The organism is Streptomyces sp. R302 (assembly GCF_012927245.1).
Lineage (GTDB): Bacteria > Actinomycetota > Actinomycetes > Streptomycetales > Streptomycetaceae > Streptomyces.
Genome location: NZ_JABBGE010000008.1, coordinates 57,099 through 113,589 on the forward strand (window position 1 = coordinate 57,099; position 56,491 = coordinate 113,589).

At 74.2% G+C, this 56,491-nt stretch carries 47 protein-coding genes and 1 pseudogene (2 of these 48 only partly in view); 28 read left to right on the forward strand and 20 right to left on the reverse strand.

Annotated features, from left to right (window positions below; genetic code table 11):
* On the forward strand, nucleotides 1-759 hold the 3' portion of the coding sequence (locus tag HHL19_RS24420; RefSeq protein WP_169092490.1) for an ABC transporter substrate-binding protein. The gene continues 555 nt to the left of window position 1, outside the view; 759 of the gene's 1,314 nt are visible here — the last part of the coding sequence; its start codon lies beyond the left edge, outside the window; it ends in the stop codon at nucleotides 757-759.
* Between the two features lie 64 nt (nucleotides 760-823).
* Entirely contained in the window at nucleotides 824-2,107 is a 1,284-nt protein-coding gene (locus tag HHL19_RS24425; RefSeq protein ID WP_169092491.1) for a glycosyltransferase, read from the forward strand.
* Nucleotides 2,108-2,134: 27 nt separating this feature from the next.
* On the opposite strand, the gene ctaD is transcribed toward HHL19_RS24425, so the two are convergent.
* Nucleotides 2,135-3,814 carry a cytochrome c oxidase subunit I gene (gene ctaD / locus HHL19_RS24430; protein ID WP_169092492.1) on the reverse strand — a complete coding sequence of 560 codons (1,680 nt, stop codon included), beginning with the start codon at nucleotides 3,812-3,814 and terminating at the stop codon, nucleotides 2,135-2,137.
* Between the two features lie 263 nt (nucleotides 3,815-4,077).
* Here ctaD and HHL19_RS24435 point away from each other — a divergent pair, with 263 nt between their 5' ends.
* Nucleotides 4,078-4,293: an I78 family peptidase inhibitor gene (locus tag HHL19_RS24435; RefSeq protein WP_169092493.1), complete on the forward strand. Its 216-nt coding sequence runs from the start codon at nucleotides 4,078-4,080 to the stop codon at nucleotides 4,291-4,293.
* Between the two features lie 149 nt (nucleotides 4,294-4,442).
* Here HHL19_RS24435 and HHL19_RS24440 read toward each other — a convergent pair whose 3' ends face one another.
* Nucleotides 4,443-5,336: a phosphatase PAP2 family protein gene (locus HHL19_RS24440; RefSeq protein ID WP_169092494.1), complete on the reverse strand. Its 894-nt coding sequence runs from the start codon at nucleotides 5,334-5,336 to the stop codon at nucleotides 4,443-4,445.
* Nucleotides 5,337-5,745: 409 nt separating this feature from the next.
* Between HHL19_RS24440 and HHL19_RS24445 the strand changes: the two genes are divergently transcribed.
* On the forward strand, nucleotides 5,746-7,503 hold the full coding sequence (locus tag HHL19_RS24445; RefSeq protein ID WP_169092495.1) for an MFS transporter: 1,758 nt from the start codon (nucleotides 5,746-5,748) through the stop codon (nucleotides 7,501-7,503).
* 116 nt (nucleotides 7,504-7,619) lie between these two features.
* Here the strand turns inward: HHL19_RS24445 and sepF are convergent, their stop codons facing one another.
* Nucleotides 7,620-8,051, reverse strand: coding sequence for a cell division protein SepF (gene sepF / locus HHL19_RS24450; protein WP_169092496.1), 432 nt, complete (start codon nucleotides 8,049-8,051; stop codon nucleotides 7,620-7,622).
* A gap of 309 nt (nucleotides 8,052-8,360) precedes the next feature.
* On the opposite strand from sepF, the gene HHL19_RS24455 reads away from it, so the two are divergent.
* The 5 genes from HHL19_RS24455 (at nucleotide 8,361) to adhE (ending at nucleotide 16,298) form a co-directional block, all read left to right on the forward strand.
* Nucleotides 8,361-9,662 (forward strand): DUF5685 family protein, encoded by a 1,302-nt coding sequence (locus HHL19_RS24455; protein ID WP_206325735.1) that lies wholly within the window; start codon nucleotides 8,361-8,363, stop codon nucleotides 9,660-9,662.
* 96 nt (nucleotides 9,663-9,758) lie between these two features.
* On the forward strand, nucleotides 9,759-11,570 hold the full coding sequence (locus HHL19_RS24460) for an FAD/NAD(P)-binding protein (protein ID WP_169092497.1): 1,812 nt from the start codon (nucleotides 9,759-9,761) through the stop codon (nucleotides 11,568-11,570).
* A complete protein-coding gene (locus HHL19_RS24465) occupies nucleotides 11,567-12,379 on the forward strand; it encodes a DUF1684 domain-containing protein (RefSeq protein ID WP_169092498.1) in 813 nt (270 codons plus the stop codon). The genes HHL19_RS24460 and HHL19_RS24465 overlap by 4 nt, the downstream gene beginning before the upstream one ends.
* Nucleotides 12,380-12,660: 281 nt before the next feature.
* Complete coding sequence (locus tag HHL19_RS24470; RefSeq protein WP_169092499.1) at nucleotides 12,661-13,515, forward strand: trypsin-like serine protease; 855 nt, start codon at nucleotides 12,661-12,663, stop codon at nucleotides 13,513-13,515.
* 188 nt (nucleotides 13,516-13,703) lie between these two features.
* On the forward strand, nucleotides 13,704-16,298 hold the full coding sequence (adhE, locus tag HHL19_RS24475; RefSeq protein WP_169092500.1) for a bifunctional acetaldehyde-CoA/alcohol dehydrogenase: 2,595 nt from the start codon (nucleotides 13,704-13,706) through the stop codon (nucleotides 16,296-16,298).
* 58 nt (nucleotides 16,299-16,356) lie between these two features.
* On the opposite strand, the gene HHL19_RS24480 is transcribed toward adhE, so the two are convergent.
* On the reverse strand, nucleotides 16,357-17,394 hold the full coding sequence (locus tag HHL19_RS24480; protein WP_169092501.1) for a DUF3533 domain-containing protein: 1,038 nt from the start codon (nucleotides 17,392-17,394) through the stop codon (nucleotides 16,357-16,359).
* Between the two features lie 188 nt (nucleotides 17,395-17,582).
* On the opposite strand from HHL19_RS24480, the gene dnaE reads away from it, so the two are divergent.
* The 3 genes from dnaE (at nucleotide 17,583) to HHL19_RS24495 (ending at nucleotide 23,325) form a co-directional block, all read left to right on the forward strand.
* Nucleotides 17,583-21,320, forward strand: a complete 3,738-nt coding sequence (dnaE, locus tag HHL19_RS24485; RefSeq protein WP_169092502.1) for a DNA polymerase III subunit alpha — start codon at nucleotides 17,583-17,585, stop codon at nucleotides 21,318-21,320.
* Nucleotides 21,317-22,273, forward strand: a complete 957-nt coding sequence (locus tag HHL19_RS24490) for a hypothetical protein (protein WP_169092503.1) — start codon at nucleotides 21,317-21,319, stop codon at nucleotides 22,271-22,273. Before dnaE ends, HHL19_RS24490 begins: the two co-directional genes overlap by 4 nt.
* 173 nt (nucleotides 22,274-22,446) lie before the next feature.
* On the forward strand, nucleotides 22,447-23,325 hold the full coding sequence (locus tag HHL19_RS24495) for an alpha/beta fold hydrolase (protein WP_169092504.1): 879 nt from the start codon (nucleotides 22,447-22,449) through the stop codon (nucleotides 23,323-23,325).
* Here the strand turns inward: HHL19_RS24495 and HHL19_RS24500 are convergent.
* Nucleotides 23,322-24,299, reverse strand: coding sequence for a lytic polysaccharide monooxygenase (locus HHL19_RS24500; protein WP_169092505.1), 978 nt, complete (start codon nucleotides 24,297-24,299; stop codon nucleotides 23,322-23,324). The genes HHL19_RS24495 and HHL19_RS24500 overlap by 4 nt on opposite strands.
* A 152-nt stretch (nucleotides 24,300-24,451) precedes the next feature.
* Here HHL19_RS24500 and HHL19_RS24505 point away from each other — a divergent pair.
* Nucleotides 24,452-24,770, forward strand: a pseudogene (locus tag HHL19_RS24505) (tripartite tricarboxylate transporter permease); the annotation flags it as partial.
* 211 nt (nucleotides 24,771-24,981) lie between these two features.
* Complete coding sequence (locus tag HHL19_RS24510) at nucleotides 24,982-25,431, forward strand: DUF6299 family protein (RefSeq protein WP_169092506.1); 450 nt, start codon at nucleotides 24,982-24,984, stop codon at nucleotides 25,429-25,431.
* Here HHL19_RS24510 and HHL19_RS24515 read toward each other — a convergent pair.
* Together HHL19_RS24515 and HHL19_RS24520 are read right to left on the reverse strand one after the other, a co-directional pair.
* Nucleotides 25,424-25,909 carry a DUF402 domain-containing protein gene (locus HHL19_RS24515; protein ID WP_169092507.1) on the reverse strand — a complete coding sequence of 162 codons (486 nt, stop codon included), beginning with the start codon at nucleotides 25,907-25,909 and terminating at the stop codon, nucleotides 25,424-25,426. The two genes, HHL19_RS24510 and HHL19_RS24515, sit on opposite strands and share 8 nt — an antisense overlap.
* Complete coding sequence (locus HHL19_RS24520) at nucleotides 25,890-26,810, reverse strand: GNAT family N-acetyltransferase (protein WP_169092508.1); 921 nt, start codon at nucleotides 26,808-26,810, stop codon at nucleotides 25,890-25,892. Before HHL19_RS24520 ends, HHL19_RS24515 begins: the two co-directional genes overlap by 20 nt.
* Nucleotides 26,811-26,883: 73 nt before the next feature.
* Between HHL19_RS24520 and HHL19_RS24525 the strand changes: the two genes are divergently transcribed.
* On the forward strand, nucleotides 26,884-27,261 hold the full coding sequence (locus HHL19_RS24525) for a GntR family transcriptional regulator (protein WP_169092509.1): 378 nt from the start codon (nucleotides 26,884-26,886) through the stop codon (nucleotides 27,259-27,261).
* A gap of 48 nt (nucleotides 27,262-27,309) precedes the next feature.
* Here the strand turns inward: HHL19_RS24525 and HHL19_RS24530 are convergent, their stop codons facing one another.
* The 4 genes from HHL19_RS24530 to HHL19_RS24545 all read right to left on the reverse strand — a co-directional run bounded on the left by HHL19_RS24530 (nucleotide 27,310) and on the right by HHL19_RS24545 (nucleotide 31,426).
* Nucleotides 27,310-28,425: a DUF5925 domain-containing protein gene (locus HHL19_RS24530; protein ID WP_169092510.1), complete on the reverse strand. Its 1,116-nt coding sequence runs from the start codon at nucleotides 28,423-28,425 to the stop codon at nucleotides 27,310-27,312.
* Nucleotides 28,426-28,497: 72 nt separating this feature from the next.
* Entirely contained in the window at nucleotides 28,498-29,262 is a 765-nt protein-coding gene (locus HHL19_RS24535) for a polysaccharide deacetylase family protein (protein WP_169092830.1), read from the reverse strand.
* A 284-nt stretch (nucleotides 29,263-29,546) separates the two neighbouring features.
* Nucleotides 29,547-30,593, reverse strand: coding sequence for a glycosyltransferase family 2 protein (locus HHL19_RS24540; protein WP_169092511.1), 1,047 nt, complete (start codon nucleotides 30,591-30,593; stop codon nucleotides 29,547-29,549).
* Complete coding sequence (locus tag HHL19_RS24545; protein ID WP_169092512.1) at nucleotides 30,590-31,426, reverse strand: glycosyltransferase family 2 protein; 837 nt, start codon at nucleotides 31,424-31,426, stop codon at nucleotides 30,590-30,592. Before HHL19_RS24545 ends, HHL19_RS24540 begins: the two co-directional genes overlap by 4 nt.
* A gap of 638 nt (nucleotides 31,427-32,064) precedes the next feature.
* On the opposite strand from HHL19_RS24545, the gene HHL19_RS24550 reads away from it, so the two are divergent.
* Complete coding sequence (locus HHL19_RS24550; protein WP_169092513.1) at nucleotides 32,065-32,871, forward strand: SGNH/GDSL hydrolase family protein; 807 nt, start codon at nucleotides 32,065-32,067, stop codon at nucleotides 32,869-32,871.
* On the opposite strand, the gene HHL19_RS24555 is transcribed toward HHL19_RS24550, so the two are convergent.
* On the reverse strand, nucleotides 32,855-33,883 hold the full coding sequence (locus tag HHL19_RS24555; protein ID WP_169092514.1) for a protein kinase: 1,029 nt from the start codon (nucleotides 33,881-33,883) through the stop codon (nucleotides 32,855-32,857). The genes HHL19_RS24550 and HHL19_RS24555 overlap by 17 nt on opposite strands.
* Before the next feature lie 297 nt (nucleotides 33,884-34,180).
* Here HHL19_RS24555 and HHL19_RS24560 point away from each other — a divergent pair, with 297 nt between their 5' ends.
* Complete coding sequence (locus HHL19_RS24560; protein ID WP_169092515.1) at nucleotides 34,181-34,453, forward strand: hypothetical protein; 273 nt, start codon at nucleotides 34,181-34,183, stop codon at nucleotides 34,451-34,453.
* A 156-nt stretch (nucleotides 34,454-34,609) separates the two neighbouring features.
* Here the strand turns inward: HHL19_RS24560 and HHL19_RS24565 are convergent, their stop codons facing one another.
* The 3 genes from HHL19_RS24565 to HHL19_RS24575 form a co-directional block, all read right to left on the reverse strand.
* A complete protein-coding gene (locus tag HHL19_RS24565; RefSeq protein ID WP_169092516.1) occupies nucleotides 34,610-35,806 on the reverse strand; it encodes a CaiB/BaiF CoA-transferase family protein in 1,197 nt (398 codons plus the stop codon).
* Nucleotides 35,807-35,867: 61 nt separating this feature from the next.
* Nucleotides 35,868-36,644: an ABC transporter permease gene (locus HHL19_RS24570; protein WP_169092517.1), complete on the reverse strand. Its 777-nt coding sequence runs from the start codon at nucleotides 36,642-36,644 to the stop codon at nucleotides 35,868-35,870.
* Entirely contained in the window at nucleotides 36,641-37,579 is a 939-nt protein-coding gene (locus HHL19_RS24575; RefSeq protein ID WP_169092518.1) for an ATP-binding cassette domain-containing protein, read from the reverse strand. The genes HHL19_RS24570 and HHL19_RS24575 overlap by 4 nt, the downstream gene beginning before the upstream one ends.
* Before the next feature lie 60 nt (nucleotides 37,580-37,639).
* Here HHL19_RS24575 and HHL19_RS24580 point away from each other — a divergent pair, with 60 nt between their 5' ends.
* A complete protein-coding gene (locus HHL19_RS24580) occupies nucleotides 37,640-38,407 on the forward strand; it encodes a TetR/AcrR family transcriptional regulator (protein ID WP_169092519.1) in 768 nt (255 codons plus the stop codon).
* Here HHL19_RS24580 and HHL19_RS24585 read toward each other — a convergent pair.
* From HHL19_RS24585 to hmgA, 3 genes are read right to left on the reverse strand one after another with little or no spacing between them, the layout of a single operon-like run.
* Nucleotides 38,394-39,602, reverse strand: coding sequence for a type ISP restriction/modification enzyme (locus HHL19_RS24585; protein WP_169092520.1), 1,209 nt, complete (start codon nucleotides 39,600-39,602; stop codon nucleotides 38,394-38,396). The two genes, HHL19_RS24580 and HHL19_RS24585, sit on opposite strands and share 14 nt — an antisense overlap.
* A 49-nt stretch (nucleotides 39,603-39,651) precedes the next feature.
* Nucleotides 39,652-40,401 carry a GntR family transcriptional regulator gene (locus tag HHL19_RS24590; RefSeq protein ID WP_169092521.1) on the reverse strand — a complete coding sequence of 250 codons (750 nt, stop codon included), beginning with the start codon at nucleotides 40,399-40,401 and terminating at the stop codon, nucleotides 39,652-39,654.
* 55 nt (nucleotides 40,402-40,456) lie between these two features.
* Complete coding sequence (gene hmgA / locus HHL19_RS24595) at nucleotides 40,457-41,770, reverse strand: homogentisate 1,2-dioxygenase (RefSeq protein WP_169092522.1); 1,314 nt, start codon at nucleotides 41,768-41,770, stop codon at nucleotides 40,457-40,459.
* Nucleotides 41,771-41,904: 134 nt separating this feature from the next.
* On the opposite strand from hmgA, the gene HHL19_RS24600 reads away from it, so the two are divergent.
* The 10 genes from HHL19_RS24600 to HHL19_RS24645 all read left to right on the forward strand — a co-directional run bounded on the left by HHL19_RS24600 (nucleotide 41,905) and on the right by HHL19_RS24645 (nucleotide 54,905).
* Nucleotides 41,905-43,950 (forward strand): right-handed parallel beta-helix repeat-containing protein, encoded by a 2,046-nt coding sequence (locus HHL19_RS24600; protein ID WP_169092523.1) that lies wholly within the window; start codon nucleotides 41,905-41,907, stop codon nucleotides 43,948-43,950.
* Nucleotides 43,947-44,774 carry a cupredoxin domain-containing protein gene (locus HHL19_RS24605; protein ID WP_240981857.1) on the forward strand — a complete coding sequence of 276 codons (828 nt, stop codon included), beginning with the start codon at nucleotides 43,947-43,949 and terminating at the stop codon, nucleotides 44,772-44,774. The genes HHL19_RS24600 and HHL19_RS24605 overlap by 4 nt, the downstream gene beginning before the upstream one ends.
* Nucleotides 44,771-46,078 carry a hypothetical protein gene (locus HHL19_RS24610; RefSeq protein ID WP_169092524.1) on the forward strand — a complete coding sequence of 436 codons (1,308 nt, stop codon included), beginning with the start codon at nucleotides 44,771-44,773 and terminating at the stop codon, nucleotides 46,076-46,078. The genes HHL19_RS24605 and HHL19_RS24610 overlap by 4 nt, the downstream gene beginning before the upstream one ends.
* A 19-nt stretch (nucleotides 46,079-46,097) precedes the next feature.
* Nucleotides 46,098-46,745 carry a TetR/AcrR family transcriptional regulator gene (locus HHL19_RS24615; RefSeq protein ID WP_169092525.1) on the forward strand — a complete coding sequence of 216 codons (648 nt, stop codon included), beginning with the start codon at nucleotides 46,098-46,100 and terminating at the stop codon, nucleotides 46,743-46,745.
* Between the two features lie 96 nt (nucleotides 46,746-46,841).
* On the forward strand, nucleotides 46,842-49,058 hold the full coding sequence (locus tag HHL19_RS24620; RefSeq protein WP_169092526.1) for a molybdopterin oxidoreductase family protein: 2,217 nt from the start codon (nucleotides 46,842-46,844) through the stop codon (nucleotides 49,056-49,058).
* 118 nt (nucleotides 49,059-49,176) lie between these two features.
* Nucleotides 49,177-50,595, forward strand: a complete 1,419-nt coding sequence (locus HHL19_RS24625) for a CitMHS family transporter (RefSeq protein ID WP_169092527.1) — start codon at nucleotides 49,177-49,179, stop codon at nucleotides 50,593-50,595.
* Between the two features lie 128 nt (nucleotides 50,596-50,723).
* Nucleotides 50,724-51,323, forward strand: coding sequence for a hypothetical protein (locus tag HHL19_RS24630; RefSeq protein WP_169092528.1), 600 nt, complete (start codon nucleotides 50,724-50,726; stop codon nucleotides 51,321-51,323).
* Nucleotides 51,310-52,116, forward strand: a complete 807-nt coding sequence (locus HHL19_RS24635) for a class F sortase (protein WP_169092529.1) — start codon at nucleotides 51,310-51,312, stop codon at nucleotides 52,114-52,116. Before HHL19_RS24630 ends, HHL19_RS24635 begins: the two co-directional genes overlap by 14 nt.
* Nucleotides 52,117-52,362: 246 nt before the next feature.
* Entirely contained in the window at nucleotides 52,363-53,754 is a 1,392-nt protein-coding gene (locus HHL19_RS24640) for an aldehyde dehydrogenase family protein (protein WP_169092530.1), read from the forward strand.
* A gap of 71 nt (nucleotides 53,755-53,825) precedes the next feature.
* Entirely contained in the window at nucleotides 53,826-54,905 is a 1,080-nt protein-coding gene (locus tag HHL19_RS24645) for a Zn-dependent alcohol dehydrogenase (RefSeq protein ID WP_169092531.1), read from the forward strand.
* A gap of 39 nt (nucleotides 54,906-54,944) precedes the next feature.
* Here HHL19_RS24645 and HHL19_RS24650 read toward each other — a convergent pair whose 3' ends face one another.
* On the reverse strand, nucleotides 54,945-55,898 hold the full coding sequence (locus tag HHL19_RS24650) for a DMT family transporter (protein ID WP_169092532.1): 954 nt from the start codon (nucleotides 55,896-55,898) through the stop codon (nucleotides 54,945-54,947).
* Between the two features lie 146 nt (nucleotides 55,899-56,044).
* Nucleotides 56,045-56,491, reverse strand: the 3' portion of a protein-coding gene (locus HHL19_RS24655; protein ID WP_169092533.1) for a helix-turn-helix domain-containing protein. 249 nt of this gene lie beyond the right edge of the window; 447 of the gene's 696 nt are visible here — the last part of the coding sequence; the start codon falls outside the window, past its right edge — the gene reads right to left on this strand; the stop codon is at nucleotides 56,045-56,047.

The window sequence follows — 56,491 nt, forward strand, 5'->3', positions numbered from 1 at the left end:
ACCGAGGTGTACCGGTGGTTCGCGCGCGAGCGCGGGGCGCGGACCGCCGCCGTCGTCGCGTACGACCAGCCCGCCTCCGCCGCCTACGCCCGGCTCGTCGTCCAGGGGCTGCGCGCGGAGGGATACCGGGTCGTCAACGAGCGGGTCGACTTCGTCCTGCCGGACTTCCGGGCCGTCGCCGCCGATCTGCGCGAGCGCCGCGTCGACCTCGTGTTCGACGCCCTGGACGGGCACGGCAACGTCCGGCTCTGCGAGGCGATGGAGGCGCTCGGCGTCCGCGTCGACGCCAAGGTGACGAACGTGCAGAACTGGTCCTCCTCCGTGGCCCGCGACTACGCCCGCGCGCCCGGCTGCCGTGACTCCCTCTGGGTGACCGGGTCGAGTCGCAACGCCGACGAGACCGGGCACCCCGCGGTCCGCGCCTTCCGGGCCGCGATGGGGGAGCGGGAGATCTCCCAGTGGCAGCTGGAGGGCTGGGCGGCCGCCATGTGGTTCACCGACGCGGCCCGCTCCTGCCTCGACCGCCCCGACCGGGGCGGACTCACCCGGACGTGCGTCGAGGAGTACCTGAACCGCCAGGAGCCGTACACCGCCCGGGGGTTGCTGCTCCCCGTCCGCTTCGAGCACCTGGCGAAGCCGCCCGCGACCCGCGAGACCTGCCTCTCCGTGGCCCGTTGGCGCGACGGGCGCGGCTGGGTGAGCCAGGGCGAGATGACGCGGAACTGCGCGGTCGTCCCCCAGCTCGGTTACCGGCCGTGAGGATCGCCGCCGCCGGAGCAGTACAGTCGCCCCGACCTACCAACTGACCGGGGGGAACCGGCAGATGCGTATTTCCTTCCTGCTCCACAACGGCTATCACTACGGCGGCACGATCCGGACCACGTTCACGCTCGCCGAACAACTCGCGGAACGGCACGAGGTGGAGATCGTCTCGGTCTTCCGCCACCGTGACCGGCCCCGCCTCGGGCTCCCTTCGGGGGTGACCCTCCGTCATCTCGTGGACCTGCGCGAGGACTCGCCGGACTACGACGGCGACCACCCCGACGCCCACCGCCCCGCCCGGGTCTTCCCGCGCGGCGACGGTCGGTGGAAGCAGTACAGCGCGCTGACCGACGCGCGGATCGGGGACCTGCTGCGCGGGGTGGCGGCGGACGTGCTCGTCGGCACCCGGCCGGGGCTCAACGTCCAGCTGGTCCGGCAGGCGGGCCCCGGGCCCGTCCTCGTCGCCCAGGAACACCTCGTCCTCGACGGGCACAGCCGCCGGCTGCGCCATGACATCGCCCACGAGTACGCGCTCCTCGACCTCGTCACCACCGTCACCGAGGCCGACGCCCGGTCCTACCGGCGGCTCGGGCTGCCCGGCTCCGTCCGGGTCGAGTCGGTGCCCAACGGGGTGCCCGCGCCCGCGGTGCCGCCCGCCGACCCCTCGTCCCGGGTGGTCGTCGCGGCCGGCCGGCTCACCCGGGTCAAACGTTTCGACGTCCTCGTCGACGCCTTCGCCGAACTGGCCGGCGACCACCCCGACTGGAACCTGCGGATCTACGGCAGCGGGGACGCCGCGCAGGACCTGCGGGCGCCGCTGACCCGGCAGATCGAGGCCCTCGGGCTCGGCGGGAGGGTCCGGCTCATGGGCCAGGTCCACCCCATGGAGCCGGAGTGGGCGAAGGGCTCGATCGCGGCCGTCACCTCCGAGCGGGAGGCCTTCGGCATGACGATCGTGGAGGCGATGCGGTGCGGCCTCCCGGTGGTCGCCGCGGACTGCCCGCACGGGCCGCGCGAGATCGTCGAGGACGGCGTCGACGGCAGGCTCGTCCCCGTCGGGGACCACCGCGCGGTGGCCCGCGCCCTGGGCGAACTGATGGCCGACGAGGAGCGGCGGGCCAAGGCGGGCCGGGCCGCCCTCGCGGCGGCGGAACGCTTCGACCCGGCCCGCATCGCCGCCCGCCACGAGCAGCTCTGGACCGACCTCGTGGAGCGCGCCGCACCCCGCCGCGCCCACTCCCCGGCGGCCGCCGCCCGGCACGCCTGGACCGGCCGGGCCTACGACGCCGCCTACACGGCGAAGGCGGGCGCGGGCCGCGCCCTGCGCCGCGTCGGCCTGCGCTGACGCCGCCCGCCGCCCGCCGCCGGGACCCTAGCGGCCCGGCGGCGGGCTCGTGGTCCGCATCCGCTCGTAGCTCGCGAACTCCGGGTGGTGGAGGTCGAAGGCGGGGGATTCCGAGCGGATGCGGGGGACGGCGGTGAAGTTGTGGCGCGGGGGCGGGCAGGAGGTGGCCCACTCCAGGGAGCGGCCGAAGCCCCAGGGGTCGTCGACCTCGACCTTCGGGGCGTACCGCCAGGTGTGCCAGACGTTGTAGAGGAACGGCAGGGTGGAGGTGCCCAGGAGGAAGGCGCCGACGGTCGACAGGGTGTTCAGGGTGGTGAAGCCGTCGGCCGCCAGGTAGTCGGCGTAGCGGCGGGGCATGCCCTCCGCGCCCAGCCAGTGCTGGACGAGGAAGGTGAGGTGGAAGCCGGTGAAGAGGGTCCAGAAGTGGATCTTCCCGAGTCGCTCGTCGAGCATGCGGCCGGTGAACTTCGGCCACCAGAAGTGGAAGCCGGCGAAGGTCGCGAAGACGACCGTGCCGAAGACCGTGTAGTGGAAGTGGGCGACGACGAAGTACGAGTCGGTGACGTGGAAGTCCATCGGAGGCGAGGCCAGGATCACCCCGGTCAGGCCGCCGAAGAGGAAGGACACCAGGAAGCCGGTCGCCCACAGCATCGGGGTCTCGAAGGAGAGCGAGCCCCGCAGCATGGTCCCCGTCCAGTTGAAGAACTTCACCCCGGTCGGCACCGCGATCAGGAAGGACAGGAAGGAGAAGAACGGCAGCAGCACCGCCCCTGTCGCGAACATGTGGTGCGCCCAGACCACCACCGACAGACCCGTGATCGCCATGGTGGCGGCGATCAGGCTGAGGTAGCCGAAGATCGGCTTGCGGGCGAAGACCGGGAGGATCTCGCTGATGATGCCGAAGAACGGCAGCGCGATGATGTAGACCTCGGGGTGGCCGAAGAACCAGAAGAGGTGCTGCCAGAGCAGCGCCCCGCCGTTGCCGGGGGCGAAGACCAGGGCCCCGAACCGCCGGTCCGCCTCCAGGGCGAGCAGCGCCGCCGCGAGGACGGGGAAGGCGATCAGCACCAGGACGGCGGTGAAGAGCACGTTCCAGGTGAAGATCGGCATCCGGAACATCGTCATGCCGGGGGCCCGCATGCCGATGATCGTGGCGAGGAAGTTCACCGAGGTGAGGATCGTGCCGAAGCCGGAGAGCGCGAGCCCCATGATCCACAGGTCGGCGCCGATCCCCGGGGAGCGGACCGCGCTGTTCAGCGGGGCGTAGGCGGTCCAGCCGAAGTCGGGCGGTCCGCTCGGGGTGAGGAAGGCCCCGGCGACCATCAGCCCGCCGAGCAGGAACAGCCAGTACGAGAACATGTTCAGGCGCGGGAAGGCCACGTCGGGCGCGCCGATCTGGAGCGGCACCAGCTCGTTGGCGAAGCCCGCGAAGGTCGGGGTCGCGAAGAGCAGCAGCATGATCGTGCCGTGCTGGGTGAAGGCCTGGTTGAACTGCTCGTTGGAGAGGAAGTCGATCCCCGGTCTGGCCAGCTCCGCCCGCATCGCCATCGCGAGGACCCCGGCGAGCAGGAAGAAACCGAAGGAGGTCACCAGATAGAGGTGACCGATCTTCTTGTGGTCGGTGGTGGTGAGCCAGTCGATCAGGATCCGGCCGAGCCGCTCCCGCCCGCCCGATTCCGCCGTGGTGGCCGCAGCCTCGGTCCTCATCGGTGCCTCCGCCCCGTGTTCCGTTCTCCGGCGTCCGGTCAGCGTAGGCATTGTGTGAGGGAAGGGTGAGGGAGCGGCGCGCGGACTCCGCCGACATTTCGCCGACGAATTTCGTCCGAACGGTTCGTGTGAACCTCCGGGCGCCTTTTCGAATTACCGGAGAAACGGCCGGAAACAGACGTTCCGCCGCGACCGTCTCCCTCGCGCCGGTTGTCGAGAAGTTGTGACGCAAGCGTGACCGCCGGGGGACTAACGTGAACCCCATGGCACCCATGTCGCGCAGCCCCGAACCACCCCGAGACGCGCCCGAGTCCTATGTGGGCCTCGACGCCGACGGCGCCGGCCGGCTCGCCCGGACGCGCGGCTGGCGCGTCGTCCGGACCCTTCCGCCCGGTGCGATCGTCACCATGGAGTACGTCACCGGGCGGCTCAACTTCGAGGTCGAGGACGACACCGTCACCCGCTGCTGGATCGGCTGATTTCGGCCACCGGACATTGGACATTGGATCCCGGATCCCGGATCCCGGATCCCGGATCCCGGATCCCGGATACGGGAAGGGCCCCGGCCGCGCGCTGTGCGGTCGGGGCCCTTCGCGTACGTACGCGCTCGGGTGCGGACGGGGGCGGGTCAGGCGGTGAGGCGGTCCGAGGACGGGCGGGCCGCCCTGGCGCGGCTCGCGGCCGCCCCCACGGTCTCCCTGGCCGGCTCCTCCGCGGCCGCCGGGGCCGGGAAGAGCCGCGGCCCGCCGGAGGCCACCGGCAGCGAGGGCACAAGCCGGCGCCGGGCCCGCAGCCGCTCCCCGATCCGGTCGCGCCGGTCCAGGATCCAGGCCTCCACCACGGCGATGACCGGCTCGCACCAGGGCAGCGCGAGCAGGATCAGCAGGCCGGCGGCCCAGCCGAGCAGCACGTCGCTGAGCCAGTGGGTGCCGAGGTAGACCGTCGTGAGGCCGACGCCGAGGGCGACCACGGCGGAGAGCGCCGACAGGTAGCGGCGGGCCCGCGGGGTGGTGGCGAGGTAGGCCAGGATGCCCCAGGTCACCACCGCGTTCGCGGTGTGACCCGAGGGGAATATGTCGCCGCCCGCGAACAGCTCGGCCGAGCCGACCTGTGTCGCGTAGTGGGGGCCGAGCCGGCCGAGTCCGAGCTTCACCGCGCCGACGGTGACGTTGAGGAGCAGCAGCGCCGCGCCGAGGGAGAGGAGCGGCCGGAGGGTGTGCTGGCGCCAGGAGCGCCAGCCCAGCCAGGCCGCCACCATCACCGCGGTCGGGCCGCGCTGGCCGAGGACGACGTAGTAGTCCAGGAAGGCGTGCAGTTCCGGCCACTGCTGGTAGGGACGGAAGAGCATGATCTTCCAGTCGAGGGTCACCAGCCAGGTGGACAGCAGCACCGCCACCACGACGATCAGATAGAACGCCGACGTCCCGCCGAAGAGGGCGAGACGCGTCCGGGTCATCCGCGGGACCTCTATCTTCGGCGGGACCGGCTCCCGGTCCAGCCGGGCAAAGATGTCGGTACGCACCCAATCGACGTTACAGGGGGTGAGGAGACGAGCCGGGCGATCCGCTCCCTTCGTGATGACGATGTGATGTGGAGTAGGTCTCAGCCGCCCGCCTTTTCCGGACTCCCGTCGGAAAATCCGATGACCTTCAGCCCTATTGCCGCCGGGGGTGATTCCGGAAGCCTGTTTGTGTGGCACGGAATTACTTCAAACGCCCGTCCGTGCGGAATTCCGTGCGACGCGCGGGCCGGGCCGAGTGGCGTACGCCACACCGGGAGCGTCGCCGAGGTGAGAGGTGCGCCACCCTCCAGGGGCCCGTCCTCGCGTACGCTGACGGCTCACTCGCCCCTCGTCGCCGCGCCGCCCCACGCACATCAGCCCAGGTCGGCGGCGTCTGCCGAGCGCGAGAGCGTCACTTGGAGGTACGCACATGTCGCGGACGATCACGGCCCGAGCAGGACGGCGGGCCGCCGCCGGCGGCGGCGCCAACCGCTGGGCCGTCCTCGTCGTCCTCTGCGTCAGCCTCCTCCTGGTGGCCCTGGACGCGACCATCCTCCACGTCGCCGTCCCCTCGCTCACCGAGAACCTGCGCCCCGGCTCCACCGAGCTGCTCTGGATCGTCGACGCCTACCCCCTGGTCTGCGCCTCGCTGCTGATCCTCTTCGGCACCCTCGGTGACCGGATCGGCCGGCGCCGGGTGCTGCTCCTCGGGTACGGGCTCTTCGGCCTCGCCTCGGCCGTCGCCGCCCTCGCCACCGAGCCCTGGGTGCTCATCGCGGCCCGCGCCCTCCTCGGCGTCGGCGGCGCCATGATCATGCCGGCGACGCTCTCCCTCATCCGGACGGTCTTCCCCGACCGGCGCGAGCGCGCCACCGCCATCGGCATCTGGACGGCGGTCGCCGCGATCGGCGCGGCCACCGGCCCCGTCCTCGGCGGCTTCCTCGTCGAGCACTACTGGTGGGGCTCCGTCTTCCTCATCAACATCCCGCTGATGGCGCTGATCCTGCCGCTCGCCCGCCGGCTCCTGCCCGAGTCCCGGGGGAGCGCGGAAGGGCCCTGGGACGTCCTCGGCGCGCTGATGGCCGCGGCGGGCGTGCTCGGCTGCGTCCTCGGCGTGAAGCGGCTCGGCGCGGGCGAGCCGGCGCTCTCCGCGCTCACCGCGGGACCGCTGCTCGCCGGGGCGCTGCTGCTCGTCCTCTTCGTCCGGCGCCAGCGGCGCAGGCCGCACCCGCTGATCGACATGCGGCTCTTCTCCCGGGCCGCCTTCACCACCTCCGTCGGCTGCATCGTCCTCGCCATGCTGGCCCTCGTCGGCCTGGAGCTCATCGCCGTCCAGTACCTCCAGCTGGTCCTCGGACTCACGCCGCTGGAGACCGGGCTGCGGCTCCTCCCGCTCACCTTCGCCGCCATGGCGGCCGGCGCCACCGGCTCGTACACCCTGCGCCGGATCGGACCCCGGCGGATGGTCGGCTGGGGCTTCCTGCTCACCGCGGGGGCGGTGCTGATGCTCACGCTGATGGGCCAGCACGACCGGCCGCTGCTGCTCACCGCCGGCTTCGTCCTGCTCGGCTTCGGCCTCCAGACGACCCTCTTCTCGGCGTACGAGTCGATGCTCAGCGAGGCCCCGGCGCGCAGCGCGGGCGGGGCCGCGGCGATCGGCGAGACGTCGTACCAGCTCGGCGCGGGCATGGGCATCGCCCTGCTCGGCAGCGTCATGAACGCGGCGTACGCCCCCGGCCTCGCGGACGTCCCCGGGGTGCCGGCGGAGGCGAGCGGCGCGGCGGCGAACTCGCTCGGCGAGGCCTACCAGGTGGCCGCGCGGCTCGGCGGCTCGGCCGGCGAGGCCCTGCACACGGCCGCGCGCCACGCCTTCGTCGACGGCCTGCACCTCACGCTCTTCGTCAGCGCGGGCCTGCTCCTCGCCGGGGCCGCGATGGCCCTGCGGCTGCCCCGGGTGATGGAGTGCCCGGTGGACGTCGAGGCGGCGGTCGAGGAGGCCGCGGCGGAAGCGGAGGCGGAGGCCGCGGCGAAGGCGGCGGCCCGGTGCGCGCCCCTGGCGGAGTCCGGGCCCGCGGGCCCGGCGTTGGTCCCCGGCCAGGCGGTCGGCTCCCCGGCCGACCAGCGCCCGGCCGCGGCGCCCTGTCCCGTCCCGCACCCGGCGTCCGGCGCGTCCACGAGCGGGCACTGAGGGCGCCGGTCCCGGACATGTGGCCGGCCCGGTCCGCTGAGCGGGTCCGGGCCGGAGGGCGTCGGTCGGGGCGGGGCAGGGCGGGGAGCTGCGGGCGGGTCAGCTCCGGCCGCGGGTCAGCTCTGGTTGAAGAAACCGTCCTGCTGACGGCGGCCGGACTCGCTGACGATCTCGGTGTCGGCGGGGGTCAGCAGGAAGACCCGGGTCGCGACGCGCTCGATCGAGCCGCGCAGCCCGAAGGCGAGGCCGGCGGTGAAGTCGACGACCCGCTTGGCGTCGTTCGGCTCCATGGCGGTCAGGTTCACGATCACCGGCACGCCGTCCCGGAAGAGCTCGCCGATGGCCCGGGCGTCCCGGAAGCTGTCGGGCGAGACGGTGGCGATCCGGCGGCCCCGGTCCTCGGCGGTGTCCGAGGCGACCCGGACCCGGGGGTCCGTCACCCAGGCGTCGCCGCTCTCGGCACCGTCGGCGTACTCGTCGTCGTAGTAACGCTCGTCGTTGTCCTCGACGAGTCCCAGCCAGGCACTCGCCTTGCGCACCGATCCCATGGACGCCTCCTTTCACGCGGTCACTGCGGTCACTTGTGGTTCCGCAATCCCTATCGTCGTCCATGATGCGGATCGCGCGCCAAGTGGATAGGCGCCGCGCAGGGGATTCGTGACGGTACTGGTGCAGAATGTGAGGCCCGAAATCTGGCGATTCGTCAGGAAACTTGGGGTATGCGGGGCCTGACGGAGGGCCATGCTGCTGAAAATATGAAAGTCGGTCCGGAAGGGTGACGTCGGGCGCGTACGGGTGAACGCACCCCTCGCTACGATGCCGCGACACGCTCTCGCACCGCACCACGGGGGATGGAATTGTTCGGCATAGTCCGACCCTGCACGCACCGGCTCACCGATCATCTGAAGACCCAGTGGATGGCCCACCTCTGCGGCCTGTGCCTGGCCCTGCGCGCCGACCACGGCCAGTTCGCCCGGGTCGTCACCAACTACGACGGGCTCATCGTCTCGGTTCTGACGGAGGCTCAGACCGGCGTCACCGACTCCGGCCGCCGCACCGCGGGACCCTGCCCGCTGCGCGCCATGCGCACCGCGCCGGTCGCGCGCGGCGAGGGCGCCAGGCTCGCCGCCGCCGTCTCGCTCGTCCTCGCCTCGGCCAAGGTCCGCGACCACGTCGCCGACCGGGACGGCCTCCTCGCCCGCCGCCCGGTCGCCGCCGCGGCCCGCCGGGTCGCCCGCTCCTGGGACAGGGCCGGCGCCCGCGCGGGCACCGCTGTCGGCTTCGACACCGCCGTCCTCGTCGACGCCGTGGACCGCCAGACCGGGATCGAGGCCCTCGCCGGGCCCGGCACCCCGCTCCTCGTCGTCACCGAACCCACCGAGACCGCCACCGCCGCCGCCTTCGCGCACACCGCGCTCCTCGCCGGCCGGCCCGCGAACGCCGAACCGCTCGCCGAGGCCGGCCGCCTCTTCGGCCGCCTCGCCCACCTTCTCGACGCCGTCGAGGACCAGGCCGCCGACGCCGAGGCGGGCGCCTGGAACCCGCTCACCGCCACCGGCACCTCCCGCGAGGAGGCCCGCCGGCTCGCCGACGACGCCCTGCACGGCATCCGGCTGGCCCTCGAGGACGCCGAGTTCGCCGACGGCAAGCTCGTCCACCGGCTCCTCGCGCACGAACTGCGCGTCTCGGTCGACCGCGCCTTCGGCACCACCACCTGCTCCCACGCCGCCGGCGGCGCCCCCGCGCACGCCCACGGCCAGGTCCCCGGCAACCCGTACGCCCCCAACGGGCCGGTCCCCGGCAACCCTTACGCGCCCGGCCCCGGCGGGCCCGCCGGCCCGGGCGGCCCCTGGAACCCCGGCCCGGGCGGCGGCGGAGGCGGCTTCGGCCCCCTCCCGCCCGGCCCGCCGCGCCGCAACCGGCGCGGCCTGATCGCCGGTTGCGCGGTCTGGGCCGGCCTCGCCTGCACCTGCCAGATGTGCTGCGGCAGCTACGAGGACCCGTGGAGCCGGGAGCGCAAGGACGGCCTCTGCCAGCAGTGCGACTGCGGCAACTGCTGCGACGGCTGTGACTGCTGCTCCAACTGCTGCTCCTGCGGCGGCGAGGACGGCGGTGGCTGCTGCGACGGCTGCGACTGCAACTGCGACTGCGGCTGCTGAACCGGGGCCACCGGGGGAAGGGACGCGTACGCTCCAGGACCGTACGTCCCCGGCCCCGCCCCGGCAGCCCTCGTCCCCGGCCGTCATGGAGCCCGTATGACCTCCTCCCTGGTGATCGTCGGTGCCGGGCCGCGCGGCACCGGCTTCCTGGAGCGGCTCGCCGCCGCCGTGCCCGGGTGGTACGGCGGGCGGCCGCTCGACGTGCACCTCGTCGACCCGCACCCGCCGGGGCCCGGCCGGATCTGGCGCACCGCGCAGTCCCCGCTGCTCCTGATGAACTCCCGGGCCGGAGACGTCACCGTCTTCACCGACGACACCGTCCGCCTCCAAGGGCCGGTACGCCCCGGGCCCACGCTCGCCGACTGGGCCGGGACCGACGGCCGCCGCTTCGCCGCCCGCACCGAACTCGGCGCCTATCTGGGCTGGGCGTACGCGCGGGCCAAGGAGGCGCTGCCCGCCACGGTCACCCTCCACGAGCACCGCACCACCGCCCTGCGGGTCGAAGGACCGCGCGAAGGCCCCCAGCGCGTCCGGCTCGCCGGGCGCGCCGAGCCCCTCCGCGCCGACGTCGTCGTCCTCGCCCTCGGCCACCTCGACGCCGAACCCGACGCGGAACAAAGGGAACTGGCCGCCTTCGCCGCCCGCCACGGCCTCCTCCACCTGCCGCCGGGACACACCGCCGACCTCGACCTCTCCGTCCTCCCGGCCGGCGAACCCGTCCTCGTCCGGGGCCTCGGCCTCGCCTTCGTCGACCTGATGGTGCTGCTCACCGAGGGACGCGGCGGCCGGTACGAGGAGGCCGGGGACGCGCTCGTGTACGTGCCCTCGGGGCGGGAGCCGGTGCTGTACGCGGGCTCCCGCCGGGGCGTCCCGTACCACGCCAAGCTCGGCTACGTCCTCGACGGCGAACGGCCCCCGCTGCCCCGCCACTTCGGTCCCGACCGGGTCGACGCCCTGCTCGCCGCGGACCGGCCGCTCGACTTCCGGCGCGAGGTCTGGCCGCACATCGCCCGGGAGCTCGGCTGGGCCCACTACCACCGCCTCTTCGCCGCCCACCCGGAGCGCACCGCCGCCCCCTGGGCCGCGTTCGACGCCCGCTGGGCCGCCGCCGCGCCGGACGATCCCGGCCTCGCCGCCTTCGTCGCCGCCGCCGTCCCCGACCCCGCCGACCGCTTCGACCCCGAGGCCCTCGACTACCCCCTCGCCGGGCTGCGCGCCCCGAGCGCCGAGGCGCTCCAGGAGGAGCTGCGCCACCACGTCACCGCCGGTCTGACGCGCCGCCACGACCCCGCCCACAGCGCCGACGCGGCCCTCGTCGCCGCCCTCGACTCCGTCTACCGGCAGCTCGCCCGGCTCGCCCACCGGACCGACACCGGCGCCTGGTGGCACGGCTTCTACAGCCACCTCGGCTCCGGCCCGCCCGCGTCCCGGCTGCGCCGGCTGCTCGCCCTCTCCGAGGCCGGCGTCGTCCGCTTCCTCGGCCCCCGCCTCACCGTCGCGGCCGACGGCCGGCGCGGCGTCTTCCGGGCCTCCTCGCCGGCCGTGCCCGGGACGGTCACCGAGGCCCGCGCCCTCGTCGAGGCCCGGCTGCACGCCGCCACCGTCACCGGCACCGCCGGCCCGCTGCTGCGCGGCCTGTACGAGGACGGCGCCCTGGCCACCCCCGGCGGGCTGCTCGCCGTGGACCCCGCCGACGGGCGGATCGTCCAGCGGGACGGCCGCCCGCACCCGCGCCGGATCGCCCTCGGCCCGTACACCACGGCCGGGGTGGGCGGCGGCTTCGCCCGGCCCCGGTCCGGCGGGCCCGCCTTCGCGCAGAACGACGCCGCCGCCCTGGCTGCCCTCGCCCTGCTGCGGGGGTCGCACCCCGGGCATCCGGCGCCGGTGTGGAAGGGTGGAACACCATGAGCGACACCACGAGCAGCACCGAGACCACCGACGCGGCGGGGGAGTGGCGGGACTGGCACGAGCGGCGCGAGGCGGCGGTGGCCTCCTCGTACGGGCCGCTCTCCCTCACCGGCACCCACTGGCTCGCGGACTTCCCCGACGGCCGGCTGCCGGACCTGCCGGGGGAGTGGCGGGAGGACGGCGACGAGGTCGTCCTGACGGCGGACGCCGGGGACGGGCTCACCGTCGACGGCGAGCCCTTCGCCGGCACCGTCCGACTCACCGCCGACCACGCGCCGGTCCACGAGTCCCGGGTCGAGTCGGCCGGCCGCCGGATCATGGTGATGCGCCGCGAAGGCCTGTGGGCGGTACGGGACTTCGATCCCGGCTCGGCGGCTCGCCGGGCCTTCCGGGGCATCGAGGCCACGCCGTACGACCCGCGCTGGGTGGTGCCGGGGGTCTACCGGCCGTACGAGGAGGAGCGCAGCGTCCGGGTGGAGAACGCGGACGGCAGGGAGCGCGGGCTCGGGCTCTCCGGCGAGGTCGTCTTCGAGCTCGACGGGCGGGTGCACGCGCTCCAGGCGGCGGTGGAGGAGGACGGCTCGCTCTGGGCGGTCTTCGCGGACGCCACCAGCGGGCGGTCCACCTTCCGTTTCCGCTTCCTGCGACCGGCGGCGCCGGACGAGGACGGCGCGGTGACGGTGGACCTCAACCGCGCGCTGCTGCCGCCGTGCGCCTTCGTGGACCACTTCATCTGCCCCTTCCCGCCGCCGGGGAACACCCTCGACGTGGCGGTGGAGGCGGGGGAGCGGCGGGTGCTGACGGGCTGACGGGCGGGGATCCAGGATCCTGGATCCCGAGTCTTGAATCCTGGATCCAATGTCCTGGATCCAATGTCCGTGATCCAGGATCCGTGATCCAGGATCCAGATGAAGGTTGCCCCCCACCGGTGCGGCGGGGCACCCGCGCGTGCGGCGGTCTTGTGCGTCACCCCAGGAGACGGCACCATCACTGGCGGTGGATGTCAGGAACACGTCACCTGATGTCGCCTCACGGGCCTCTCACCCCCCAGGCCCCCCTCCGCTTTTCCCAGAAGGATGTGAGGAGCACAGTGAGGATCAAGCGCACCCGTCTGCTCGCCGTCGCCGCCGGACTCGCGGCCGTCACCGCCCTCGGGCTGCCCGGGGCCCAGGCCGCACCCGCCCCCGGCCCGGCCTCCGCCGCCCAGTTGGCCCGCGCCGGGTCGGCGGTCGACGCCGCCGGGGTCGGCGGCATCGCCTGGTACGTGGACAAGGCCGCCGGCCGGGTCGTCGTCACCGCCGACTCGACCGTCTCCGAGGCGGAGCTCGCGAAGGTCCGCTCGGCGGCCGGTGCCGACTCCGGAGCCCTGCGCGTCCAGCGCGCCCCCGGCGTCTTCAAGCCCCTCCTCGGCGCAGGCGACGCCATCTACGGCAACGGATACCGCTGTTCGCTCGGCTTCAACGTGCGCAGCGGCTCCACGTACTACTTCCTCACCGCGGGCCACTGCGGCGACGTGGTGAACACCTGGTACGCCAACTCCGCCCAGTCCACGCTGATCGGCGCCACCGTCGGCTCCAGCTTCCCGGGCAACGACTACGCCCTGGTCCGCTACGACAACACCTCGCTCGCGCACACGGGCGGCTTCACCGCGGCCGACGCCTACGTCGGCGAGTCCGTCAAGCGGTCCGGATCCACCACCGGCACCCGCAGCGGCACGGTGACCGGTCTCAACGCCACCGTGCACTACTCCGGCGGCGGCACCGTGCGCGGCATGATCCAGACGAACGTCTGCGCCGAGCCCGGCGACTCGGGCGGCGCGCTGTACGACGGGACCAAGGCGCTCGGCCTCACCTCCGGCGGCAGCGGCAACTGCTCGGTCGGCGGCACCACCTTCTACCAGCCGGTGTCGGAGGCCCTGGCCAAGTACAAGGTCAGCCTCTACTGAGTGGAGCGGTGCCCCCGGCCGCGCCGAGGTTCCGGCGGCCGGGGGCACCCCCTTCCCCGGTCTTGTGAATGCGTTCGCAAAAGGACTTCCGGCCCCCTGCCGAAGGTCTTTCCGCGCCCCTTTTCGCAGGTCGACAGGTGTCGAATGGAGGAGACGAAGAAACAAGGGACCGGTGAAGGAGGCCCGTCATGGAGGCCGAGGAGATGGTGGAAGGACTGGTCGGCCGGGCGCTCGGGGCGCTCGCGGAGTTCGAGGCCCTCGACCAGGAGCAGGTGGACCACATCGTCAAGAAGGCGTCGCTCGCCGCCCTCGCCGCCCACGGCGAGCTGGCCCGCCTCGCCGTCGAGGAGACCGGCCGCGGCCTCTTCGAGGACAAGGCCGTCAAGAACCTCTTCGCCTGCGAGCACGTCACGCACTCGATGGCCGGCCTGAAAACCGCCGGAGTGATCCGCCGTGACGAGCTGAACGGCATCACCGAGATCGCCGAACCCGTCGGCGTCGTCTGCGCGATGACCCCGGTCACCAACCCCACCTCGACCACCGTCTTCAAGGCGCTGATCGCGCTCAAGACCCGCAACCCGATCGTCTTCGCCTTCCACCCCTCCGCGCAGAAGTGCTCCGCCGAGGCCGCCCGGACCGTCCGCGACGCCGCCGTCGCCGCCGGAGCCCCCGCCGACTGCGTCCAGTGGATCGAGGAGCCCTCCATGGAGGCCACCGGCCTCCTCATGCGCCACGACGGCGTCTCCACCATCCTCGCCACCGGCGGCAACGCGATGGTGAAGGCCGCCTACTCGTGCGGCAAGCCCGCCCTCGGCGTCGGCGCCGGAAACGTCCCCGCGTACGTCGCCAAGGACGCCAGGCTGGCGCGGGCGGTCCACGACATCGTCCTCTCCAAGACCTTCGACAACGGCATGATCTGCGCCTCCGAGCAGGCCGTCGTCCTCGACGCCGAGGTGTACGAGGCGGGCATCGCCGAGTTCGAGCGGCTCGGCGCCCACGTCGTCACCGCCGCCGAGAAGGCCAAGCTGGAGGAGTACCTCTTCGGCGCCACCGCCCGCAGCGGCGACTGCGGCGGGGCCAGGCTCAACGCGGACGCCGTCGGCAAGTCCGCGGAGTGGATCGCCGGACAGGCCGGCTTCGAGGTCCCCGAGGGCACCTCGATCCTGCTCGCCGAGTGCGCCGAGGTCGGGGAGAACGAACCCCTCACCCGCGAGAAGCTCTCCCCGGTCCTCGCCGCCCTCAAGGCAGGCTCCACCGAGCAGGGCCTCGAACTGGCCGCCGCCATGGTCGAGTTCCACGGCCTCGGGCACAGCGCCGCCGTCCACACCGAGGACGAGGCGCTCGCCGAGGAGTTCGGCCGGCGGGTCAAGGCGATCCGCGTCATCGTCAACGCCCCCTCCACCTTCGGCGGCATCGGCGACGTCTACAACGCCTTCCTCCCCTCCCTCACCCTCGGCTGCGGCTCCTACGGGCACAACTCCGTCTCGGACAACGTCACCGCCGTGAACCTGGTCAACGTCAAGCGGATCGGCCGGCGCAACACCAACATGCAGTGGTACAAGATCCCGCCGAAGATCTACTTCGAGCGGAACGCCATCCGGTACCTCGGCGAGATGGAGGACGTGCACCGGGTCACGATCGTCACCGACCGGACCATGGGCGAGATCGGCTTCGTCGCCAAGGTCACCGACATCCTCGACGGGCGCGCCGACCCCGTCGCGATCCAGGTCATCGACGACGTCGAGCCCAATCCCGAGCTCGCCACCGTCCGGGCCGGCGCCGCCGCCATGCGGGACTTCCGCCCGGACACCGTCGTCGCCCTCGGCGGCGGCTCCCCGATGGACGCGGCGAAGATCATGTGGCTGATGTACGAGCGGCCCGAGGTCGAGTTCGCGGACGCCAAGGAGAAGTTCTTCGACATCCGCAAGCGCGCCTACACCTTCCCGAAGCCGGGCGAGAAGGCGAAGCTGGTCGCCATCCCGACCACCTCCGGCACCGGCAGCGAGGTCACCCCCTTCGCCGTCATCTCCGACCCCGAGGCCGCGCAGAAGTACCCGCTCGCCGACTACGCCCTCACCCCGGACGTCGCCATCGTCGACCCGGTCCTCCCGCTGCACCTCCCGCCGACCGTCACCGCCGACTCCGGCTTCGACGCCCTGACCCACGCCACCGAGGCGTACGTCTCGGCCTACGCCAACGACTTCACCGACGGCCAGTGCCTCCAGGCCATTCGGCTGATCTTCGAGAACCTGGAGACCTGCGTGAAGGAGGGCGCGCAGGCGCCCGAGGCCCGCGAGAGGATGCACAACGCCTCCACCATCGCCGGCATGGCCTTCGCCAACGCCTTCCTCGGCCTCGTCCACGCCATGGCCCACACCCTCGGCCACACCTTCCACGTCGCCCACGGCCGCGCCAACGCGCTGCTCCTGCCGCACGTCATCCGGCACAACGGCACCGTCACCCACAAGGCCGTGCCGTGGCCCAAGGCCGAGGTCTACCGGGCACCCGAGCGCTACCAGGAGATCGCCCGCATGCTGGGCCTGCCGGCCGCGACCCCCGAGGAGGGCGTGGAGTCCTACGCCCGGGCCGTCGAGGAGCTGCGCGAGCGGTGCGGCATCCCGGCGGGCTTCCGGGCCGAGGGCGTCGACGAGGCGGCCTTCATGGCGGCCCTGCCGCAGCAGGCGATGAACGCCTACGCCGACCAGTGCGCCCCGGCCAACCCGCGGATGCCGATGATCGACGAGATGAAGGAGCTGATGGTCCGGGCGTACCACGGCGAGTAGTCCGTCCGGAGACGTGCGGATGCCCCCGCCGCGGCGGGGGCATCCGCACGTCTCCGGGTCAGGGCTTCGTCCCGTCCAGCTCGGTGGCGATCGGCTCGCCCTCCGGCTTCCGCTTCAGGGAGGACAGCACCAGCGTGACGGCGGTGCCGACCACCGCCCAGGCGGAGAGCACCAGCATCGAGGCGGTCATGTCGTTGCCCTTGAAGTACGCGATCGAGCGCGCCGCCCAGGTGCCGGCGCCCGGCGGCAGGGCCGGGCCGATCGCCTTCCAGAACGGCGGCAGCATCGGCGCGGGGAAGGCGCCGCCCGCGCTCGGATTGCCCAGGACGACCACGAGGAGGATCGCCAGGCCGATGCCGACGATCCCGAAGACCGACTGGAGGGCGAGGGTGGCCGCGCCGACCGCGAAGACGACCAGGGTGCCGAGCCCCCACAGGGCGGCGACGGAGCCGGGCAGGGCGTCCAGGATCGGGCCGACGATGACCGCGCCGCCGAGGCCGCCGAGGACCGAGTAGAGCGCGAGGACGCCGAGCCGGATGATCGCCCGCTCGCGGTTGGCCGGCCGGGAGCCGGCGCTGATGGCGAGGATCGCGGCGCAGATGTAGCCGCCGACGCACCAGCCGACCACCAGGTAGAAGGCGGAGAGCCCGTCGAAGTCCTGCGGCGAGGCGGGGGCCACGTCGACCGTCCGCACCTCCCGCCGCTGGGCCGCCTCCACCTGCGTGAAGATCTTCTCCAGGGCGGAGGAGAGCACGGTGCCGCCGCCGGAGGCGACGAGCAGGGTGTCGGTGCGGCTCGCCGGGTTCACGATCAGGGCGCCGTCGATCTCCCGGTTCATGATCTTGTCCCGGGCCTCGTCGGCGTCGGCGACCGTCCGCGGGTCGAGCGGGTCGCCGGGCAGCTTCTCCAGCTCGCCGACGAGGGTGGCGGACACCTGCGGGGGCGCGACCACGCCGAAGGGCACGTCGGTCGGCTTCGGGTTGTGCAGCGCCCCGACGTACGAGGTGATGAAGAGGAGCTGGAGGGCGAAGACCCCGACGACGAGCAGGGCGGCTCGGGGGGTGACGGCGCTTTTCAGTTCGTCGACGAGACTCATGCCCCCCAGGCTGCGGCCGAGGGGGCGTTTTCGCAGGTGGGAGAGGGCCGAACGGCTGACGGGGCCGGCCGCGCGCCGAATATCGTACGCACGTTCGAAATGAGTTAGGGTGATGTGCGGGGGTGGGAACATCTGTACGAATATCGGTGCGGGAGCGCCGCCGGAGCAGGAAACGCGGGAGGTGCGCCATGACGGGCTTCACCCATCTGCACACCGCCTCGGGATACTCCCTCCGGTACGGCGCCTCCCACCCCGGCACCCTCGTCGCCCGCGCCGCCGAGCGGGGCCTGGACGCCCTGGCCCTCACCGACCGCGACGGCCTCGGCGGCGCGATCCGCTTCGCCAAGGCCTGCGAGAAGGCGGGCATCCGCCCCCTCTTCGGCGTCGACCTCGCGCATGAGCCGTTGGGCGCGGTGGGCACGCTGGGCACGGTAGGCGCGCGGGGCGGGCAGGACGGATCGGGCGGCTTCGGCGGCCCCGGTGGTTCCGGCGGCCCCCGGGGGGCCGCCGGGCCTGGGGGATCGGGTGTGGCCGAGGGCTTCGGGGGGCCGGGTGGTTCCGGCGGTTCGGCCGGTTCCGGGTGGCGGGGCGGCTCGGGCGGTCTCGACGGTCCGGGCGGGTCGGGTCGTCCAAGCGGGTCGGGTCGTCCGGGAGGGCCGGGGCGACCGGGCGGCTCGGGTGGCGGGGCGACCTCCGCCCGCCGGGCGCCCGTGCGCGGCGGCGCCTTCGTCGACGAGTCCGCGCCCCGGGCCGTCTTCCTCGCCCGCTCCCGGACCGGCTGGGCCTCCCTCTGCGCCCTCGTCACCGCCGCCCACGCCCGCGCCCGGGACGGCCGGCCCGTCCTGCCCGCCTCCGCCGGCCCCGGCGAGGACCTCTTCGTGCTGCTCGGCCCCGACTCCGACGTCGGCCGCGCCCTCGCCGCGGGCCGCCCCGACCGGGCCGCCCGGCTGCTCGCCCCCTGGCGCGAGCGGTACGGCGACGCGCTCCGCCTCGCCGCCGTCGACCACCACCGCCCCGGCGCCGGCCCCGGCTCGCTGCGGCTCGCCGCCCGTACCCTCGGCTTCGCCGCCGAACAGGGCGTCACGCCCGTCCTCACCAACGCCGTCCGCTACGCCGACCCCGGCCAGGGCCCGGTCGCCGACGTCCTCGACGCCGCCCGCCGCCTCGTCCCCGTCGACCCCCGCAGGGGCCTCGACAGCGGCGAGGCCTGGCTCAAGGACACCGCCGCGATGGCGGCCGCCGCCGACCGGATCGCCCAGGCCGCCGGCTTCCGCCCCGACGCCGCCCACCGGCTGCTCGACCGGACCGCGGAGACCGCCGCCGCGTGCCTGGTCGACCCCGAGGACGACCTCGGCATGGGCTCCGCCCACTTCCCCGAGCCGCACCTGGTCGGCGCCGCGCACCGCACCGCCCAGCGCGTCCTCGCCTCCCGGGCCGCCGCCGGCATGCTCCTCAAGGGGTACGGGAAACGGGCCGCCTACTGGGACCGGATGCACCGCGAGCTCGACATCATCGCCCACCACGGCTTCGCCAGCTACTTCCTGACGGTCGCCCAGGTCGTCGACGACGTGAAGGGCATGGGCATCCGGGTGGCCGCCCGCGGCTCCGGAGCCGGCTCCCTCGTCAACCACCTCCTCGGCATCGCCCACGCCGACCCCGTCGAGCACGGCCTGCTCATGGAGCGCTTCCTCTCCAAGCGCCGCACCGCCCTGCCCGACATCGACATCGACGTCGAGTCCGCCCGCCGCCTGGAGGTCTACCGGGCGATCATCGACCGCTTCGGCGCCGAACGGGTCGCCACCGTCTCCATGCCCGAGACCTACCGGGTCCGCCACGCCGTCCGGGACGTCGGCGCCGCCCTCTCCCTCGACCCCGCCGAGACCGACCGGATCGCCAAGGCCTTCCCGCACATCCGCGCCCGGGACGCCCTCGCCGCCCTCGACGAGCTCCCCGAACTGCGCGAACTCGCGGGCGAACGCGAGAAGTTCGGCCGCCTCTGGGAACTGGTCGAAGCCCTCGACGCGCTCCCGCGCGGCATCGCCATGCACCCCTGCGGGGTCCTCCTCTCGGACGCCTCGCTGCTCACCCGTACACCCGTGGTGCCCACCAGCGGCGAGGGCTTCCCCATGTCCCAGTTCGACAAGGAGGACGTGGAGGACCTCGGGCTGCTCAAGCTCGACGTGCTCGGGGTGCGGATGCAGTCCGCGATGGCCCATGCCGTCGCCGAGGTCGGACGCGCCACCGGCACCCGCCCGGACATCGACGCCATCCCGGCCGGCGACCCCGACACGTACGCCCTGATCCGCTCCACCGAGACCCTCGGCTGCTTCCAGATCGAGTCCCCGGGCCAGCGCGACCTGGTCGGCCGGCTCCAGCCCGAGACCCTCCACGACCTCGTCGTGGACATCTCGCTCTTCCGCCCCGGACCGGTCGCCGCCGACATGGTCCGCCCCTTCATCGAGGCCCGGCACGGCCGCGCCCCCGTCCGCTACCCCCACCCCGACCTGGAGGAATCGCTGAAGGAGACGTATGGCGTCGTCGTCTTCCACGAGCAGATCATCGAGATCGTCCGGATCATGACCGGCTGCGACCGGGCCGAGGCCGACCAGGTGCGGCGCGGGCTCTCGCACCCCGAGGAGCAGGGCCGGATCAAGGCGTGGTTCGCCCAGCTGGCGAAGCGCCGGGGGTACGCGGACGAGGTCGTCGCCCGCACCTGGGAGATCGTCGAGGCCTTCGGCTCGTACGGCTTCTGCAAGGCGCACGCGGTGGCCTTCGCCGTGCCCACCTACCAGTCGGCCTGGCTCAAGGCCCACCACCCGGCCGCCTTCTACGCCGGGCTGCTCACCCACGACCCCGGCATGTACCCCAAGCGGCTGCTGCTCGCCGACGCCCGGCGGCGCGGGGTGCCGGTGCTGCCGCTGGACGTGAACCGGTCCGCGGTCGCCCACCGTATCGAACTGGTGTCTGATTCGATGTCCGGGGATTCACGGTCCGGGGATTCACGGTCCGGGGAGCCTCCGGTGTGGGGGCTCCGGCTCGGCCTCACCGACGTCCACGGCATCAGCGCGGCCGAATCCGCCCGCATCGAGGCCGGGCAGCCCTACGCCTCCCTGCTCGACTTCTGGCAGCGGGCCCGCCCCGGTAGGCCCGTCGCCGAACGCCTCGCCCAGGTCGGCGCCCTCGACGCCTTCGGCGCCAACCGCCGCGACCTCCTCCTGCACCTCACCGAACTCCACCGCGTCCAGCGCGGCGCCGCCTCCTACGGCGGACAGCTCCCGCTCGCCCAGGGCCGGAAGACCGCGCCCGTCGGCCTGCCCGACCTCGACGAGTCGGAGCGGCTCAGCGCCGAACTCGGCATCCTCGGCATGGACGCCTCCCGCCATCTCATGGGCGACCACCACGCCTTCCTCCGCGAACTCGGCGCCGTCTCCGCCCAGCGCCTGCGCTCCACCCCCCACGGCAGGACCGTCCTCGTCGCGGGCGCCAAGGCCGCCACCCAGACCCCGCCGATCCGCTCCGGGAAACGCGTCATCTTCACCACCCTCGACGACGGCACCGGCCTCGTCGACCTCGCCTTCTTCGACGACGCCCACGAGCGCTGCGCCCACACCGTCTTCCACTCCTGGCTGCTCCTGGTCAGGGGCGTGGTGCAGCGGCGCGGCCCGCGCAGCGTCAGCGTCGTCGGCGCCGCCGCCTGGAACCTCGCCGAACTGGCCGAACTGCGGGCCGCCGGCGGCCTGGACGCGGTCGGGGAGCGGCTCGCGGAAGAGGCGGCCACCCCCGGCAGGAGCACCGACGACGGCCGCCGCATCCGCATGGAGACCGGCTACGAGATGAACCCCTGGGCCGACCTCAGGCCCGCCGGCGAGGGCGCCGCCACCCCGGCGCGCAAGCTCTGGCACAGCAGCCCCGGGAGCGCCGGATGATCCTCTGCGTACGGTTCGGGCCGACGGCGCCGGAGTCGCTCCTGCCCCGACTCGTCGACCTGCTCGGCGAGTTCACCCCCGTCGTGGAGGCGGCCCCGCCCCGCGAGGCGCTCGCCGACGTGCGCGGCGCGCTGCGCTACTTCGACCGCGAGCCCGCCGAACTCGCCGCCCTGATCCGGGTCCGGGCCCTCGCCCTCCACGGCGTCGACTGCGTCATCGGCGCCGGGCCCAACCCGATGCTCGCCCGCATGGCCGCCCGGGAGGCCAGGCCCGGCCGCACCCTGACCGTCGACGACCCGGCGGCCTTCCTGCGCGACCGGCCCGTCGCCGCCCTCGACGGCGTCGGCCGCGCCACCGCCCGCACCCTCTGCGGCTACGGACTCGACTCCGCGGGCCGGGTCGCCGACGCCCCGCTCGCCGTCCTCCAGCGGCTCGTCGGCGCCAGGGCGGGGCGCGAGCTGTGGGAGCGGGCCCGGGGCGTCGACCGCACCCCCGTCGTCCCCAACGCCGCCGCCCGCTCGCTGGCCGCCGAACGCTCCTTCCCGTACGACGAACTCGACCGCGCCGAACAGCGCAGGGCACTCCTCTCGCTCACCGAGGAGCTCGGCGCCCGGCTGCGCGCCGGGGCCCAGGTCTGCCGCTCCCTCACGCTCACCGTGCGGTACGCCGACCGCAGCACCACGACCCGGAGCCGCACCCTGCCCGAACCGACCGCCCACACCGCCGCGCTCACCGCCCTCGGGTACGCGCTCCACGACTCCCTCGCCCTCCAGCGCGCCCGGGTCCGGGGTGTCGCGCTGCGCGCCGAGGGGCTCGGGCCCGCCGAACGGGCCGCGCACCAGCTCACCTTCGACCCTGCGGACGAGAAGGCCCGGCGGATCGAGGCGGTGGTGGACCGGGCCCGGGCGAGGTTCGGGCCCCGGGCGATCGTGCCGGGCTCACTGGCGGCCTGAACGCAGCGGCCTTCGTGCGGGCCGGTGGTGACGACACAGCAGTTTTTACCGACGCGTAACTTCCCAGCCGGTAACACTCGTGCGTAACTTGGCTGAAGAGCATCCCCACTTGTGGTCCGGACCGCAGGACACAGCACCCCCACCATCCCCTTGAGCCGCAAGGAGATCGCCCGATGCTGCCCCGGAACCGCCGACCCCTCGGCAAGCGCCTCGCCAGAGTCCTGTCCGTCCTGCTCCTGGCCCTCGCCGCCGTCCTCGCCCCCACCGCCGCGGCCCAGGCCGCCGCCGCGCCGAGCCGGGGCTGGAACGACTGGTCCTGCCGGCCCTCGGCCGCCCACCCGCGCCCGGTCGTCCTCGTCCACGGAACCCTCGGGAACTCCGTCGACAACTGGCTGGCCCTCGCCCCCTACCTGGTGAACCGCGGCTACTGCGTCTACTCCCTCGACTACGGGCAGCTGCCGAACGTGCCCTTCTTCCACGGCCTCGGCCCCATCGAGCAGTCCGCCGGACAGCTCGACGCCTTCGTCGACCGGGTCCTCGCCGCCACCGGCGCCCCCGAGGCCGACCTCGTCGGCCACTCGCAGGGCGGCATGATGCCCCGCTGGTACCTCAAGTTCCTCGGCGGCGCCGAGAAGGTGAACGCGCTCGTCGGCATCGCCCCCGACAACCACGGCACCACCCTCCTCGGCCTCACCAGGCTCCTGCCGTACTTCCCCGGCGCCGAGGACCTGATCACGTCCTCCACGCCGGGCCTCGCCGACCAGATCGCCGGCTCCGCCTTCCTCACCAAGCTCAACGCGGGCGGCGACACCGTGCCCGGCGTCCGCTACCACGTCATCGCCACCAAGTACGACGAGGTGGTCACGCCCTACCGCACGCAGTTCCTCACCGGGCCGAACGTCACCAACGTCCTCATCCAGGACAAGTGCGCGCTCGACCTCTCCGAGCACGTGGCCATCGGTACGGTGGACCGGGTCACCTTCCACGAGGTCGCCAACGCCCTCGACCCGGCCCACGCCACCCCGACCACCTGCCTGTCGGTGATCGGCTAGCCCCGCCGCGTCCGCCGGCCCGCGAACAGCACCGCCGCGCCGACCGCCAGCACACCGGCGCCGCCGAGCGCGAGGTACGGCGTGCTGCCGTCCCCGCCGGTCTCGGCCAGCTCCACGGCCTCACCGGCGGGGACGGGGGCGGGCGCCGCCTCCGTCGTCGCCTTCGGCTCCGGGCCCGTGGACGCGTCGGCGTCCCCGTGGCCGCCGTGCTCGACCGTCGAGTGCTCCCGCCCCTCCTCGATCTGCTCGTCGGAGGGCGCGGAGGCGGCGGGCGCGGTGGTGACCGGCGCGGTGGTGGCCGGTGCCGAGGTGGCCGGCGTCGTCGGAGCCGTACCCCCGCCGCCGTTCTGCTGCTCCGCGCCGAAGACCACGTCGGAGCAGGTGTAGAACGCCTCGGGGGAGTCGGAGCGCTGCCAGACCGAGTAGATCAGGTGGCGGCCCGACCTCTCCGGCACCGTCCCCTCGAAGACGTAGTCGCCGTCCCGCATCGCCGGGTCGGTCACCGTCAGGAACGGCTCCGCCTCCAGGTCGGACCACTTCAGCGGCTTCGACGGGTCGTAGCCGTCCTTCGTCACGTACAGCGCGAACGTGCCCCTGTGCGGAGCCGTCCCCTTGTAGCGGAAGGTGTGCTTCCCGGCCGCCAGCTTCGAAGCCGGCCAGTCCGCCCGCGCGAGGTCGAGGCCCTTGTACTTCTCGTTGCCCGCGCTGCACAGCCTGCCGTCCGGGATCAGCGCCCGGTGCTGCCCGGCCGCGTTCGCGATGTTCACGCCGTTCCAGTCGTAGAGCGCCTGCGGCCCGCCCGCCGCCACCGCCGCCCCGCACGCCGCCGACGACGGCGACTCCGGCCCCTCCGCGTAACAGGCCGCGACCCGGCTCACCGGGTCCGTCATCGAACCGTGCGCGAAGGCGGGGGCGGCGAACCCAGCGAGGACCAGAGCGGTGGCGGCGACCGCGACCGTACGGCGAGACGTCATGGGGAGACACTCCTGGAACGAGGGTGGGTGTGGGGGGTGTCCCGCACGCTAGCCCCAGGAACGGCCCGGGAAGGCCCCGGAGAGCGGGAGAGCGCGATTCTTAGGGCCGCTTTAAGGTCCACGAAAGAACCCCCTCAGGAAGCCGCCTCGAACCGACCGGCGCGATCCCGGCCGGCGGCGCGGAGATCCCGACCTTCCTGTCGTACGTGACGGAGAAGCGGCTCTCGAAGCACCAGGTGATGCTCGCCGCCTTCCAGCAGTACGGCATCCAGCCGGGCCCGCTGCTCTTCGAGCGGGAGCCCGAACTGGTGCGGGGCCTGATCGCCTCGCTCTTCGTCGGCATGGTCCCTGCTCGCGCTCAACCTGCCGCTCGCGCCCGTCTGGGCGAAACCGCTGCGGATCCCGCGCCCGTACCTGTACGTCGGCATCCTGTTCTTCGCCGCCGTCGGGGCGTACGCGGTCGGCGGCGAGGGCCCTCGACCTGGTCGTCCTGCTCCCGCTGGTGTGGCAGCCGCTGCGGAAGGCGCTGACCCGGCGGCGTACGGAAGCGTGAGCGGCGGAGTCGTACGACGTGATAGGAGGCCCAACGCGCCGATGAAGGAGTGAGTTTCGGACAACGGGCGGCCGGATCCGGTATCCCTGGCGGGCGAAAGTCTCCCCCCACCTCGAAGGGACACCCCCCATGCGCGTCCGACTCGCCCTCGCCGCCACCGCGCTCCTCGCCGCGGCCGCCGCGCCTCTCGCCCATGCGGGAGGGGCGGACGGCTCCGCCGTCGACCCGGCCGCCCGGCTCGCCGACTTCCTCACCGTCGACCCGGCCGGCCTCCTCGGCGCCGACGGCTCGGTCACCCTCTCCGGCACCTACCGCTGCCTCGACGACAGCGCCGGACCGGTCTTCGTCAGCTCCACCCTCCGCCAGCAGGACCGTTCCGCCGGAATCGGCGGCACCCGGGCCGTCTGCGACGGGCTGCTGCGCACCTGGACCAACACCGCGGTGGTGAAGGACCCCGCCTACCAGCCAGGCGAGGCCCGCGTCGAGGGCACCCTCATGCAGCTCACCCCCACCGGCGAACTCGGCCTGCCCACCCCCGGCTTCCTCGCCCGGGAGGAGTCCGGGGTGACGCTCAACTAGCCGCGAGCAGCTCCACCAGGCCCCGGCGGCCCAGTCGTTCCAGCTCGTCGAGGGCGGCCACGGCCCGCTCGGCCGCCTCCGGATCGGAGACGGCGAGCCCGCTCGCCGCGAACTCGTCCTCGTCGAGCCGGAGCACCTCGCTGCCGTCCGCCGACACCCACAGGTCCAGATCCAGGTCCTCGACCGTCACCCCGGCCGCCCCGAACCCGGCCGGCCGGGTGATGTCGCAGTACCAGCCCTTGAGCGCGCCCTCCGCCGACCACACCTCCTTGACCGTGTACCAGCGGTCGGTCCAGTAGTGCTCGACGAAGACGTCACCCGGCTCGAAGCGCACGAAGCCGAAGTCCCGCACCCCCGGCGCCGCCCACGGGGCCCGCACCGACAGCCGGTTCGCCGACTCCGTCACCACCTCGGCCGGATAGCGGATCTTCAGCCGCCCCGCCTTCCACAGCGCCACCTCAACCGAGCGCCCTGACATAGCGCACCTCCGTCGCCCCGATCTCGTACCCGAACCACTCGTTGATCGCCAGCATCGGAGCGTTCCCGGCGTCGTTCCCGGTGAACGCCTCCGTACAGCCGGCCGCCCGCGCCCGGTGCAGCGACGCGTTCTTGGCGAGCTTGGCCAGCCCGCGCCCGCGGTAGGCCGGCGCCGTCCCCGTCATCCCCGTCGCGTACCGGCCGAGACCGTCGGTCCGTGCGGCGCTGAACGCCGCCGGCACACCGTCCACCACCGCCACCGTCGTCAGCGCCCGGTCGAACAGCGGGTGGTTCCAGGTGGTCTCCCGCCAGTGCGCGTAGTCGTCCAGCTCCGCGCCCACGTCCCCCGGCTCGTCGGCGGTGGTCACCGCGTCCAGCTCGAAGAGCGGCCGCGGGTCGGCCGCGAACTCCGCGGCCGTCCGCAGCTCGACACCGGCCGGCGGCTCCCGGAGCGGCGGCAGCCCCGCCGTCAGGTCGAGCCGCAGGAAGTGCGCGGTCCGGCTCGCGGTGTACCCCCGCCGCTCGGCGTAGGCGCGGTTCGACGGCTCGTCCATGGTCCAGCCGTACAGCACCGTCGCGCCCCGCTCGGCCAGGTACTCCTCGGCCGTGCGCACGAGGAGCGTGCCCGCGCCGAGGCCCCGGCGGTCCGGGTGCACGTACACGTTGAGGTAGCCGACCCCGGGTCTCGGGGCGTCGTGGGCGATGCCGACCTGGGCCGTCCCGATCACCTCCCCGGCCTCCGTCACGGCGACGAGCGGCCGGGCGTGGGAGTCGGGATGGGCGTGCGCCCAGTCGAAGGCCACCTGCTCGGCGGTGGCCAGCATGAAGGGGACGGCCGCGCGCCGGACGCGGGCGAAACCCTCGGCGTCCTCGGGCCGTACGTCACGGACGATCACAGTCATGGGGCCGCACGCTACGGGCGGGGCCGCGCCGCCGCCTCCCATTTTCCGGCGGGGTGGGGGCAGAATCGGGTGGGTGACACTGACACTCGCCGTGGACCACCAGTCCACCACCGCCCCCTACGAACAGCTGCGCGCCCAGATCTCGGAGCGCGCCCGGTCGGGCGGACTCCCGGTCGGCTACAAGCTGCCGACGGTCCGGGGACTCGCGGAGCAGCTGGGGCTCGCCGCGAACACGGTCGCCAAGGCGTACAAGGCCCTGGAGTCCGACGGGGTCATCGAGACCCGGGGCCGGCACGGCACCTTCGTCGCGGCGGCCGGCGACGCCGCCAGCCGCCGGGCCGCCTCCGCCGCCGCGCAGTACGCCGAGGAGGCCTACCGCCTGGGGCTCACCCGGGACGAGGCCGAGGCCGCCGTACGGGACGCGCTGCGGGCCGCGTACGACTCCGAGTGACACCGTCCGGGCCCGCGGGGGGAGTCCACCCCCGCGGGCCCGGCCCCCTCACAGATAGAGACCGGGGGCGGGGGAGCGCTGCTCCGGCAGTTCGGTGGGGGAGGTCCCGCGCCGCAGCGCGAACAGCTCCGCCAGCGTGGCGCCCTCGCCCGGCACGCCCTCGTCCCGCCCCAGCCACGCCGCCGACTCGGCCCGGGTCAGCGGTCCGACCTCGATCCGGGCCAGGCAGCGGCCGGGGCGCACGATCGCCGGATGCAGCCGCTCCAGGTCCTCGTTGGTGGTCAGCCCCACGAGGACCTTGCGGCCCTGGCCGAGCAGACCGTCCGTCAGATTGAGCAGCCGGGACAGCGCCTGGCCCGCGGCCTCCTTCGCGCCGCCGCGGATCAGCTCGTCGCAGTCCTCCAGGAGCAGCAGCCGCCACCGCTCCTTCTCCGTGCCGTCGCCCTCCTCGCCGATCGCGATGTCCATCAGATAGCCGATGTCGTTGAAGAGCCGCTCCGGGTCGAGCACGCAGTCGACCTGGCACCAGTCCTGCCAGGACCTGGCCAGGGTGCGCAGCGCGGACGTCTTGCCGGTGCCGGGCGGGCCGTGCAGCAGCAGGAGCCGGCCGGTGACGTCGTCCGGGGTCAGCTTCATCAGCCGGTCCATCGCCTCGGCCACCGGCGCCGTGTAGTTGCGCCGGGCGTCGTCCCAGGTGTCGGCGCTGATCCGGCGGGTCATCCGGCGCGGGCCGCGCTGCGGCGCCAGGTACCAGAAGCCCATGGTGACGTCATCGGGCTCGGGCTCCGGCTCGTCCTTGGCGCCCTCGGTGGCCTCGGCGAGGATCCGCGCCGCGAGCTCGGGGTCGGTCGCCGTCACGGTGACGTCGGCGCGGTGCTTCCAGCGGGAGGAGAGGATCGTCCACCCCTCGCCCTCGGCGAGGATCGAGCTGCGGTCCTCGTCCTTGGCGCCCCACAGCACCCGGGCGCCGGCCGGCAGCAGGCGCGCGTCCGGCTTCGCCCGGTCCAGGGTGAGGCCGTGGGAGTGCGGCTGCACGCCGGTGGTGAACCGGTCGAGGAAGAGCGCGTCCATGACGTCGCTCGGCGAGTCGCTGTCGTCGAGGCTGACCACGACCGGCAGCGGCGCCTTGTGCGGCCCGGACGGAGCGGCGGGGGTGTCTGGCATGCCGCCATGATCCGCCAACCGTCCGGGCGGCGCACCGGGTTTTGCGGGGCCCCCGGATCCGGTGTCCGCGCGTCAGATCCAGTGCCCGCGCAGCGCGCCGCGGGCCCGGCGGGTGAGCGCGTACCCCTTCGTCAGCGCCCGGTCGCCGGCGAAGTTCCGCCCGACGGCCCGCCCTTCGACGAGGCGGGTGAACTCCTCGACGGTGGTGGAACGGCGCACGGTCACGCGCTCCAGGGCGTACGGCCCCTGGCGGCGGCGCGCGAGCGCGTTCCCGACCGCGAGGGCCTGGGCGAAGCCCGCCTCCCGCACGGCGGTCCGCACCCGGCGGCTGGAGTAGCCGTACGGGTACGCGAAGGAGTCCGGCGCGGTGCCGAGCTCCTCGCCGATCAGCTCCCGGCAGCGCAGCGCCTCGAACCGCAGCCGCCGCGCGTCGAGCTGGTCCAGCTGCGGGTGGCTGTGGCTGTGCCCGCCGATCTCGGTCCCGGCGGCGGCCAGTTCACGCACCTGCGCCCAGGAGAGCATGGTGTCGAGGTGGCCGCCGGTGGCGTGCCGGCCGGGCAGCCAGCCGCTGGTGACGAAGACGGTGCTCGGGAAGGAGTGCTTCGCCAGCACCGGCAGGGCGTACCGGTGCACGCCCTCGTACCCGTCGTCGAAGGTCACGAGCACCGGCCGCGGCGGCAGCCGCCCGCCGCTCCGCCAGGCGGCGGCGAGCGCGGCCGCGGTGACGGGCGTGAACCCCCGCCCGGCCACCACGTCCATCTGCGCGGCGAAGGCCTCGGGCGTCACCGAGAGCCCCAGCGCCGCGGGCGCCGGATCGGGCGCGACGGCGTGGTACATGAGGATGGGCACGGGCTCGGGTCCATCCTCGTGCCCGAGCCCGGCGGCGTGCCCGAGCCCGTCCACGATCCCGGCGCGAGCCCCGGACCACGCCGCCCGGCGCCCGGGCTCGGCGCCGGGCCCGGGTTCGGTATCGCGTACGGGCTCCGCCCTGCCTCCGGGCTCCGCCCCGTGTCCGGGCTCCGCCCCGTGTCCGGGCTCCGCCCCGTGTCCGGGCTCCGCCCCGGTGGGGGGTTCGTTCCGGTCCCGGTTCGTGGAGCCCGGCGTTCCCTCCCGGCCCGCGCTCACGCGGCCGTCTCCTTCGGTTCCGGGGTCCCGGTCCGGCGGGGTGCGTCCTCCGGGGTGATCGGGCCCCACGAGAAGGTGGGGGAGGCGCCGCGGCGGGCGCGGAGGGTGCCGAGCGCGTAGCCGCCGGCGGCGAGGGCCACGCCCGTGACGATGGCGCCGGCCCGGCCGGGGCCGCCGGCGCGGCCCAGGAGGGTGTCGCGCATCCCGCGGAGCACCCCGGCGGGCAGCACCCGGCTGGTGTAGCGCCGCTCGGACTCCAGGCCCTTGCCCGCGCCGACGCTCTGGGCGACGAGGGCCTTGGACAGGCCCTCCGCGTAGACCCGGGTGCGGAAGTAGGCGAAGCGCTCGCGGGCGGCCGGCACCTTGTGGTGGATGACCGCCCGGTCGTCGATGAGCAGGACCGCGCCCGGCACCGCGCCGGCGAGGCGGATGCAGAGTTCGGTCTCCTCGCAGCCGAGCGGGCGCCGGTCGCCGTCCCGGCCGATGCCGGTGGCGAAGCCGCCCGCCGCGTCGAAGGCGGTGCGCCGGAAGGAGGCGTTGCCGCCGAGGACGTTGCGGACCCGCACCCGGCCCGGCGGCAGCCCCCGGTACGTGCAGCCGACGACCCAGTCGAACTCCTCGGGGAACCAGACGGGCCGGCGGCCGGAGGCCCAGACGGGCAGCGTGCGCCCGCCGACGGCGACGACCTCCGGGTCCTCGTAGCCGGCCGCGAAGTGGTGGAGCCAGTCGCGCTCCGCCACCGCGTCGTCGTCGAGGAAGGCGAGGAACTCGCCGCGGGCGGCGGCGATCCCGGTGTTGCGGCCGGAGGAGAGGCCGCGGGGGCCCGCGTTGGCGAGCACCCGCACCTCCTCGCGGTCGTCCGCGTACTCCTCGGTGAGCCGGTGGAGCAGCCGCTCGTTGTGGTCGACGACGAGCAGCGTCTCCAGCGGCGGCAGCGACTGTTTCCGGACGGAGTCGACGGCGGCGAGGATGTCCCCCCACCGCTCCTCCGTGTAGGCGCAGATCACCACCGAGAAGCGGGGCGGGGCCGTGCGGTCGCTCAAGAGACCTCTCCCCGGGGGACGTTGACCGAGAACGCGGCGGGGCGGCGGAGCGCACGCGCGGCCTTCGGGACGCGCTTCTCCTTGAGGATCACCTTGAGGACCCGGAGGCCGTCGCGCACCGCGTTGAGGTTGCTGACGCCGTGGATCCGCAGGTACTCGTGGCTCGGCACCTCCTGCACCTTCAGGCCGGCCTTGACGACCCGGATGTTGATGAGGGTCTCGATCTCGAAGCCGGTGCAGTCGAGGGTGATCTTGTCGAGGCAGTGCTTCCAGAAGGCGTTGTAGCCGTAGCAGAGGTCGGTGTAGCGGGCGCCGAACTTGCGGTTGACGAGGGAGCAGAGGGCCCAGTTGCCGAGCCGGCGGATGCCGGTCATGTCGTCGGTGCCGCCGCCGTTGGCGAAGCGCGAGCCCTTGGCGAAGTCGGCGCCGCCGACGAGGGCGGAGACGTAGGAGACGATCTCCTGTCCGTCGGCCGAGCCGTCGGCGTCGACCATGACGATGATGTCTCCGGTGCAGGCGGCGAAGCCGCTGATCAGGGCGTCGCCCTTGCCCTTTCCGACCTGCTTGACGACTTTGACGCCGGGCCAGAGTTCCTTGGCGACCTCGATGGTGTCGTCCGTCGAATTTCCGTCGACGAGGACGACTTCGTGAATCCATTCCGGCAGTGTCTTGAACACGTACGGAAGATTTTCCGCCTCATTCATCGCGGGAATGACGACGCTCACCGGCGGAGTGATCGCCAGATGGGACGTGATGGCCCGGTACTGGGCCGCTATTCGACTCGGCTCGGTGAATTCTCGGCCCGTGGCGGCCGGGCGCAGGAACGAGCTCATTGGGTCGGTCTCCCTCTCGTCCGGTGGACCGCCCAACCCCTGGGCGGCCCGGTCGTGTGTCCGGTGCGAAAGGGGGGTTCTCGCCATCCCCGCACGGAGGCGATCTCCTTGCGGGACCCGCGAGTTGGCATGACTGGCCGCGCGGTACCCGTGACTCGGCGCAAACGGACACACCGAACACGGCACCCCCCTACCGCGCCCCGCTCCGGGAGCCCTCGACCGGCCGGCTTCTCCCCTGAAGCCGCTGTGCCGAAGGATCGATGCGGGTGAGATGTACGACGGTATTGATGAATGGGACTGTATGGCAAGTCCCGCTGGTGCGGCCCGGTTTCTGGCACTTTGGCGAGCGATCGGTGCTCGTAAGCGATCTCTTGTCGATCGGATTCGATCAATCCGTTTTCGGGGTGGGAAGGGTGGGGTTCCGTCGCGTTCCTGTGGGGGTGCGGGCGCCTGGGTCGTGATCCCGTTCGATCGCGAGCACGGAAGCGGAGCTTACGGTTCCTCAGGTGGCCGGAAAGTGACGGCGCCTGAGGGATGTTCACTCACTCTCCAGGGTCAGTTTTGACATGAACACTTCCGGAAAAGCGGATCCGATGCTACTTCCTGGTAGCGCAGAGATCCTGCTACAGGGAGGTTCCATGAAACTGTCGCGATTCGCGGCCTTCGCGTCCTCGCTCCTGCTCGGTTCCGTCCTCGCCCTGACCGGGGCGGGAGCCGCGCATGCCGCCGAGTCCGCCGCCGTCGACTACGTGGCCCTCGGCGACTCGTACTCCTCCGGCGTCGGCGCCGGCAGCTACGACAGCGCCAGCGGCAACTGCAAGCGCTCCACCAAGGCCTACCCGCGCCTCTGGGCCAACGCCAACGCCCCCTCGTCCTTCGCCTTCACCGCCTGCTCCGGCGCCGTCACCACCGACGTCACCACCAAGCAGCTCGGCCCGCTCACCTCCGCCACCGACCTCGTCTCGCTCACCGTCGGCGGCAACGACGCGGGCTTCGCCGACGTCATGACGACCTGTGTGCTCCAGTCGGAGTCCTCCTGCGTCAACCGGGTGAACCAGGCGAAGGCGTACGTCGACTCGACCCTCCCCGCCCGCCTCGACGCCACGTACAACGCGATTCGCGCCAAGGCCCCGGCCGCCCGTGTCGTCGTCCTCGGCTACCCGCGCTTCTACCAGCTGAACGGCAGCTGCATCGCCGGCCTCAGCGAGACCGAGCGCGCCGCCATCAACGGCGCCGCCGACCACCTCAACGCCGCCCTCGCCAAGCGCGCCGCCGACCACGGCTTCACCTTCGCCAGTGTCGTCCCGGCCTTCACCGGACACGAGATCTGCTCCAGCTCGTCCTGGCTGCACAGCCTCAACTGGCTCAACATCGGCGAGTCCTACCACCCGACGGCCTCCGGCCAGTCGGGCGGCTACCTGCCGAGCTTCAGGAGCGCGGCGTAGCGGCGGGTCCCCCCACCTCCGCACCCGTACCCGCGGCGCCGGGAACGGCCGGAGCGGTGCTCGACGCCCCGCCCCCGCCCGGACCGGCGCCCGGATCCTCGGCCCTGACGGCCTGCCAGACCAGTGCCGCCAGGATCACCAGGAGCCCCACGACACCGGCGGCGACGACCGCGCCCCGCCGGGGCCCCCGCCGCCCCTCCGCGCCCGCGCGCTCCTTCGTACGCGCCCCGCGCACTCCACCCGGGCCCTCGCGCTCCCGATCCTCCGGCCACCCCGGCCCGAGCCCCGGCCCGTGCTCCGGTGCGCGCCCCTCGGCCGTCGCCTCGCCCCGCGGCCGCTCCCCGGCCCCGGCGACCCGCTCCAACTCCCGTACGGCCCCGGCCCGCACGTCCGCGTCCCGGTCGGCCAGGCCCTTCACGACCGGCGCCAGCGGCCCCGAACGGGGATCGGCGACCATCCCGCCCAGCAGCGCGCCCAGCGACCCCGCGTCCTCCTCCGGGCCCGGCGGCGGCGCGTCCGGCGCGTCACCCGGCGCCGAGGTCCCGGTCGCCACGCCCGTCACCACCACCCGCCCGTCGTTGGCGAGCAGCACCCGGTCCGGGCCGAGTTCGCGATAGGGGACACCGGCGGCTCGCGCCGCCCGCAGCGCCGCGAGCACCCCGAGCGCGATCCGCGCCGCCTCCCGGTCCGGCAGCGGCCCGTCCGCCTCCAGCGTCTCCGCGAGGCTCAGCCCGCGGACCAGCTCCATCACGATCCACGGCCGGCCGCGCTCCACGACCACGTCGTACACCTCGGCCACGCCCGGATCCGAGATCGCCTCCGCGGCCCGCGCCTCGCGCTCGACCCGCGCGTACAGCGCCGGCTCCGCGCCCTCCGGCGTCCCCGGCGGGGCGTGCACCTCCTTGACGGCCACCTCGCGGCCGAGCGCCTCGTCGCGGGCGCGCCAGACGATTCCCGCCGCGCCCTCCGCGAGGGCGTCGAGCAGCCGGTAACGGCCCGCGATCAGCGTCATGGCCCCACGGTAGCCGCGCCCCCGCCGGGTGGCGACCCACCCGGACGGACCTCGGTGGCGTAGATCACACCGGCTCGCGGGGCCGTGGGCGGACGGTGGGAGGGCAGGATGGTTCATGACGGTTCGGTAGGTGTTCGAACGCTGTCCAACTCGCCCTGGAATCAGATGGATTCGGAGAGTGAGCGTCAACCCCCGTACGAGTGTGGTGTTTCCCGTCGGCGGGATACACGCGTGTCACTGTGGGGCGATAGGGTTAACCTGCCCGGGCCGGGTGCCCTCGTACGGGTGGGGAGTGACATGGAACAGATAACGATGCGCAGCAGGCCGCGTGTGCCTGCCATCACCTGCGGGAGCAGCGCGACCAGTTCGCGCCTCGACCGCCATCTCGCGGTGCTCGGCGGTCCCGCCGTGCCCCAGCGCGAGGTGGCCGAGGCGACGCTGCTCATGCGCGAACTGACGGTGCGTCGCCACGACGCGCCGGCCCAGAGCCCGCACGGCGGCCGGGCGCGCGTCTCGCTCTTCGCACCCCTCCGCCGCCTCCGCCGCACCCTCTTCGGCGCCCGCCACTAGGGCCTGTCCGACGATTCCCGCGTGCCAGGGCATCCGGAGCCGCGTCCCCGACGCGCCCCGTCCGCCCCGGTGCGCCTCCCGTAACCACCCGCACGTCGAGAGCGCCGGACGCGTCCCCGCCCGTCCGGCGCTTCGTCGTACCCCCTGGACGTCCGCTCAGCCGATCACCCCGGCCGCCCGCAGCTCCTTCCGCCGCGCCGTCGGCACGCCCAGGGCGGCCAGGACCGTGTCCGTGTGCTCGCCGAGCGCCGGGACCCGGCCCATCGGGGCCTCCGGGGCGTCGGGGAAGACGACCGGCGGCAGCAGGGACGGCAGGGGGCCCACGGGGGAGTCCACCGGTCGCCAGCGGTCCCGCGCGGCCAGCTGGGGGTGACGCACCAGCTCCGCCACCGAGTTGAGCCGCGCGCAGGCGATGCCCGCCGCGTCCAGGCGCCGTACCGCCTCCTCCGCCGGCAGCGCGCCGAGCGCCGCCCCGACGGCCGCGTCGGTCGCCGCCCGGCCCGCGACCCGCGCCGCGTTCGTCGCGAACGCCGGGTCGTGGGCGAGCTCCGGCCGGCCGAGGACCCGCTCGGCGAGCCGCCGCCACTCCCGGTCGTTCTGCACCGAGAGCAGCACCTGGGACCCGTCCGCCGTCGGATAGGCGTCGTAGGGGGCGATCACCGCATGTGCGAGCCCCGTGCGCGCCGGGGCCGTACCCCCGTGCGCCCCGTGGTGCAGGGGGTGCCCCATCCACTCCGCGAGCGCGTCGAACAGCGAGACCTCCACCGGCCCGCCCCGGCCCGTCGTCCCGCGCCGCACGAGGGCGGCGAGGACGCCGGTGTACGCGTACATCCCGGCCGCGATGTCGGCGGCCGGGACGCCGGACTTGACGGGCTGCTCCGGGGTGCCGGTGACCGAGACGAGCCCGGTCTCGCACTGCACGAGCATGTCGTACGCCCTCCGGTGCGCGTACGGGCCGTCGGGGCCGTACCCGGAGACGTCCACGGCGACCAGCCGGGGGTGCGCGGCGCAGAGGGTGGCCGCGTCGAGGCCGAGCCGGGCCGCCGCCCCGTGCGCGAGGTTCTGCACGAAGACGTCCGCGTCCGCCACGAGCCGCCCCACGAGCTCCCGGCCGCGCGGGTCCTTCAGGTCGACGGCGACCGACTCCTTGCCGCGGTTGCACCAGACGAAGTGCGAGGCGAGCCCCCGGGCCGCGGTGTCGTAGCCGCGGGCGAAGTCGCCGCCGTCGGGGCGCTCGACCTTGACGACCCGGGCGCCGAGGTCGGCCAGCTGCCGGGTGGCGAAGGGCGCGGCGACGGCCTGCTCGACGGAGACGACGGTGATCCCGTCCAGGGGGAGTGGCTGAGTGCTCATGCCCGCCTGCCTACCGCGCCCGGGCCGCCGCTGTCATCAGGAGCCGGCTCACACCGCCGGCTCAGCGGCGCCCGTACCGGCGGACGGCGAGCGGGGCGAGGACCGCGATCAGGCCGAGCGACCAGAGCAGCGAGCCCGCCACCGGGTGGGCCACCGGCCAGGCGGCGCCGGCCGGGACGGGGGCGTCGCCGCAGAGCACGCGGACGGCGGTGGTGACGGCGGAGACCGGGTTCCACTCGGCGACCGTCCGCAGCCAGCCGGGCATGCCGTCGGTGGGGATGTACGCGTTCGACAGCAGCGGCAGCATGAAGGTGGCGCTGCCGAGCTGGCCGGCCGCCTCCTCGCTCTCGGAGGCGAGGCCGAGCAGGATGCCCGCCCAGGTGGCGGCGGAGCGGAAGAGCAGCAGCAGGCCGAAGGCGCCGAGGGCTTCGAGGGCGGTGCCCTCGATCCGCCAGCCCATCGCGAGCCCCACCAGGACCAGCGGCACCATCCCGACGGCGCTGACCAGGAGGTCGGCGGCGGCCTGCCCGAGCGGCACGGCGGCCCGGCCCACCGGGAGGGTGCGGAAGCGGTCGGTGACGCCCCGGTGGGTGTCCTGGGCGGCCTGGAACATGCCGGTCATCAGGCCGCCGGCGGCGGTCGCGACGAGCAGGCCGGGCACGAGGAAGGCGCGGTACTCGGCGCCGGGCATGGCGAGCGCCCCGCCGAGGACGTAGCCGAAGAAGAGGAGGAAGACGATCGGCATCGTCATCGTCATGACGGTGAGGGCGGGGGCGTGCCGGACGCGCCGCAGGTTGCGGCCGGCCAGGGCGGCCCCTTCGAGGGCGAGGGCGTTCACGCGGCGGTCTCCTTCCGTCCGGTGAGGCGCAGGAACACCTCGTCGAGGGTGGGCGGACGCAGCGAGGCGTCGACGATGTGGATCCCGGCGGCGTCGATCTCGCGGACCAGCCGGGGCAGGGTGAGGGCGGGGTCGGTGGTCACCGCGCCGACGGTGCGGCGCCCGGCGTCCAGGACCGGGACCGAGCCCGTCAGCCGGTCGAGGACCGCGGCGGCGGGCTCCAGCGGCCCGGTCCCGGCGAGGACCACCTCGGCGCGGTGGCCGACGAGCGCCTTGAGCTCGGCGGGGGTGCCGCGGTGGGCGGCCCGGCCGTCCTCGACGAGGACGATGTCGTCGGCGAGCCGGTCCGCCTCCTCCAGGTACTGGGTGGTGAGCACCACGGTCGTGCCCTGGCCCGAGAGCCCCCGGACGGCGTCCCAGACGGCCTCCCGGCTGCGCGGGTCGAGGCCGGTGGTCGGCTCGTCGAGGAAGAGGACCGAGGGGCGGCCGAGGAGGCTCGCCGCGAGGTCGAGGCGGCGCCGCATGCCGCCGGAGTAGGTGCGGGCGAGCCGGTCCGCGGCGCCGGTGAGTCCGAACTCCTCCAGGAGCTCGTCGGCCCGGGCGCGCGGGAGCCGCAGCAGCCGGGCGAAGAGGCGCAGGTTCTCGGCGCCGGTGAGGTCGCCGTCGACGGAGGCGTACTGGCCGGTGACGGCGATCCGGCGGCGTACGGCGGCGGGGTCGCGGACCAGGTCGTGGCCGGCGATCCGGGCGCTGCCGGCGTCGGGTGCGAGGAGCGTGGTGAGGATCCGGACGGCGGTGGTCTTGCCGGCGCCGTTGGGGCCGAGGAGGCCGCAGACCGTGCCCTCGGGGACGGCGAGGTCGAGCCCGCGCAGGGCGTGGACCTCGCCGTACCGCTTCTCCAGACCCTCACTAAGTACAGCGTACGTAGTTGTCATGGGGGCACCGTACCTCACTACGTACGGTGTACGTAACTACGATGGAGGCGAGGTGATGAGATGGCGGGCCGAGCGGCCGAACCCGAAGTGATCTGGGCGCGCCCCGAGCGCGCCGGCCGAGGCCCCAAACCGGCCTTCAGCAGACAGGACGTCGTCGACGCCGCCGTCCGCATCGCGGACGCCGACGGCATCGACGCCGTCTCCATGCGGCGGATCGCCGCCGAACTCGGCTGCGGCACCATGTCGCTGTACAACTACGTCCCCCGCAAGGAGGACCTGTACGAGCTGATGGTCGACGCGGCGAGCGCCGAGTACGTCTTCCCGGACCGGCCCAGCGGAGACTGGCGGGCCGACATGACCGACCTGGCCCACCAGACCCGCGCGATCATGTACCGGCACCCGTGGCTCTCCCGGGTCATGACCACCGCCTACGGCTTCAGCCCCCACGCCCTGCGCTACCTGGAGTGGTGCCTCGGCTGCCTCGTCCCGCTCGACGTGCCCGCCGGACTCAAGATGCAGCTCATCGCGATGGTCAACGGCACGGTCATGGCCACCGTCCGCAACGAACAGGCCCTCGCCGAGCGCGCCCGCGGACTGCCCTGGACCGAGGAGGAGGAGCAGGCGGTGCGCGGCGCCTACCTCAAGGGCCAGGTGGCGAGCGGACGCTACCCGCACCTCGCCGCGCTGCTCGCCGAGCCCGCCGCCCCCGCCGACCCGGACGAGATCTTCGCCATGACCATCGCGCGGCTCCTCGACTCCTTCGCCACCGAGGCCCCGGACCCGGACCTGGACCCGGCCCCGGACCCGGAGAGCGTCACACCAGCATGAACTGGCCCTCCGGGCCCTCCTCCTGGTGGTCGAGCACCGACGCGGGGCGGCGCGCCCGGTCCGGCACCGGCAGCACCCCGGCCGCCCGCAGCGCCGCCCCGCCCGGCCCGCCGCCGTGCGCCGCGAACGGCGCCCGCTCCGCCTCCCGCGCCCCGAGCAGCGCGAGCACGGTGATCAGATCGAGGAGCTCGGAGGTCCACTCCTGCGGCCAGGCCGCGGGACCGATCGCCTCCAGCGACCCCGCCTCGGCCGGCGCGGTCCGGCGCGCGAACCACTGCTCCAGGACCCGCACCCCGCCCACCCGGTACTCCCACGCCGCCTCGGGCACCGGCGAGATCCGCCCCTCGCCGATCGCGAGGACCTCGCCCTCGGAGTCGTACGCGAGCGATTCCGGGCGCGGCGGAAGAGCCGCCCGCACATACGGCCGGCGCCCGCCCGGCAGCCGCGGCCGCGCCCCGCTCAGGGCGCCCCGCAGCTGGACGTCCATCAGCTCCCGCCCGAGCGCCACGCCCGCCGCCCACGCCCCCGCGTCCGCCGGCAGCGGCACCCGGCACCCGGCGGGGGAGGGGGCACCGGCCGCGACGACCCAGGCGAGCCACGCGACCGGCTCCACCGCCCCGTAGCGCTCCCGCAGGAAGCCGAGCAGTCCGGGCGCCAGGTTCGGCTCCGCACCGCCCGGCCGCCGGAACAGCGGCCGGATCCGGCCCGGACGGCCCGCCGGCGAACGCCCCTCGGGCAGCGCGCCGGTCACGAGCAGCGCCGGCCCGGCCGCCCCCGGCACGTACCCCTGCTCCACGGCGAAGAGCTGCGGCTCGCCCGCCACCCGCCACAGCTCGGGCCGCGCGGTGTCGAGCAGCCGGTGGTCGGGCAGCAGCCACTGCTCGTCGAAGGGCCCCGACAGCACCCGCACCGGCTCGGGACAAGGCCCGGACTCCCGCGCGAACCGCCCGGTCCCGGTCCGCTGCCCCGGCAGCGCCGCCACCGCCGTCCCCGTCGACCGCGCCCGGCTCGGCCGGAACAGCGCCTCCCGCTCCCCGCCCTCCGCCCTCACCAGCCGGTCCCACCGCCCGCGCAGCGTCCGCACATCGGGCGCCACGACCCAGGCCCTGCCGAACCGCAGCGGCGCCACCGACCACGGCATCAGCTCATCGAGCAGGGGAGTGTCGTCGTCCGGAGCCTCAGTCACGCCCCGCATGCTAACGAGCGCGGAACGGAGGCGTCAGTGTGCCTCGGCCGTCGCCGTGTCAGTGCGCCTCGACGGTCACCGTGAAGGAGAAGCGGTCGCCGCGGTAGCGGATGCGGGCGACGTCGACGACGCGGCCGTCCTCGGCGTAGGTGACGCCGGTGTAGTGGAGGATCGGGGAGAGCAGCGGGACCCGCAGGAGTTCCGCCGTCTCCGGGTCGGCGAGGCGGGCCTCGACCGTGTCGGTGATGCGGCTGATCCGCACCCCGACGACGTCCCGGAGGACCTTCGTCATCGGCCAGCGCTCCAGGTCCGCCGGGTCGATGCCGGCGGCGAACTCGGGCCGCACCGCGTTCTCCGCCCAGTTCGTCGGCTCGTCGCTCTCGCCGTCGGAGCGGAGGCGGCGGTAGGTCACGACCTCGGCCACGTCCGGGAAGTACTCGGCGAGCTCGCCGGGCACCGGCTCCGGGCCGTGGCCGAGGACCGTGGTCCGCTCGCCGGACTGCTGGGCGACGATCGCGTCGATCGAGCCGAGCAGCCGGCGCGGGGTGGAGCGCCGGGCGCCCGGCTCGATGAAGGTGCCGCGCCGCCGGTGCCGGCTGATCAGCCCCTCCTCCTCCAGCTCCTTCAGGGCCTGGCGCATGGTCAGCACGCTGACGCCGTAGTGCGCGGCGAGCTGCTCCTCGGTGGGCAGCCGCAGCGAGGCGTCGGGCGTGCGGCCCAGTATGGAGGCGCGCAGGGACTGCGAGACCTGGTACCAGAGCGGGAGCTTGCGGTTCAGGACCAGCGAGTCGGGAGCGAAGGCGGTCACGGCGTTCTCCGTACGACGGCGCGGTGGGGCGGGTGAAGCGGCACTCTACGGCCGTCTACGGCCGGAAATGACGCTCCAGACCCTGCCACACGTCGTCGTAACCGCTCTGCAGGTGGTCGGCGCCGGCGGCCTGCGCGGTCGCCGTCACCGGCCAGCGGGTCTCGAACATGAAGGCGAGACCGTCGTCGATCTTCTGCGGCTTCAGCTCGGCGGCGCTCGCCCGGTCGAAGGTCTCCCGGTCGGGGCCGTGCGCGGACATCATGTTGTGCAGCGAACCGCCGCCGGGCACGAAGCCCTCGGCCTTGGCGTCGTACGCGCCCTCGATGAGGCCCATGTACTCGCTCATCACGTTCCGGTGGAAGTACGGCGGCCGGAAGGTGTCCTCGCCGACCAGCCAGCGCGGGGCGAAGACCACGAAGTCGACGCCGGCCAGGCCGGGGGTGTCGGAGGGCGAGGTGAGCACGGTGAAGATCGACGGGTCGGGGTGGTCGTAGGAGATCGTCCCGATGACGTTGAAGCGGTGCAGGTCGTAGACGTACGGGGTGTGGTTGCCGTGCCAGGCGACGACGTCCAGCGGCGAGTGGTCGTACGTCGCCGTCCAGAGGTTGCCGCAGAACTTGTTGACCACCTCGACCGGGCCCTCGACGTCCTCGTAGGCGGCGACGGGGGCGCGGAAGTCCCGGGCGTTGGCCAGGCCGTTGGCGCCGATCGGGCCGAGGTCGGGGAGCTGGAACGGGGCGCCGTAGTTCTCGCAGACGTAGCCGCGCGCGGTCTCGTCGAGCAGCTCGACGCGGAAGCGGACGCCGCGCGGGATCAGCGCGACCTCGCCGGGGCGGGCGGCGAGCAGGCCCAGCTCGGTGCGCAGCAGGAGCCCGCCGCGCTCGGGGACGATCAGCAGCTCGCCGTCGGAGTCGCCGAAGACCCGCTCCATGGAGGCGTTGGCGTGGTAGAGGTGCACGGCCATGCCGGTCCGCTGGGTCGCGTCGCCGTTGCCGCCGAGGGTCCACAGGCCGGCCAGCCAGTCGGTGCCGGGCGCCGGCTCCGGCAGCGGGTTCCAGCGCAGCCGGTTGGGGTCGGCGACCGTCTCGGCGAAGGGCGCGGTGCGCACCGCGCCGTTGTCGGTCCGGACGAACGGCGGGTGGGCCGCCGAGGGGCGGATCCGGTACAGCCACGAGCGGCGGTTGTGCGCCCGCGGCTCGGTGAACGCGCTGCCGCTGAGCTGCTCGGCGTAGAGCCCGAGCGGGGCGCGCTGCGGCGAGTTGCGGCCCTCCGGCAGGGCGCCGGGGAGCGCCTCCGAACCGTGCTCATTGCCGAATCCGGTGCTGTAGGTGAGCGCCTCGGCCGTCTTCCTGGCCTGCTCGGTCGTCATCGCCCGCTCCTGTCCTGAAAGAAATCCTATGGATGACCGTAGGATTCCGCGCCGCTCCCGTCAACGGGGCGAGGTCGAACCCCGACCGTGCACGGCGGGGTCAAAAAGATGAACAATGCTCTACTCTCGCGGCCATGTCGTGGACCAGAAGGCTCGTCTCCGTGCTCTCGGTCGTGCTCGCGGTGCTCGCCGCGGCCCTGTTCACCGCCCCCGTCGCCCAGGCGCACGAGGAGCGGCCCGTCACCTTCCCTGACGGCTCCGGCAGCGTGCCGAAGCTCCGCACCGGCGAGCCCGACCTTCTTGTCTGCAAGACGGACCGGGCTGACTTCGAACGCCGGATCGCCGCCTTCCCGGCCGCCCTCAAGGCCCGCAACCTGGAGCTCTTCGACCGCTGCGGCCGCTCCGGCCACCGCCACCTCCAGCAGGCCGTCGACGCCGTCGACCGGCCCGGCATGAACATCGCGATCCTGCCCGGCCTGTACGAGGAGGAGCCCTCGGTCCCCGCCCCCACCGGAGCCTGCGCCTCCCTGGACGCCCCGACGTCCTCCTTCGGCTACCAGATCCTGTCCTACGAGCAGCAGGCCCGCTGCCCGCACAACCAGAACCTGGTCGCGATCCTCGGCAAGAAGGACCTCCAGATCGAGGGCACCGGGGCCTCCCGCCTCGACGTGGTCGTCGACGCGAAGTACACCAAGCTCAACGCGATCCGCGCCGACAGGTCCGACGGGATCTACTTCCGCAACTTCACCGCCCAGCGCACCACCTTCAACTCCCTGTACGTGCTGGCCGCCGACGGCTTCGTCATCGACGACGTCCTCACCCGCTGGAACGACGAGTACGGCTTCCTGACCTTCGCCTCCGACCACGGCCTGTACAAGGACTGCGAGTCCTACGGCAACGGCGACTCCGGCATCTACCCCGGCTCGGCCTCGAACATCAACGACGGCCGCGGCTACGACGTCCCCCGCTACTCCATCGAGATCACCGGCTGCCGCAGCCACCACAACATGGTCGGCTACTCCGGCACCGCCGGGGACTCCGTCTGGGTCCACGACAACGAGTTCGACCACAACATGGGCGGCGCCTCCATGGACTCCGCCTTCCCCGGCCACCCCGGACTCCCGCAGAACCACGCGAAGTTCGAGCGGAACCTGATCCACGACAACAACGAGGACTACTACCCGTACGTCGCCGACGGCACCTGCGCCCGCCCGCCCGCCGAGCGCGGCTACGAGAACGGCGTCGTCTGCCCCCAGATCTCCATGCCGCCCGGCTCCGGCATCATCACCGCCGGCGGCAACTGGAACCTCTACGAGGACAACTGGATCTACGGCCACGACCGCACCGGCTTCTACCTCAACGCCGTCCCCGCCTTCATCCGCGGCGAATCCGCCTGGTCCAAGCAGACCGACACCTCCCACCACAACCGCTACGCGAACAACCGCCTCGGCACCGACAAGGCCGGCAACCGCCGCCCCAACCGCACCGACGTCTGGTGGGACGGCCAGGGCCGGGGGAACTGCTGGCAGGACGACACCGGCGCCTCCAGCCCCCGCACCCTGCCCGTCTGCGGCGCCGCCCGCGGCGAGGTCTCCGGCGCCTCCGCCCGGCTCGTCGGCGAACCCGTCAAGCTCGCCCAACTCCTCGTCTGCGCCGACTACAACGTCCAGGCCCGCCGCCTCCCCGCCGGCTGCGACTGGTACGGCGCCCGCGGCCTGGAACGCGTCGAGGTCCAACTCGCCCTCGCCGCCTCCCTGCTCCTCGCCCTCGTCGGCACCGCCCTCTGGTGGCGCCGCCTGCGCGGCCGCCGCCTCGCCGCCCTCGCCCTCGCCACCGGCCTCGCCGGACTCGCCCTCGACGTCGCCGGCGCCACCCTCACCCTCGCCTCCACCCACGTCCCCGCCCTCGCCCTCCTCCTCACCGGCGCCTGGTGGACCGCCACCGGCCTCCTCCTGCGCCCCACCCGGCCCGTCTTCGCCTGGACGACGGTCGCCCTCGGCCTCCTCACCCTCCTGGACGCCTTCGACAAGGCCGTCCTGATGATCCCCGGCATCCCTCTCGGCCCCGCCTGGATCCGCCTCCTCCTCGGCGCCGTCTGGGTCCTCTGGGCCGCCATCGCCGCCGCCGGAACCCGACCCGCCCCCGCCGTCGGCAGCCCGGCCGAGGAGCCCGCCGCATGACCCGCCCGACCGCCCGCACCGTGTCCTGCGGCGTGTCGCGCCCCGCACCCCGCCGCCGTACGGCTCCGCTCGCGGCGGCCGCGCTCGCCGCCGTCCTGCTCCTGGCCGCCGGCTGCGGCGACCGGCCCACCACCCACCACAAGCCCGGCACCGGCCACGAGCAGGCCACCGGCGCCGCCGGCACCCCGCTCGCCGCCCGCGACGACACCGGCCACCGCCTCCGCGACCTGCCCGCCGCCGACGCGCCCACCGTCCGCGCCGAGGCCCACCCGGACACCGAGGGCGGCTGGAACGTCCACCTCACCGTGGAGAGGTTCCGCTTCACCCCCGAGTCCACCGGCGGCGCCGCCCTCACCGGCCGCGGCCACGCCCGCCTCCTCGTCGACGGCCGCGAGACCGCCCGCGCCTACGGCCCCTGGCTCCACCTCCCGCCCGGCGCTCGCACCCTCACCGTCCGCCTGTACGCCGACGACCACACCGTCTGGTCCGTTGCCGGCACCCCCGTCCAGACCACCCTCACCCTCACCCCCGTCTCTCCCACGTCCCCCACCCCCAGCCCGACCGGCCGCACCCTCGACATCCGCGTCGCCGGCTCGACCGTCACGCCGGCCCCCGCCCGGGTCGAGCTGAGGAAGGGGGAGCGGATCACCCTGCGCGTCACCTCCGACCGCGCCGACACCGTGCACGTCCACGGCTACGACCGCGAGGCCGCCCTCACGCCCGGCACGCCCGCCACCCTCACCCTGACCGCCGACCGCACCGGCCTCTTCGAGGTGGAGACCCACGAGTCCGGACTCGTGCTCACCCAACTGGTGGTCCGATGACGGGAGTCCGGACCTCCGCCCTCCCCGCCTCTCCCGTCCCCTCCCTCCCGCTCGCCCACGGCGTCGGCGCCCAGCACGACCTGCCCCTCTCTCCCTTCTACGCCTACGCCGGCGCCTTCACCGCCCTCCTCGTCTCCTTCCTGGGCCTGGCCCTGCTCTGGTCCTCCTCCCGCTTCCGCGGCGACCGCGCCGGCCACCCCCTGCCCGCCTCCCTCCAGCGCCTCGCCGACGCCCCCGCCACCCGCACCGCCCTCCGCCTCCTCGGCGCCGCGCTCGCCCTGTTCTTCCTCGCCCACCTCCTCCTCGGCCCCGACGACCCCGACCGCAACCCCGCCCCCGGCGCCCTCTACGTCCTCCTCTGGGTCGGGCTCGTCCCCGCCTCCCTCCTCCTCGGCCCCGTCTGGCGCCTCCTCAACCCGCTGCGCGCCCTCCTCTCCCTCCGGCCGCCGCGCGACCCCCGGCCCGTCCCCGCCGCCGTCGGCATCCGCCCCGCCGCCGCCGGACTCCTCCTCTTCGCCTGGCTCGAACTCGTCGCCCCCGACAACACCTCCCGTCCCGTCCTCCTCACCGCCCTCGCCGTCCACCTCGCCGTCCAACTCCTCGGCGCCGCCCGCCACGGCGCCGACTGGTTCGCCCACGCCGACCCCTTCGAGGCCTACTCCTCCCTTCTCGCCCGCCTCTCCCCGCTCGGCCGCCGCGCCGACGGCCGGCTCGTCCTCCGCTCCCCCTTCCACGGCCTCGACTCCACCCCCGAGAACCCCGGACTCGTCGCCACCGTCTGCGTCCTCCTCGGCACCACCGCCTACGACGGCCTCTCCGACAACCCCCGCTGGATCACCACCCTCCAGACCTCCTCACTCGGCCCGACCGCCACCGCCACCCTCGGCCTCCTCTCCGCCGTCGCCCTCACCGCCGCCTGCTACGGACTCTGCGCCGGCGCCCTCCGCCTCCTGAACCGCGCCCTCACCACGCCCCTCACCTCCTTCGCCCACTCGCTGCTCCCCATCGCCCTCGGCTACCTCACCGCCCACTACTTCTCACTCCTCGCGGTCGAAGGACCACGTACCGTCATGATGGCAGCGGGCACTGACAACGCCCCCTCGCCCGCTCCACCACTGGGCTCCGCGGGCCTCGCCGTCCTCCAGGTCGCCGCGATCGTCACCGGCCACGTCCTCGGCGTCGTCGCCGCCCACGACCGGTCCGTCCGCCTCTTCCCGCCCGCCAAGGCCGTCGCCGGCCAACTCCCGCTGTTCGCGCTGATGATCGCGTACACCCTCGGCGGCATCGGGCTGCTCATCGCCTGAACAGGATCGGAGCGGCATCATGGACCCCGTGCCCCAGACCCGCCCGCACGACGCGCCCCCCGCGCTCCGCCGCACCCCCGTCCAGCAGCGCAGCGCCGAGCGGCTCGCCCGCATCCTCGACGCCTGCGCCGGACTCCTCGACGAGACCGGCTACGAGCAGCTGAGCACCCGGGCCGTCGCCGTCCGCGCCGGCGTCCCGATCGGCTCCGTCTACCGCTTCTTCGGCAACAAGCGGGCCATGGTCGCCGCTCTCGCCCACCGCAACCTCGACCGGTACGCCGAGCGGATCTCCGCCCGCTTCGAGCGGACGCCCGTCCTCGACGAGCACTCCGCCATCGACGGCGTCCTCGACGAGTTCATCGCGATGAAGCGGAGCGTCCCCGGCTTCGCCCTCGTCGACTTCGGCGTGCCCGCCGCCGATGAGGCCGGGGAAGGGGTCGCCGAGGACCCCAACGGCATGGTCGCCGAGCGGATCTGCGGCCTCCTCGCCGCCCACCTCGGCCGCACCGCCGACGAGACGCTGCGGCGCAAGGTCCTCGTCGGCGTCGAGACCGCCGACACCCTGGTCCGCCTCGCCTTCCGCGCCGACCCCGCCGGCGACCCCGCGCTCATCGACGAGACCCGCCAGCTCCTCCACGCCTACCTCGCGCCCTCCCTCGCCGGCTGACCGCGGGCGCCGCGCGCCGTCACCCCCCTCCCGCGCGTCCCTACCGGTCGGTATGCTCGCCGCGAGCCGCCCCCGCCGCCGCCCACGGGAGACGTCATGTCCACCGCCCCACGCATCTGCCCCCTCTGCGAAGCGACCTGCGGACTCGTCCTGACCCTCGACGGCAGCCGGGTCACCGGCGCCCGAGGCGACCGGGACGACGTCTTCAGCCGAGGCTTCGTCTGCCCGAAGGGCGCCGCCTTCCCCCAGATCGACGCCGACCCCGACCGGCTGCGCACCCCCCTCGTCCGCGAGAACGGCGAGCTCCGCGAAGCGAGCTGGGAGGAGGCCTTCGGCACGATCGCGGCGAGAATCCGCCCGCTGATCGAGGATTACGGCCCCGACTCCCTGGGCATCGTCCTGGGCAACCCCAACGTCCACACGATGGCCGGAGCGCTCTACCCGCCCCTCCTCCTCCGCGCCACGGGCACGAGCAACCTCTTCACCGCCTCCACGCTCGACCAGATGCCCAAGCACGTCTCCAGCGGCCTCCTCTTCGGCGACCCCTTCGCCGTCCCCGTGCCCGACCTGGACCGCACCGACCACCTCCTGGTCATCGGCGCCAACCCGCTGGACTCCAACGGAAGTCTGTGCACCGCCCCCGACTTCCCCGGCCGGCTCGCCGCGCTGCGCCGACGCGGCGGCACCCTCACCGTCGTCGACCCCCGCCGCACCCGCACCGCCCGCCTCGCCGACCGCCACCTCGCCCCGCGGCCCGGCACCGACGCCCTCCTCCTGGCCGCCCTCGTCCACACCCTCTTCGCCGAGGACCTCGCCGACCCCGGCCCGCTCGCCGGCCGCACCGAGGGCGTCGACCAGGTCCGGGACGCCGTACGGGAGTTCACCCCCGAGGCCGTCGCCCCCGTCTGCGAGCTCGACCCCGGTACGATCCGCGCCGTCGCCCGGGAGCTCGCCGCCGCGCCCACCGCCGCCGTCTACGGGCGGATGGGCAGCTCCACCGTGTCCCACGGCACCCTCGCCAACTGGCTCGTCGACGTCCTCAACGTCCTCACCGGCAACCTCGACCGGCCCGGCGGCGCCCTCTTCCCCCGCTCCGCCACCGCTTCCGCGCCCCGCCCCGCCGGGCCCGGCCGCGGCTTCCTCCTCGGCCGCCGCCACAGCCGCGTCTCCGGACACCCCGAGGTCAAGGGGGAGTTCCCGCTCGCCGCGCTCGCCGAGGAGATCGACACCCCGGGGGAGGGCCGTATCCGGGCCCTGATCACCATCGCCGCCAACCCCGTCCTCTCCGCCCCCGACGGCCTCCGGCTCGACGCGGCCCTCGAAGGCCTCGATCTGATGGTCTGCGTCGACCCCTACCTCAACGAGACGACCCGTCACGCCGACGTCCTGCTGCCCCCGCCGCCGCCCTCCCAGAGCGCCCACTTCGACTTCGCCTTCAACGGGTTCGCCGTCCGCGACCAGGTCCGCTACACCCCGGCCGCCGTCCCCCTGGAGGCCGGGCGGATGGACGAGTGCGAGATCCACGCCCGGCTGATCCTCGCCGCGTCGGGCATGCACGGAGCGCCGCCGTCGGCCGTCGACGACCTCGCCGTCGACGCCACGCTCGCCAAGGCCGTCACCCAGCCGTACTCGCCCGCGTACGGCGCCGATCCCAAGGAGTTCGCCGCCGGGCTCGGCGGGGCGAGCGGAGCCGAGCGGCGCCTTGACCTGATGCTGCGCCTCGGCCCGTACGAGCTCACCCTCGACGAGCTGAAGGCCCACCCGCACGGCATCGACCTCGGCCCGCTCGAGCCCCGCCTGGGCGAGGTCCTGAAGACCCGCAGCGGCCGGATCGAGCTCCTCCCGGACCCGATCGCCGCCGACCTGCCCCGGCTGCGGGCCGCCCTCACCGCCGTACCGGAGCCGGCGCGCCTCCAGCTGGTGGGCCGCCGCCATCTGCGCTCCAACAACAGCTGGCTCCACAACACCCCCGCCCTCAACGGCGGTTCCAACCGGTGCACCCTCCAGGTGCACCCGGAGGACGCCGAGCGGCTGCGGCTCGCCGACGGCGGCCCCGCCAGGATCAAGGGCGCGGGCGGCGAGCTGACGGCGGAGGTCGAGGTCACCGACGCGGTACGGCCCGGGGTCGTCAGCCTGCCGCACGGCTGGGGCCACGACCGCCCCGGGACCCGGATGACCGTGGCCGCCGCCCGGCCCGGCGTCAACGTCAACCAGCTGCTCGACGGCACCCTCCTCGACCCGCTCTCCGGCACCGCCGTCCTCAACGGCTTCCCCGTCGAGGTGACCCCGCTCGCACCCGCAACCCCGCTGTGACCTGGGGTTTTGCTCGTATTGCTCACGAGCCGACCCCTTGTTGAGGCCGGAGGGGGGCACCTACGGTCATCCGGACCGCCGCTCGGCGGCTGTTCAACGGTGAACGTGAGGTGCCTCCATGCTGACCGTCCTCGGCTTCGCCATGATCGCGACCTTCCTGGTCCTGATCATGACGAAGAAGATGTCGCCGATCGCGGCGCTCGTCCTGATCCCCGCCCTGTTCTGCGTCGCCGTCGGACAGGGCGCGCAGCTCGGCGACTACGTCATCGACGGCGTCGGCAAGCTGGCCCCCACCGCGGCCATGCTCATGTTCGCGATCGTCTACTTCGGCGTGATGATCGACGTCGGCCTCTTCGACCCGATCGTCCGGGCCATCCTGCGCTTCTGCAAGGCCGACCCGGTCCGCGTGGTCGTCGGCACGGCGGTGCTCGCCGCGATCGTCTCCCTCGACGGCGACGGCTCCACCACCTTCATGATCACCGTCTCGGCGATGTACCCGCTCTACAAGCGGCTCGGCATGAGCCTCGTCGTCCTCACCGGCGTGGCGGCCACGGCCAACGGCGTGATGAACACCCTGCCCTGGGGCGGTCCCACCGCCCGCGCCGCGACCGCGCTCAAGCTCGACGCCGGTGACATCTTCGTGCCGATGATCCCGGCCCTGGCGGTCGGCCTGGTGTTCGTGATCGCCCTCGCGTACGTCCTCGGCCGCCGGGAGCGCAAGCGGATCGGCCACCTCACCCTCGACGAGGCGCTCGCCCCCGGGGCCGACACGGAGACCGTCCTCGTGGGCGCCGGCGCCGAGGGGAAGGGCGCGGGCGAGGGGCGTCCGGCGCCGCGTACGGGCGGCGCCGCCGACGCGTCCGGCGATGCGTCCGCCGAGGAGGGGGCCGAGGGCTTCCGGGGTCTCGACCCGGACCGCGCCACCCTCCGGCCCCGGCTGTACTGGTTCAACGCCGCGCTCACGGTCGGCCTGCTCACCGCGATGATCCTCGAAGTGCTGCCGATCCCGGTGCTCTTCCTCATCGGCGCCGCCCTCGCGCTCACCGTGAACTTCCCGCGCCCCGCCGACCAGAAGGAGCGGCTCGCCGCGCACGCGGACAACGTCCTCAACGTCTCCGGCATGGTCTTCGCCGCCGCCGTCTTCACCGGCGTCCTCACCGGCACCGGCATGGTCAGGCACATGGCCGACTGGCTGGTCGGCGCCATCCCGGACGCGATGGGCCCGCACATGGCGCTGGTCACCGGCGTGCTCAGCCTGCCGCTCACCTACTTCATGTCGAACGACGGCTTCTACTTCGGCGTCCTGCCCGTCCTCGCCGAGGCCGGTGCCGCCCATGGCGTCTCCCCGCTGGAGATCGCCCGCGCCTCGCTCGTCGGCCAGGCGCTGCACATGTCGAGTCCGCTCGTCCCGGCGGTGTACGTGCTGGTCGGCATGGCGAAGGTGGAGTTCGGCGACCACACCCGTTTCACCGTGAAGTGGGCCGCCCTCACCTCGCTGGTCGTCCTCGGGGCGGCGGTCCTCTTCGGGCTCGTCTGACGGGCCTTGGGCCGGAAGGGGGACAGGCGGCCGGGTTCGCGCATGTCGCGACCGTGCGTGTCCATGACGTGACGGATAGTCGGATTATCAGCTGAAATGTCCGACGACATCCTCAGGGAGGAACCCGCATGCTCGCTCGTACCGCCCGCCCCCTCGCCGCCGCCTCCGGCCTCGCCCTCGCCGGGCTCGCCGTCTTCGGCGGCGGCCAGGCCGCCTACGCCGCGCCCGGTGACAACGGCGACGTGAAGATCCACAAGTCGACCACCCCGGTCAACGATCCGCGGAACGAACCGAAGGTCTGCCTGTTCTACCTCGCCGCCTTCAACTTCGACGACGGGCAGGAGATCACGTGGAAGATCGAGCACCAGCCGGGCGGTGGCGCCGTCGAGGACGGCGAGATCACCCTCCCCACGGGCGGCGGCCGCGCCAGCAGTGACCTGGGCCTGCCCGACGGCATGTACAAGCTCACCTGGAACTTCGCGGGCGAGCAGGGTGCCGGCAAGCACAAGGTCTTCCGGGTCGACTGCGAGAACGGCAACGGCGGGAACGGTCACCACAAGCCGCCGCACGGGCCGGTCGGCGCCGGTGGCGGCGGCAGCGCCGAGATCGCGGCGGAGGAGGGCGCCTCGGCCCTCGGGGTCGGCGCGGCCGTCGCCGCCGGTCTCGCGGGCGCCGCGGGCCTGGTGCTGATCCGCCGCTCGCGCCGCCGCAACGATGGCGCTGCGTAAGGCCCGCCTCTCGCGCCGGCGGCGACGGCTCCTCCGGCTCACCAGGACCGTGGCGGTCGCCGCGGTCCTGGTGACCGGGGGCGTGTGGTGGAGCGGGGACGGGGACCCCGCCGGCCGGCACGCCGTCGCCGGGGCCGACGCCAAACCGGACGCCGAACCCGACGCGGCGGCGCCGGACACGAAGTCCCCTCCCGCCGCCGACCACGGGGACGCGCCCCGGAGCCGTACCGGCGCCGCCGCGGGGCGGGCCGACGCGCACACCGCCCCGAAGAAGCCCCCGGCCCCGAAGAAATCCCCGTCCCCGCCCCCGGCCCCACCCGCCCCGCTCGGCCGCTCCCGCCCCACCCTCCTCGCCGTCCCCGCGATCACCATCGAGGCGCCCATCCTGGACCTCGGCCTCGACCGGGCGGGCCGGCTCGGCGTGCCGCCGGTCGACGACCCGCAGAAGGTCGGCTGGTACGCCAACGGCCCCGCCCCCGGCGAGCGGGGCACCGCCGTGGTGGTCGGCCACCGGGACACCCGCACCGGCCCCGCCGTCTTCCTCGACCTCGACTCCCTCGGCCCCGGCAACACCGTCCGGGTCGCCCGCGCCGACGGGCGGGTCGCCGTCTTCACCGTGGACAAGGTGCGCACCTATCCGAAGTCCGCCTTCCCCGACAAGGAGGTGTACGGCTCCACCGGCCGCCCCGAACTGCGCCTGCTGACCTGCGGCGGCGCCTATGACCGGGGCTCCGGCTACGACGCGAACATCGTGGTCTTCGCCCACCTCACCGGTGTCGACAAGACGATCTGAGCGACCGGGGCCTCCGTCGGCCCCGGGTCGGGTACCGTCGCCCGAGAGGGCCTCCGTCCCCGGCCCGAGGCCGCTCGGCGTGCCGCCCGGAGCCGCCGTGGGAACGCCCGCGCGATGAGATCCGCCCCACTCCGGCAGCCCCTGGCGCCCTAAAACTAACGTCGCTAGTTTAGGGGTGGTGGAGCCGAGCCGATCGGCCCCGCCGCCGCAGGCGAGCGGTCGAGTGCAGAGGGAATGGGGAAGCTGATGAAGGCCCACGACGCGATGTACATCGGTGGGGAGTGGCGGCCCGCGGCCGGCTCCGGGACGATCCCCGTCACCGACCCCGCCACCGAGCAGGTCATCGCCCACGTCCCCGCCGGCACGGCCGAGGACGTCGACGCCGCCGTGCGCGCCGCCCGCGCCGCGCTGCCCGGCTGGTCCGCCACCCCGCCCGCCGAGCGGGCCGCCCGGATCGCCGCCCTGCGCGACGCGCTCGCCGCCCGTGCAGAGGAGATCGCCGCCACCGTCACCGCCGAACTCGGCGCCCCGGCGAAGATCGCCGCGGCCGTGCACGCCGGACTGCCGGTCGCGGTGGCCGGCACGTACGCCGAACTCGCCGCCACCCACCCCTTCGTGGAGAAGGTCGGCAACTCCACCGTCTACGCGGAGCCGGTCGGCGTCGTCGCCGCCGTCACCCCCTGGAACTACCCGCTCCACCAGATCGTCGCCAAGGTCGCCCCGGCCCTCGCCGCCGGCTGCGTCACCGTCCTCAAGCCCGCCGAGGACACCCCGCTCACCGCCCAGCTCTTCGCCGAGGCCGTCCACGAGGCGGGCCTCCCGGCCGGCGTCTTCAACCTGGTCACCGGCCTCGGCACGGTCGCGGGCCAGGCCCTCGTCGAGCACCCCGGCGTCGACCTGGTCTCCTTCACCGGCTCCACCGCCGTCGGCGCCCGCATCGGCGCCCTCGCCGGCGCCGCGGTCAAGCGGGTCGCCCTCGAACTCGGCGGCAAGTCCGCCAACGTCGTCCTGCCGAGCGCCGACCTCGCCAAGGCCGTCGCCGTCGGCGTCGCCAACGTCATGTCCAACTCCGGCCAGACCTGCAGCGCCTGGACCCGGATGCTGGTCCCCGCCGACCGGTACGAGGAGGCCGTCGCGCTCGCCGCCGAGGCCGCCGCGAAGTACACGCCCGGCGAGCGCCTCGGCCCCCTGGTCTCCGCCCGCCAGCGCGACCGCGTCCGCGGCTACATCGAGAAGGGCATCGAGGAGGGCGCCCGGCTCGTCACCGGCGGCGCCGAGGCCCCGCTGGAGACCGGCTACTACGTCGCGCCGACCGTCTTCGCCGACGTCACCCCCGGCATGACCATCGCCCAGGAGGAGATCTTCGGCCCGGTCCTCTCGATCCTCCGGTACGAGGACGAGGACGAGGCCCTCGCGATCGCCAACGGCACCGAGTACGGCCTCGGCGGCGCCGTCTGGGGCGAGGAGACCGAGGCCGTCGCCTTCGCCCGCCGCATGGAGACCGGCCAGGTCGACATCAACGGCGGCCGTTTCAACCCGCTCGCCCCCTTCGGCGGCTGGAAGCGCTCCGGCGTCGGCCGGGAGCTCGGCGCGCACGGCCTCGCCGAGTACCTCCAGACCCGGTCCCTGCAGTTCTGAGCCCCGCTCCCTCGCCCCGTCCCGCACCCGCGTCCGCACCCGCGTCCGCCCCCGCAGAAAGGGAGCTCTCCGTGATACGTGCCGCCGTCCTGCCCGCCGTCGGTGCCCCGCTGGAGATCACCGGCATCGAGCTGCCCGAGCCCGGCCCCGGCCAGGTCCGGATCCGGCTCGCCGCGGCCGGCGTCTGCCACTCCGACCTGTCGCTGTCCAACGGCACCATGCGCGTCCCGGTCCCGGCCGTCCTCGGCCACGAGGGCGCGGGCACCGTCGTCTCCGTCGGCGAAGGCGTCACCCACGTCGCCCCCGGCGACGGCGTGGTCCTCAACTGGGCGCCGTCCTGCGGCACCTGCCACCCCTGCTCGCTCGGCGAGGTCTGGCTCTGCGTCAACGCCCTGAACGGCGCCGCGAACGTGTACGCCCGCACCGCCGACGGCCGCGAGCTGCACCCGGGCCTCAACGTGGCCGCCTTCGCCGAGGAGACGGTCGTCGCCGCCGACTGCGTCCTGCCCGTCCCGGAGGGCGTACCGCTCGCCGACGCCGCCCTGCTCGGCTGCGCCGTCCTCACCGGCTGGGGGGCCGTGCACCACGCGTCCCGCGTCCGGGCGGGCGAGACCGTCGCCGTCTTCGGCGTCGGCGGCGTCGGCCTCGCCACCCTCCAGGCCGCCCGGATCGCCGGGGCCTCCACGATCGTCGCCGTGGACGTCTCCCCGGAGAAGGAGGAGCTGGCCCGGGCCGCCGGAGCCACCGAGTACGTCGTGGCCTCCGAGAAGACCGCCCGCGACGTCCGGGCGCTGACCGGCGGGCACGGCGTCGACGTCGCCGTCGAGTGCGTGGGCCGCGCCGTCACCATCCGCACCGCCTGGGAGTCCACCCGGCGCGGCGGCCGCGCCACCGTCGTCGGCATCGGCGGCAAGGACCAGCAGGTGTCCTTCAACGCCCTGGAGATCTTCCACTGGGGCCGCACCCTCGCCGGCTGCGTGTACGGCAACTCGGACCCGGCCGCCGACCTGCCCGTCATCGCCGCGCACATCCGCGACGGCCGCTTCGACCTGGGCGCGCTCGTCACCGAACGGATCACCCTCGACGGCATCCCCGGCGCCTTCGACGCCATGCTTGCGGGCAAGGGCGGCCGCGCACTCGTCGTCTTCTGAGCCCGCCCCGATTCCGCGTTCCGTCCCGAGGTCCGGACGTCACGAGGCGTCCGCGGCCTCCTTCGGATCGGAGGCGGGGGCGGAGGCGGGGGCGACGGCCGGGGCGGCGGCCCCGCGCGGGCGGGACCGGGACACCGCCACCCCGGCCAGGCACAGCGCGCCGCCCACCAGCGTCAGCGCCCCCGGCAGCTCGCCGAGCAGCGCCCAGGCCATCAGGACCACCAGGGCGGGCACGGCGTACGTCGTCGCGCCCATCCGTCCCGCGGTCGTCCGCGCCAGCGCGTACGCCCAGGTCGTGAAGGCGAGCGCGGTCGGGAACACCCCGAGGTAGACCATGTTCACGGTCGCCGACAGCGGCGCCCGCGCCGCCTCCGTCACCAGCTGCCCGGCGAAGGGGAGGCAGGCCGCGGCGCCGATCGCGCAGCCGAAGGTCGTCACCTGGAGCGGGCTCGCGTGCGCCAGGGCCGGCTTCTGCGCCACGACCCCGCCCGCGTACGCCACCGCCGCCACCAGGCAGAGCACCACGCCGAGCACCGAGGCGTGGCCGTCCTCGCCGGACATCGACAGGCCCACGGCCACCGCGCCGGCGAAGGACACCGCCATGCCGGCGAGCAGCCGGGGCGGCAGCCGCTCGCCCAGGAGGCGGGCGCCGAGCAGGGCGATCAGGATCGGGCCGATGTTGACGAGCATCGCCGCGGTACCGGCGTCGACCTCCCGCTCGCCCCAGTTCAGGACCACCATGTACGCCCCGAACCAGAGCAGCCCGGAGACGAGGATCCCCGGCCACGCGCCCCGGGCCGGCAGCCCCTCGCGCCGGATCAGGAGGACGGCCCCCAGGACCAGTGCCCCGGCGAGCAGCCGCCCGAGTGCGAGCGCGCCGGGGGAGTAGGCGGCCCCGGCGCTGCGGATGGAGACGAAGGCGGACGCCCAGAGGACGACGGTGACCCCGGCGGCGGCGAGCGCGAGCCGGGCGGAGGAGGCGTTTTTCGGCATGCCCCGACGGTAGGGCGTCCATCGTTCGGCCCACACCGCAATATCCCGCGCCCTCCCGTCACGCGGACCGGACGCCGTGGTACCCGGACCGGACGCCGTGGTCACCCGGACCGGACGCCGTGGGCCACGTCCTCACCGCCCCGTCCTCACCGCACCGCGTCCGCCTCGATCCCGAGTTCGCGTCGCAGGGCTCGTTCTCCGGCCGGGGTGACCTTCACCGCGCGCTCGGATCCGATGCGTACGCACCAGCCGCTGTCCAGCGCGTGCGCGCAGAGCGCCGCGCCCGCGAGGCCCGCGAGGTGGGGGCGGCGTTCGGTCCAGTCCAGGCAGGCGCGCGCGAGGGGCCGCCGACCCTTCGGTACGAGGGGGATGCCGAGGCCCGCGAACCACTCCAGGCCCTGGTCCGTGAGCGCGAACCCGGTGTCCTGGCGCAGCAGTCCGCGCGCGGTCAGGGCGTCGGTGACGGCGATCCCGAGCCGTCCGGCGAGGTGGTCGTAGCAGGTGCGGCCCCGGGCCATCGCCCGTCCCGCGCTCGCCGCCGCCAGCGAGCGGGGCGCCGGATCCGCGCCGGGACCGGCCAGTGCGGCGAGCTC

Excerpts from the sequence above, each read along its gene's own strand:
- HHL19_RS24615 (WP_169092525.1), top strand. The coding sequence starts at position 46,098 with ATGGACCCCGTGCCCCAGACCCGCCCGCACGACGCGCCCCCCGCGCTC.
- HHL19_RS24480 (WP_169092501.1), bottom strand. The coding sequence starts at position 17,394 with ATGAGTCTCGTCGACGAACTGAAAAGCGCCGTCACCCCCCGAGCCGCC.
- HHL19_RS24495 (WP_169092504.1), top strand. The coding sequence starts at position 22,447 with ATGCTGCCCCGGAACCGCCGACCCCTCGGCAAGCGCCTCGCCAGAGTC.
- HHL19_RS24580 (WP_169092519.1), top strand. The coding sequence starts at position 37,640 with ATGGCGGGCCGAGCGGCCGAACCCGAAGTGATCTGGGCGCGCCCCGAG.
- sepF (WP_169092496.1), bottom strand. The coding sequence starts at position 8,051 with ATGGGATCGGTGCGCAAGGCGAGTGCCTGGCTGGGACTCGTCGAGGAC.
- HHL19_RS24530 (WP_169092510.1), bottom strand. The coding sequence starts at position 28,425 with ATGCCAGACACCCCCGCCGCTCCGTCCGGGCCGCACAAGGCGCCGCTG.
- HHL19_RS24465 (WP_169092498.1), top strand. The coding sequence starts at position 11,567 with ATGAGCGACACCACGAGCAGCACCGAGACCACCGACGCGGCGGGGGAG.
- HHL19_RS24425 (WP_169092491.1), top strand. The coding sequence starts at position 824 with ATGCGTATTTCCTTCCTGCTCCACAACGGCTATCACTACGGCGGCACG.
- HHL19_RS24585 (WP_169092520.1), bottom strand. The coding sequence starts at position 39,602 with ATGCGGGGCGTGACTGAGGCTCCGGACGACGACACTCCCCTGCTCGAT.
- HHL19_RS24510 (WP_169092506.1), top strand. The coding sequence starts at position 24,982 with ATGCGCGTCCGACTCGCCCTCGCCGCCACCGCGCTCCTCGCCGCGGCC.
- HHL19_RS24650 (WP_169092532.1), bottom strand. The coding sequence starts at position 55,898 with ATGCCGAAAAACGCCTCCTCCGCCCGGCTCGCGCTCGCCGCCGCCGGG.
- HHL19_RS24550 (WP_169092513.1), top strand. The coding sequence starts at position 32,065 with ATGAAACTGTCGCGATTCGCGGCCTTCGCGTCCTCGCTCCTGCTCGGT.
- HHL19_RS24605 (WP_240981857.1), top strand. The coding sequence starts at position 43,947 with ATGACCCGCCCGACCGCCCGCACCGTGTCCTGCGGCGTGTCGCGCCCC.
- HHL19_RS24520 (WP_169092508.1), bottom strand. The coding sequence starts at position 26,810 with ATGACTGTGATCGTCCGTGACGTACGGCCCGAGGACGCCGAGGGTTTC.
- HHL19_RS24600 (WP_169092523.1), top strand. The coding sequence starts at position 41,905 with ATGTCGTGGACCAGAAGGCTCGTCTCCGTGCTCTCGGTCGTGCTCGCG.
- HHL19_RS24545 (WP_169092512.1), bottom strand. The coding sequence starts at position 31,426 with ATGAGCTCGTTCCTGCGCCCGGCCGCCACGGGCCGAGAATTCACCGAG.
- HHL19_RS24635 (WP_169092529.1), top strand. The coding sequence starts at position 51,310 with ATGGCGCTGCGTAAGGCCCGCCTCTCGCGCCGGCGGCGACGGCTCCTC.
- HHL19_RS24435 (WP_169092493.1), top strand. The coding sequence starts at position 4,078 with ATGGCACCCATGTCGCGCAGCCCCGAACCACCCCGAGACGCGCCCGAG.
- HHL19_RS24500 (WP_169092505.1), bottom strand. The coding sequence starts at position 24,299 with ATGACGTCTCGCCGTACGGTCGCGGTCGCCGCCACCGCTCTGGTCCTC.
- HHL19_RS24610 (WP_169092524.1), top strand. The coding sequence starts at position 44,771 with ATGACGGGAGTCCGGACCTCCGCCCTCCCCGCCTCTCCCGTCCCCTCC.
- HHL19_RS24560 (WP_169092515.1), top strand. The coding sequence starts at position 34,181 with ATGGAACAGATAACGATGCGCAGCAGGCCGCGTGTGCCTGCCATCACC.
- dnaE (WP_169092502.1), top strand. The coding sequence starts at position 17,583 with ATGACGGGCTTCACCCATCTGCACACCGCCTCGGGATACTCCCTCCGG.
- HHL19_RS24565 (WP_169092516.1), bottom strand. The coding sequence starts at position 35,806 with ATGAGCACTCAGCCACTCCCCCTGGACGGGATCACCGTCGTCTCCGTC.
- HHL19_RS24640 (WP_169092530.1), top strand. The coding sequence starts at position 52,363 with ATGAAGGCCCACGACGCGATGTACATCGGTGGGGAGTGGCGGCCCGCG.
- HHL19_RS24445 (WP_169092495.1), top strand. The coding sequence starts at position 5,746 with ATGTCGCGGACGATCACGGCCCGAGCAGGACGGCGGGCCGCCGCCGGC.
- HHL19_RS24625 (WP_169092527.1), top strand. The coding sequence starts at position 49,177 with ATGCTGACCGTCCTCGGCTTCGCCATGATCGCGACCTTCCTGGTCCTG.
- HHL19_RS24535 (WP_169092830.1), bottom strand. The coding sequence starts at position 29,262 with ATGTACCACGCCGTCGCGCCCGATCCGGCGCCCGCGGCGCTGGGGCTC.
- hmgA (WP_169092522.1), bottom strand. The coding sequence starts at position 41,770 with ATGACGACCGAGCAGGCCAGGAAGACGGCCGAGGCGCTCACCTACAGC.
- HHL19_RS24490 (WP_169092503.1), top strand. The coding sequence starts at position 21,317 with ATGATCCTCTGCGTACGGTTCGGGCCGACGGCGCCGGAGTCGCTCCTG.
- ctaD (WP_169092492.1), bottom strand. The coding sequence starts at position 3,814 with ATGAGGACCGAGGCTGCGGCCACCACGGCGGAATCGGGCGGGCGGGAG.
- adhE (WP_169092500.1), top strand. The coding sequence starts at position 13,704 with ATGGAGGCCGAGGAGATGGTGGAAGGACTGGTCGGCCGGGCGCTCGGG.
- HHL19_RS24460 (WP_169092497.1), top strand. The coding sequence starts at position 9,759 with ATGACCTCCTCCCTGGTGATCGTCGGTGCCGGGCCGCGCGGCACCGGC.
- HHL19_RS24630 (WP_169092528.1), top strand. The coding sequence starts at position 50,724 with ATGCTCGCTCGTACCGCCCGCCCCCTCGCCGCCGCCTCCGGCCTCGCC.
- HHL19_RS24620 (WP_169092526.1), top strand. The coding sequence starts at position 46,842 with ATGTCCACCGCCCCACGCATCTGCCCCCTCTGCGAAGCGACCTGCGGA.
- HHL19_RS24515 (WP_169092507.1), bottom strand. The coding sequence starts at position 25,909 with ATGTCAGGGCGCTCGGTTGAGGTGGCGCTGTGGAAGGCGGGGCGGCTG.
- HHL19_RS24575 (WP_169092518.1), bottom strand. The coding sequence starts at position 37,579 with ATGACAACTACGTACGCTGTACTTAGTGAGGGTCTGGAGAAGCGGTAC.
- HHL19_RS24555 (WP_169092514.1), bottom strand. The coding sequence starts at position 33,883 with ATGACGCTGATCGCGGGCCGTTACCGGCTGCTCGACGCCCTCGCGGAG.